Source organism: Streptomyces sp. PA03-1a (assembly GCF_033792805.1).
In the GTDB taxonomy this organism is placed as follows: Bacteria; Actinomycetota; Actinomycetes; order Streptomycetales; family Streptomycetaceae; genus Actinacidiphila.
In genome coordinates this window covers 1-53070 of the sequence record NZ_JARAVO010000030.1, presented here as the reverse complement: position 1 = coordinate 53070, position 53070 = coordinate 1, and the positions used below count along the sequence as shown (strand labels likewise).

General features: G+C 71.9%; 43 protein-coding genes and 3 pseudogenes. 22 read left to right on the top strand and 24 right to left on the bottom strand.

Annotated elements, in window-relative coordinates; all coding sequences use genetic code 11:
* Together PV341_RS09490 and PV341_RS09485 are read right to left on the bottom strand one after the other, a co-directional pair.
* Positions 1-531 (bottom strand): annotated as a pseudogene (locus PV341_RS09490) (PP2C family protein-serine/threonine phosphatase); the annotation flags it as partial.
* A 414-nt stretch (positions 532-945) separates the two neighbouring features.
* On the bottom strand, positions 946-1911 hold the full coding sequence (locus PV341_RS09485; protein WP_500326075.1) for an SMP-30/gluconolactonase/LRE family protein: 966 nt from the start codon (positions 1909-1911) through the stop codon (positions 946-948).
* A gap of 134 nt (positions 1912-2045) precedes the next feature.
* Between PV341_RS09485 and PV341_RS09480 the strand changes: the two genes are divergently transcribed.
* Positions 2046-3056, top strand: coding sequence for a winged helix-turn-helix domain-containing protein (locus PV341_RS09480; RefSeq protein ID WP_500357346.1), 1011 nt, complete (start codon positions 2046-2048; stop codon positions 3054-3056).
* Between the two features lie 100 nt (positions 3057-3156).
* On the opposite strand, the gene PV341_RS09475 is transcribed toward PV341_RS09480, so the two are convergent.
* A complete protein-coding gene (locus PV341_RS09475) occupies positions 3157-6696 on the bottom strand; it encodes a S8 family serine peptidase (RefSeq protein ID WP_500357345.1) in 3540 nt (1179 codons plus the stop codon).
* 652 nt (positions 6697-7348) lie between these two features.
* Here PV341_RS09475 and PV341_RS09470 point away from each other — a divergent pair.
* Together PV341_RS09470 and PV341_RS09465 are read left to right on the top strand one after the other, a co-directional pair.
* Complete coding sequence (locus PV341_RS09470; RefSeq protein ID WP_500326069.1) at positions 7349-8143, top strand: nucleotidyltransferase domain-containing protein; 795 nt, start codon at positions 7349-7351, stop codon at positions 8141-8143.
* A 293-nt stretch (positions 8144-8436) separates the two neighbouring features.
* Complete coding sequence (locus tag PV341_RS09465) at positions 8437-11094, top strand: Pls/PosA family non-ribosomal peptide synthetase (protein ID WP_500357344.1); 2658 nt, start codon at positions 8437-8439, stop codon at positions 11092-11094.
* 67 nt (positions 11095-11161) lie between these two features.
* On the opposite strand, the gene PV341_RS09460 is transcribed toward PV341_RS09465, so the two are convergent.
* Positions 11162-12415, bottom strand: a complete 1254-nt coding sequence (locus tag PV341_RS09460) for a DUF418 domain-containing protein (RefSeq protein WP_500357343.1) — start codon at positions 12413-12415, stop codon at positions 11162-11164.
* 400 nt (positions 12416-12815) lie between these two features.
* Between PV341_RS09460 and PV341_RS09455 the strand changes: the two genes are divergently transcribed.
* Positions 12816-14462: an alkaline phosphatase D family protein gene (locus PV341_RS09455; protein ID WP_500357342.1), complete on the top strand. Its 1647-nt coding sequence runs from the start codon at positions 12816-12818 to the stop codon at positions 14460-14462.
* A gap of 439 nt (positions 14463-14901) precedes the next feature.
* On the opposite strand, the gene PV341_RS09450 is transcribed toward PV341_RS09455, so the two are convergent.
* Positions 14902-15069 carry a hypothetical protein gene (locus PV341_RS09450; protein WP_500326061.1) on the bottom strand — a complete coding sequence of 56 codons (168 nt, stop codon included), beginning with the start codon at positions 15067-15069 and terminating at the stop codon, positions 14902-14904.
* A 128-nt stretch (positions 15070-15197) separates the two neighbouring features.
* A complete protein-coding gene (locus PV341_RS09445) occupies positions 15198-15986 on the bottom strand; it encodes a class I SAM-dependent methyltransferase (RefSeq protein ID WP_500326059.1) in 789 nt (262 codons plus the stop codon).
* Between the two features lie 338 nt (positions 15987-16324).
* On the opposite strand from PV341_RS09445, the gene PV341_RS09440 reads away from it, so the two are divergent.
* Complete coding sequence (locus PV341_RS09440; RefSeq protein ID WP_500357341.1) at positions 16325-17197, top strand: alpha/beta fold hydrolase; 873 nt, start codon at positions 16325-16327, stop codon at positions 17195-17197.
* Between the two features lie 70 nt (positions 17198-17267).
* On the opposite strand, the gene PV341_RS09435 is transcribed toward PV341_RS09440, so the two are convergent.
* Positions 17268-17855, bottom strand: a complete 588-nt coding sequence (locus tag PV341_RS09435; RefSeq protein ID WP_500357339.1) for a TetR/AcrR family transcriptional regulator — start codon at positions 17853-17855, stop codon at positions 17268-17270.
* Between the two features lie 366 nt (positions 17856-18221).
* On the opposite strand from PV341_RS09435, the gene PV341_RS09430 reads away from it, so the two are divergent.
* On the top strand, positions 18222-18767 hold the full coding sequence (locus tag PV341_RS09430; RefSeq protein WP_500326053.1) for a hypothetical protein: 546 nt from the start codon (positions 18222-18224) through the stop codon (positions 18765-18767).
* 40 nt (positions 18768-18807) lie between these two features.
* Here the strand turns inward: PV341_RS09430 and PV341_RS09425 are convergent, their stop codons facing one another.
* Positions 18808-20040 carry an alkene reductase gene (locus PV341_RS09425; protein ID WP_500326052.1) on the bottom strand — a complete coding sequence of 411 codons (1233 nt, stop codon included), beginning with the start codon at positions 20038-20040 and terminating at the stop codon, positions 18808-18810.
* Positions 20041-20184: 144 nt separating this feature from the next.
* On the bottom strand, positions 20185-21177 hold the full coding sequence (locus PV341_RS09420; RefSeq protein WP_500357350.1) for an oxidoreductase: 993 nt from the start codon (positions 21175-21177) through the stop codon (positions 20185-20187).
* Positions 21178-21399: 222 nt separating this feature from the next.
* Between PV341_RS09420 and PV341_RS09415 the strand changes: the two genes are divergently transcribed.
* Both PV341_RS09415 and PV341_RS09410 read left to right on the top strand, forming a co-directional pair.
* On the top strand, positions 21400-21987 hold the full coding sequence (locus tag PV341_RS09415) for a helix-turn-helix transcriptional regulator (RefSeq protein ID WP_500357337.1): 588 nt from the start codon (positions 21400-21402) through the stop codon (positions 21985-21987).
* Positions 21988-22820: 833 nt separating this feature from the next.
* Complete coding sequence (locus PV341_RS09410) at positions 22821-23465, top strand: dihydrofolate reductase family protein (protein ID WP_500326047.1); 645 nt, start codon at positions 22821-22823, stop codon at positions 23463-23465.
* A 228-nt stretch (positions 23466-23693) separates the two neighbouring features.
* Here the strand turns inward: PV341_RS09410 and PV341_RS09405 are convergent, their stop codons facing one another.
* Together PV341_RS09405 and PV341_RS09400 are read right to left on the bottom strand one after the other, a co-directional pair.
* Positions 23694-24680, bottom strand: coding sequence for a hypothetical protein (locus tag PV341_RS09405; RefSeq protein WP_500357335.1), 987 nt, complete (start codon positions 24678-24680; stop codon positions 23694-23696).
* 213 nt (positions 24681-24893) lie between these two features.
* Complete coding sequence (locus tag PV341_RS09400) at positions 24894-25310, bottom strand: MerR family transcriptional regulator (protein WP_500326043.1); 417 nt, start codon at positions 25308-25310, stop codon at positions 24894-24896.
* A 166-nt stretch (positions 25311-25476) separates the two neighbouring features.
* On the opposite strand from PV341_RS09400, the gene PV341_RS09395 reads away from it, so the two are divergent.
* A complete protein-coding gene (locus tag PV341_RS09395) occupies positions 25477-26403 on the top strand; it encodes an oxidoreductase (RefSeq protein ID WP_500357333.1) in 927 nt (308 codons plus the stop codon).
* Between the two features lie 104 nt (positions 26404-26507).
* On the opposite strand, the gene PV341_RS09390 is transcribed toward PV341_RS09395, so the two are convergent.
* Both PV341_RS09390 and PV341_RS09385 read right to left on the bottom strand, forming a co-directional pair.
* On the bottom strand, positions 26508-27275 hold the full coding sequence (locus tag PV341_RS09390) for an SDR family NAD(P)-dependent oxidoreductase (protein WP_500326039.1): 768 nt from the start codon (positions 27273-27275) through the stop codon (positions 26508-26510).
* 158 nt (positions 27276-27433) lie between these two features.
* Positions 27434-28051: an ester cyclase gene (locus PV341_RS09385; RefSeq protein WP_500326037.1), complete on the bottom strand. Its 618-nt coding sequence runs from the start codon at positions 28049-28051 to the stop codon at positions 27434-27436.
* Between the two features lie 303 nt (positions 28052-28354).
* Here PV341_RS09385 and PV341_RS09380 point away from each other — a divergent pair, with 303 nt between their 5' ends.
* A complete protein-coding gene (locus PV341_RS09380; protein ID WP_500326035.1) occupies positions 28355-29050 on the top strand; it encodes a TetR/AcrR family transcriptional regulator in 696 nt (231 codons plus the stop codon).
* A 17-nt stretch (positions 29051-29067) separates the two neighbouring features.
* Here PV341_RS09380 and PV341_RS09375 read toward each other — a convergent pair whose 3' ends face one another.
* Positions 29068-29544 (bottom strand): MarR family winged helix-turn-helix transcriptional regulator, encoded by a 477-nt coding sequence (locus PV341_RS09375; RefSeq protein WP_500326033.1) that lies wholly within the window; start codon positions 29542-29544, stop codon positions 29068-29070.
* A gap of 125 nt (positions 29545-29669) precedes the next feature.
* On the opposite strand from PV341_RS09375, the gene PV341_RS09370 reads away from it, so the two are divergent.
* Positions 29670-30053: a VOC family protein gene (locus PV341_RS09370; protein WP_500326031.1), complete on the top strand. Its 384-nt coding sequence runs from the start codon at positions 29670-29672 to the stop codon at positions 30051-30053.
* Between the two features lie 45 nt (positions 30054-30098).
* Here PV341_RS09370 and PV341_RS09365 read toward each other — a convergent pair whose 3' ends face one another.
* Positions 30099-30950 (bottom strand): RNA polymerase sigma factor SigF, encoded by an 852-nt coding sequence (locus PV341_RS09365; RefSeq protein ID WP_500326029.1) that lies wholly within the window; start codon positions 30948-30950, stop codon positions 30099-30101.
* 178 nt (positions 30951-31128) lie between these two features.
* Between PV341_RS09365 and PV341_RS09360 the strand changes: the two genes are divergently transcribed.
* Together PV341_RS09360 and PV341_RS09355 are read left to right on the top strand one after the other, a co-directional pair.
* The gene (locus tag PV341_RS09360; protein WP_499509936.1) at positions 31129-31302 is read left to right on the top strand and encodes a CsbD family protein; all 174 of its coding nucleotides are present in this window, start codon (positions 31129-31131) and stop codon (positions 31300-31302) included.
* A gap of 231 nt (positions 31303-31533) precedes the next feature.
* A complete protein-coding gene (locus PV341_RS09355) occupies positions 31534-32841 on the top strand; it encodes a UDP-glucose dehydrogenase family protein (RefSeq protein WP_500357331.1) in 1308 nt (435 codons plus the stop codon).
* Between the two features lie 73 nt (positions 32842-32914).
* Here the strand turns inward: PV341_RS09355 and PV341_RS09350 are convergent, their stop codons facing one another.
* Positions 32915-33427, bottom strand: coding sequence for a DUF6884 domain-containing protein (locus PV341_RS09350; RefSeq protein WP_500326025.1), 513 nt, complete (start codon positions 33425-33427; stop codon positions 32915-32917).
* Between the two features lie 198 nt (positions 33428-33625).
* Between PV341_RS09350 and PV341_RS09345 the strand changes: the two genes are divergently transcribed.
* The 3 genes from PV341_RS09345 to PV341_RS09335 all read left to right on the top strand — a co-directional run bounded on the left by PV341_RS09345 (position 33626) and on the right by PV341_RS09335 (position 36276).
* Positions 33626-34240: a TetR/AcrR family transcriptional regulator gene (locus PV341_RS09345; protein WP_500326023.1), complete on the top strand. Its 615-nt coding sequence runs from the start codon at positions 33626-33628 to the stop codon at positions 34238-34240.
* A 198-nt stretch (positions 34241-34438) separates the two neighbouring features.
* Positions 34439-35455 (top strand): GlxA family transcriptional regulator, encoded by a 1017-nt coding sequence (locus PV341_RS09340; RefSeq protein WP_500326021.1) that lies wholly within the window; start codon positions 34439-34441, stop codon positions 35453-35455.
* Positions 35456-35715: 260 nt separating this feature from the next.
* Entirely contained in the window at positions 35716-36276 is a 561-nt protein-coding gene (locus PV341_RS09335; protein ID WP_500326019.1) for an ATP-binding protein, read from the top strand.
* A 285-nt stretch (positions 36277-36561) separates the two neighbouring features.
* Here PV341_RS09335 and PV341_RS09330 read toward each other — a convergent pair.
* Positions 36562-39300 (bottom strand): annotated as a pseudogene (locus PV341_RS09330) (multifunctional oxoglutarate decarboxylase/oxoglutarate dehydrogenase thiamine pyrophosphate-binding subunit/dihydrolipoyllysine-residue succinyltransferase subunit); the annotation flags it as partial.
* A gap of 553 nt (positions 39301-39853) precedes the next feature.
* On the opposite strand from PV341_RS09330, the gene PV341_RS09325 reads away from it, so the two are divergent.
* The gene (locus PV341_RS09325) at positions 39854-40924 is read left to right on the top strand and encodes a TDT family transporter (RefSeq protein ID WP_500357330.1); all 1071 of its coding nucleotides are present in this window, start codon (positions 39854-39856) and stop codon (positions 40922-40924) included.
* A gap of 18 nt (positions 40925-40942) precedes the next feature.
* Here PV341_RS09325 and PV341_RS09320 read toward each other — a convergent pair whose 3' ends face one another.
* Positions 40943-41221: a hypothetical protein gene (locus tag PV341_RS09320; protein WP_500326013.1), complete on the bottom strand. Its 279-nt coding sequence runs from the start codon at positions 41219-41221 to the stop codon at positions 40943-40945.
* Positions 41222-41962: 741 nt separating this feature from the next.
* On the opposite strand from PV341_RS09320, the gene PV341_RS09315 reads away from it, so the two are divergent.
* From PV341_RS09315 to PV341_RS09305, 3 genes are all read left to right on the top strand, one after another.
* Positions 41963-43153: a MalY/PatB family protein gene (locus tag PV341_RS09315; RefSeq protein WP_500326011.1), complete on the top strand. Its 1191-nt coding sequence runs from the start codon at positions 41963-41965 to the stop codon at positions 43151-43153.
* Between the two features lie 194 nt (positions 43154-43347).
* On the top strand, positions 43348-44433 hold the full coding sequence (locus PV341_RS09310; protein WP_500357328.1) for a metal-dependent hydrolase family protein: 1086 nt from the start codon (positions 43348-43350) through the stop codon (positions 44431-44433).
* A 342-nt stretch (positions 44434-44775) separates the two neighbouring features.
* Positions 44776-45804 carry an alpha/beta fold hydrolase gene (locus PV341_RS09305; protein ID WP_500326007.1) on the top strand — a complete coding sequence of 343 codons (1029 nt, stop codon included), beginning with the start codon at positions 44776-44778 and terminating at the stop codon, positions 45802-45804.
* 186 nt (positions 45805-45990) lie between these two features.
* Here the strand turns inward: PV341_RS09305 and PV341_RS09300 are convergent, their stop codons facing one another.
* The 3 genes and pseudogenes from PV341_RS09300 to PV341_RS09290 all read right to left on the bottom strand — a co-directional run bounded on the left by PV341_RS09300 (position 45991) and on the right by PV341_RS09290 (position 48685).
* Positions 45991-47337, bottom strand: a complete 1347-nt coding sequence (locus tag PV341_RS09300) for a CynX/NimT family MFS transporter (protein ID WP_500357348.1) — start codon at positions 47335-47337, stop codon at positions 45991-45993.
* A 63-nt stretch (positions 47338-47400) separates the two neighbouring features.
* A pseudogene (locus tag PV341_RS09295) lies at positions 47401-47940 on the bottom strand (MIP/aquaporin family protein); the annotation flags it as partial.
* Between the two features lie 244 nt (positions 47941-48184).
* Complete coding sequence (locus PV341_RS09290; RefSeq protein WP_500326005.1) at positions 48185-48685, bottom strand: carboxymuconolactone decarboxylase family protein; 501 nt, start codon at positions 48683-48685, stop codon at positions 48185-48187.
* A 47-nt stretch (positions 48686-48732) separates the two neighbouring features.
* Between PV341_RS09290 and pdxR the strand changes: the two genes are divergently transcribed.
* A complete protein-coding gene (gene pdxR, locus PV341_RS09285; protein WP_500357326.1) occupies positions 48733-50187 on the top strand; it encodes a MocR-like pyridoxine biosynthesis transcription factor PdxR in 1455 nt (484 codons plus the stop codon).
* Here the strand turns inward: pdxR and PV341_RS09280 are convergent.
* Both PV341_RS09280 and PV341_RS09275 read right to left on the bottom strand, forming a co-directional pair.
* Complete coding sequence (locus PV341_RS09280; protein ID WP_500326216.1) at positions 50180-50752, bottom strand: LOG family protein; 573 nt, start codon at positions 50750-50752, stop codon at positions 50180-50182. The genes pdxR and PV341_RS09280 overlap by 8 nt on opposite strands.
* Positions 50753-50898: 146 nt before the next feature.
* On the bottom strand, positions 50899-51771 hold the full coding sequence (locus PV341_RS09275; protein ID WP_500326001.1) for an NAD-dependent epimerase/dehydratase family protein: 873 nt from the start codon (positions 51769-51771) through the stop codon (positions 50899-50901).
* A 203-nt stretch (positions 51772-51974) separates the two neighbouring features.
* Here PV341_RS09275 and PV341_RS09270 point away from each other — a divergent pair, with 203 nt between their 5' ends.
* Positions 51975-52484 carry a GNAT family N-acetyltransferase gene (locus PV341_RS09270; protein WP_500325999.1) on the top strand — a complete coding sequence of 170 codons (510 nt, stop codon included), beginning with the start codon at positions 51975-51977 and terminating at the stop codon, positions 52482-52484.
* Positions 52485-52541: 57 nt separating this feature from the next.
* Here the strand turns inward: PV341_RS09270 and PV341_RS09265 are convergent, their stop codons facing one another.
* On the bottom strand, positions 52542-53009 hold the full coding sequence (locus tag PV341_RS09265; protein WP_500325997.1) for a GNAT family N-acetyltransferase: 468 nt from the start codon (positions 53007-53009) through the stop codon (positions 52542-52544).
* Between the last annotated feature and the right edge of the window lie 61 nt (positions 53010-53070).

Here is a 53070-nt window from a genome sequence, read left to right as displayed (position 1 = left end):
GTCGTTCTCGTAGTGCACGGCTTCCCGGAAGGCGCCCAGCGCCACCGCGACCGCCCGCATGGCATTCAGGCCCTTGCCGCGGACGTCTCCCACGATCAGACGGACGCCGTAGCGTGTCAGCACCGCCTCGTACAGATCACCGCCGACCTGCGCGCCCGTCCCCGCCGCGAGGCTCAAGCTGGCCGTCCGTACCGGACCCAGCCGCGCCGGAACAGGCCGCAGGATGACGTCCTGTGCCGCCACGGCGATACGGCGAACCTGATCGAGCTCGCTGCGCCGACGCGCACGCACCGCCTTGCTCAGCATCACACTGGCCACCGACACCACCAGCAGACCCACGAGGTTGCCGAAGACCAGATGGGTTCCCCACGCATGGTTGTAGGTGGCCGTGGTCACGTTGACGACCAAGGCAGCAGCCGCCGCCGACAGGGTGCCCTTCGGGCCCATCGTCAGTGCTGCCAGCGCCGGCACGGCGGTGAGGAGGGGGCCGGTCATCAGGAAATGCGCAGGTGACAGTTCGATCCCCAGCACGCCCAGCGCTATCACGAAGGGCACAGCCTGCGTGAGTGCCAGGAGGAGCCTGCTGTGGCCGCCCGCTCCCGGCCCGGGAGACGAGCAGGACGGTGACCGCATGCATTCAGCCTGCCCCAGTGCAGCGCCGATCGCACCGCCGAGCGTCCGGCACGGCCTGACTCATGCCGAGCGCAGCGCTCGCTCCGTACAGGGACGCTGCCGCTCATCAGGCTGTGCCGCAGCGAGTGATCAACTGCATGAGTTCAGGGGCTGACAGGCTTGTCACGAGACGCCGCAGGCCCGTGGCCTGCTGGTGAACTCCTTCTTCTCCGCGTCCGGCAGATCTGATCGACGGCCCATCCCATGGTGGACGGGCCGCCTCCGCCGCTGAGGGAAGACCGCACCCGGCCCGTACCGTGACGCGAGGCGCGGCTACGGGGCAGCCTCCGCGCACACCGGGTCGTCGACCGCGCTCACGGTGTACGGGGGCTGTCCCGGCGGGTCGTCGTTCTGGCTGTTGACGACGTAGAGCCGGCAGCCGTGGCGGGCCAGGGTGGTGGGCAGGTCGAAAGGCTCGCCGGTGATGCGGTGCGTCACCGTGCCGGCGTGCAGACCCTGGTCAAGTTCGGCGATGTAGACGCCGTTCGGGGCGCCGTAATTGAGCACGGCGTAGAGCGTCCGCCCTCGTAGCAGCATCCCATCGGCCCCGAAGGACACGCCGCCCAGATCGAGCTGGACGACCTCACCGGTGGCGACGTCCACCCGCCACACCGCCTCGGTCCCGTTGGACGCCACCAGCAGTGTGCTGCCCGACCGGTCCGCGACGATGCCGTTGAGCAGCCAGTACCGCGCGGGGAACTGCGGGAAGGCGGAGCGGATGTCCAGCCACGGTTCCAGGGGCCCGAGCCTGCCATGGCGGAGGGCGGCCCGGTACACCACGGGGTTGGCCCAGTCCGTGACGTAGACGGCGTCGTCGGTGATCACCAGGTCGTTCAGGTCCGGCGCGCCGAGCGGACCGCCCTGCGCGGTGCGCGTGGCGAGCAGTCGGCCCCGATGGTCGTGGACGGTCAGTTCGCCTCCCCCGACGGAGTACACCCGCCCCCGGCCGTCGGTGTGCACCCCCAGCGTGCTAGGGCGGTTCGCCAGGCCGTCAGCGCGGAATGACCGCAGGTGCGCGGCGCGTACGTCGCCCCGGTACAGCGCGCCGGTGCCGTCGGAGGACACGTACATCGTGCCGTCGCGGTCGATCGCGATCCCCTCCGGCAGCACCCCGCGAGCCTCGGAGACGACGTAGGTGCGCGGCAGTTCGTGCGCGGTGGCAGGGGCGGCGGGCAGGGCCGCGAGGCCGGCCAGCAAGGCCGCGGCGCCGAGCCGCGGAAGTCGGGTGGAGCCGGGCATCGTGGCTACCTCCGGGTGCGTGGTGGACGCCCCCGCGACGCGGGGACGTCCGAGAGCCTGCCCGGGGCAGTACGGCGGCCGCATCGCCTTTCACGTCTAGGCGAAAGGCTCCGACTGGCCGATAATCGGTCGGCGTGATCCGCTTACACTTCGACGCCGCCGACCTGTGCCGGATCACGCTCGCCCCGGCGCCCAACGCCCTGTGGGAGGCGGTCCTCAGCGTGCGCGGCGTGCGCACCGCGACCGCCGGAGCGGGCCGGGCGCACCCTGCCGCCGGGCGGTGGCGCCGCCAGGTGAACGGCAGCTTCGCCGACCGCGCCGGGGTCCTGCTCGACCTGGTGCCCCGAGACGGCCACGTGCCCGACTTCTTGCTCCAGCCCGCCGCGGGGGACCTCGCCACGGCCGTCGACCTGGCCGGGCGCACCCCCGCCGCCCGCATCGCCGAGGACCTGCGGCTCCCACGGGCCCCTGGCGGCCGGGGCGGCGCGCAGGAGCCGCCCAGCCGCTGGTCGCTCGAACTCGCGGCCGGATCGGCCGCCGCACGGCGCGTCCTCACGGCCGACCTGCGGAGCTACTTCGCCTCCTCGATCGCCCCGCTGTGGCCGCGGGTCCGCACCGACGGCGCGGGGGACCGCGCCCTGCGGGCCGAGATGCTGCTACGCGGCGGCGTCGACGCCCTGCTGACCACGCTCGGCCCCACCTGGCGCTGGCAACCGCCGGTGCTCCACCTGCCGTCCCGGAACACGTATGACATCCCGCTCTGCGGCCGGGGCCTGTTGCTCATGCCGTCCTGGTTCGCGACCGGCCCCATGATCAGGTACCAGCCCGGCGAACCGACCGTGCTGGCCTACCCGATGCACCTGCAGGAGCCCCCCACCGACCCGGGCGCCCCGCCCGGGGCCGCCCTCGGACAGCTGCTGGGGCGGACCCGGGCAGCCGTTCTCCAGGCCCTGCGCGATCCGGCGACGACCACCGCGCTCGCCGAGCGGCTCGGGGTCTCGCTCGCGACTGCCAGCCAGCACGCCGGCGTCCTGCGCGACGCAGGGCTGGTGCGCACGACCCGGATCGGCATCGCCGTCCTCCACAGCCTCACCCCGCTCGGCACGGCCCTGCTGTCGGGCGAGCCACCCGCGGCGGTCCGCTAGGTCGTGTCGTCCGCGAGCGTGTGCGCGGTCCGTCCGCGGTGGTCGAACCACCGCGGACGGACCGGCCGCACCCGTGGCGGGTGCGGTGAACGGCCGCGCCTCAGCGCAGGCCGAAGGCCCGGATCACCGTCTGGCGCACCGAGTTGCCCGCCGAGTCCTTCGCGCTCGCCCGCAGCGACACGAAGGGCGCCCTGTTCGGGGCGTCCAGGCGGAGCCGCCCGTCGCTGCCGCAGGCGGCCTTGTGCCAGGTCCGGCCGTCGTCGTAGGACAGCTCCACGCCGACCGCGCCGAGCTTGCCGGCGAGGCTGGCGCCCGGCAGGTGGGCGGCGGTGACGGACAGGGTGTCGTGCCGCCCGGCGCGGCCTGCCGCGTCGGTGCCGATCCGGTAGTCGAGCTGCACCAGCGGCAGCACCACGGTGGCGGCATCGGTCGGCTGCGCCGACGTGAAGTCCCACTCGGTGCGCGTACGGGAGGAGTACGGGGTGTAGGTCACGTCCCGCTCACCGGTGACGACCAGCTTGTACGGCAGCTTGCCGCGGCTGGGGGCGTCTCCCCAGACGTTCGTGAAGTTCCCCTGGCCCAGCTGGGTGTTGCCCTGGTACAGCGTCTGCTGCTGGGTCACGGCCGGGTCCTGGTTCCACCCGACGTGGTTGCCGCTGCCCCAGGCCGGGATGTCGATGTACAGGAGGCTGCCGTTGCGGGTGGGCGGCAGGTTGTTGAAGAAGGCGTCGTTCAGGAAGGGGCGCTGGATCGGCTTGAACCACTCCTCGGACTGCCTGCTGCCGGCCCGGTAGGCGGTCTTCGCTCCCTCCTCGAACCCGATGGACTCGGCGAACGCCTCCTGGTGCCAGCGGACACCGTCGGTGGACACCCAGTCGGTCCGCTGGCCGTTCGCGGGCTCCGGCATGATGGGCCCGGAGGACCAGTCGACGCCGTCCAGCCACTCGAAGCGGAACTCGGCGCCGGGAACCTCCGGCTTCGGGCTCGCGAAGGTGACGTCGATCCGGGCGAGGTTCTTCGTGTCGCCCTTGACCGTCATCTTCGACGGGATCTCGTTCTGCCAGGCGTGCGCGAGGTCGTAGACGTACGGGCTCGCGGTCTCGGAGTCGACGGTGATCCTGGCCCCGCCGTCCTTGGCCTGCCGGATGAGCTTCTCGCCCTCCTCGGTGCCGAGCAGGCCGACGTCGAGTGCGACGGGCCGCTGACCGAGCGGTGCGTAGGAGCGCACCGGGCGGCCGTAGCCGTTCTCCACGACCAGCATGAGCTCGGCGCCCGCGGCGATCGCGTTGGCCGCCTGGTCGAGGTCGCTGACGTCGTCGCTGTGGCGGACCACCACGGCCTTGCCGCGCGCGTCGAGGTGGGCGTAGTCCTCGCTCGACCCCTGGCCGGCGAAGACCAGCGGCAGCTTGTAGGTGCCCCTGGCCAGCGGCGTGATGCCCTCCTGGCGCAGGATGCCGGTGAACTCGGTGGTGCGGGTGGAGACCGCCAGCGCCGGCTTCTCGGCGCGCCAACGGGCGGTCAGCTGGAAGTCCCCGTGGGTGACCTTGTGGGTGGTCGGCTGCGCCCAGATGCTGTCGTAGTAGACGCTCTCGGCCGACAGACCCGACCTCACGCCGTTCATGACGCGGTTGTAGCCCAGCTTCTGGAACGTCACGTCGCTGCGCTGCGGGGTGGTCATGTCGATGCGCTTGACCTTGGAGGCGTCGAACGTGACGGTGGTGTCCCGGTCCACCAGCACGTCGGGGTCGCCGAGCAGCGCCAGGCCCCTGGAATGGGGACCGTGGACGCCCTGGACCTCCTGGTAGGACAGGGCCGAGTACACGTCGTCGGGCACGAAGATCTCCACGGTGCCCGAGGGGCCGACACCCACCGGGACGGGGTCCTTGCTCCCTGCCTTGATCAGCATGACGTCGCCGGAGGTGGGATTGCCCTCGGAGTCCTTGAACGTCAGCGTCAGCTTGTGCATCGTCGCGAAGCCGAGGGAGACGGCGGTGTGCGCCACGGCCCTGCCGGCCGTGTCCGTCGCGAGCACCTGGCCCGAGTAGTGCTCCTTGGCGGTGCCCGCCGAGCCGTCGATCGTCACCGTGACCTGGGTGGAGCCGTGCGCGGGGACGACCACCTGGGAGGCCGACAGGCGGAACATCCCGGACGGGGCGTGCGCCGCGTCGACGGACAGCGAGAGCGCGACCGGCGCGTCGGTGACGTTGGTGTACGTCACCGGGCGCTGGAGGGCGCCGCCCTTGTACTGGGCCGCGAAGGCGGTCGCCGAGGCGAAGACCCCGGCCCGCGCCGCCGCGGCGACGTCCAGCCGGCCGCTGCCGGCCTCGAAGGCGTCGTACGTCGGGGTCTGCCGGGAACTGCTGGCCAGCAGGTCCTTCAACTGGCTCCCGGTGAGGTCCGGATGGGCCGCGGCCAGCAGGGCGGCGGCGCCCGCGACGTGCGGTGTGGCCATCGACGTGCCGCTCATGGACTGGTAGGAGCCCTGGTCGTTCCCGTCGAACTGGGAGTTGGCCGCCAGGATGTCGACGCCGGGGGCGGTGATCTCCGGCTTCAGCGCGCCGTCGATACGGGGGCCCCTGCTGGAGAACGACGCGAGCGAGTCGGTGGAGTCGACCGCGCCCACGGTCAGCGCCGAGGTGGCCGCCCCCGGTGCGACGATGGTGTTCGGATCCTCACCGAAGTTGCCTGCGGCGACCACGAACAGCGCGCCGGTCTGGGCGCTGAGCCGGTCGATGGCCTGGCTCATCGGGTCGGTTCCGTCGGACACCTGGCTGGTGCCGAGGCTCATGTTGATGATCTTGGCGCGCCGGTCGACGGCCGCCCACTCCATGCCGGCCAGGGCGTAGGAGATCTGTCCGCTGCCGTGGTTGTCCAGCACCTTGCCGATGCTCAGGCGGGCGCCCGAGGCGACGCCCTTCTCCTTGCCGCCGGAGGCCGCACCGGTTCCGGCGATGATGGACGCGACGTGGGTGCCGTGTCCGGCGTGGTCGTCGGTGTTCTCGTCCGGTACGAAGCTCTGGCGGGTCGCGATGCGGTCCGCCAGGTCCGGGTGGCCGGCGTCGACGCCGGTGTCGAGGACGGCGACGTCCACGCCCTGCCCGGTGTCACCGCCCTGCCAGACCTGCGGGGCGCCGATCTGCGTGGTGCTGTCGGCGAGGTCGGCGTGGATGGGGGCGTCGAGCCAGATGTGCGAGATGCCGCCGCCGAAGGACGGCTGGGCGTTCTGGGCCCGGGCGCCGTCGTTCGCCGCCGCCCCGGCCACGGACTTCCAGAAGTCGTCCGCGCGGGAGCGGTCCGCGGTCAGCGCGGCGCCCTGGATGCTGTCCAGGTTCCGCACCCGGGCCGCGCCCTCGGGGACGGCGGACGAGCGGCGTGCGGCGCCGGGCTGCGTGTAGGAGACGATCAGCGGCAGCCGGGCGCGGTGCGCGTCGTCGTATCCGTCCGCGATCAGGTCCGTGACGTTGAACAGCTGCCGGTCCAGGGTGCCCTGGGCCAGGAAGGGCAGGGCGGACTCGGGGTAGACGTAGAGGTCGTCGCCCGACGTCGTGATGCGGGTCCGCGCCGGCAGCCCGTCGGCACCGCGGACGGTGACGGTGCCCCCGGACTGTCCGCCGCCCCGGGCGGCCTGACCGGTGGTCACGACGTCGCCGGTGATCAGTGTGACGGTGTGGTCGCCCGCGGGTACATGGTCCGCGGCGGATGCGGATGCGGATGCGGATGCGGGTGATGGAGTGGGAGCGTCGGAAGGGGCGGCTGCCTGAGCCGTGATCGGGCTCGTGAGGGCGAGTACCGAAGCGCCGGCGATGACCGGCACGCTCCAGCGTCTGTGGTGTCGCTTCAAGGGTTTCCCTGGTTGGGGTCCGGGCAGGGGACGATCGCCCCCAGCCGTCCAGGGGCGTCACACCGCAGCGGGTTGGCGTCACCTGGGCGACGTGATCATATGCATGTCTGAATTCACTGTGAAGAGTGGTGCCTCCACCTTGTGAAACTCGGGGCAACGATGCGTTCCGCGCGGTGGGTGCTCAGCGCATCCGTCTGCACCGTATTCGGGGGAAGTGGCCTCCGGGCAACGGCTGATGCAGGTGACAGCCGGGGTGGACGCGCGCCGTATCCCTCGCCTGCCGCGGGGGAGGGCGATGGCGGAAACAGTGGTGACAGTGTGCCCGATCGTGCTCGTGCCGGCGTGGGGGAGTGGAGATCCGCCACCGGGGTGTCCGTGCCGTTATTCCCTTGGAGATCCGGTCCAACAGCCTGCTACGTTGCAAGACTTTGCCCCGATCGGAAGGATTGCCATGGACGTCCCCTCCCTGCACGGCCGGTTCCTCGACGACGTGCTTCCGCGGATCCAACGGGACGACCGCGTCAGTGGTGTTGCCATCGCGGGGTCGATCGCCGGTGGACACCCCGACATCTACTCCGATGTCGACCTGATCGTGGTCATCGACGACGAGGCGTTCGACTCGGTCATGGCGGAGCGTCTCACGCTGATCGGTTGCTGGGCCGCCCTCGTGGCCGGATTCACCGGGGAGCACGTCGGCGAACCCCGCCTGATCATCACGCTCGTCGGGCCGCCCCTCCTCCACGTCGACTTCAAGTTCGTGCGGGGCTCCGACTTCGCCGACCGCACCGAGGACCCGGACATCCTGTGGGACCGCGACGGCCGCCTTGCCACCTCACTCGCGGAGCATCCGCCGGCCACCCCGTCGTTCGACCTCCAATGGATCGAGGACCGGTTCTGGACCTGGGTGCACTACGGCGCGACGAAACTCGGCCGCGGTGAACTGTTCGAGGTCATCGGCCTCCTCGGCTACCTGCGCGAGGCCGTACTGGGCCCCCTGGCGGCCCTCCGGGTGGGTGCAGCCCCCCGCGGTGTGCGCCACCTCGAATCCATCGCGCCGGACGAGGCGCGTGACCTCCGGGCGACCCTGTGCGGTGACGACCGGCACGACGCCGGCCGGGCCCTCCTCGCCGGCGTCACGCTCTACGCACGGTGGCTCGGGGAGGCCGGAGTGGCGATCGAACGTCACCCTCACGCCGAGAAGCTCGCCGTGCAGTACCTCCGCGACGTCATCGACCAGGCGAACTGACCGGGCCGTCTCCGCGACGACGGGTGTGGCGCTCGCGGCGCTCCGCCGACCGGTGCGTGCACATCCAGTCCCTCTTTTCATGTCAAGCCCCGAACTGGAGTGACGTGACGGAATCCGAACGGTAGGGCCGAATGGAATGCGAGGCGTTCCGGAAGGCAAAAGGGGTGACTTCCGTCATCGCCTCTGCCATCGACCCGATATCGCGGCACCGACTGTGGGTGAACGACCATGCACTGGAATGACGAGCCACGATCCGCGAGCTCCTCCGGTCCCGACGGGCAGGAGGAACGACCGTGACCTGCAACAGCTTTGAGCAGTCCACTGCGGCTTCGGCCGGCTCGCAGGGCGTGGCCGGCGCTTCGGGATCCAGGGCGGAGAATCGCGTCGAGACACTTCTTGCCGAAGTTCTCGCGGGTGTCCTGCGAACCGAGCAGGTACCGGCAGACGGTCATTTCTTCACCGACCTGGGTGCGGATTCTCTGCTGATGGCTCATTTCTGCGCCCGCGTACGCAAGCGCGACGACCTACCCACCGTCTCGATGAAGGACGTCTACCGGAATCCCACCATCCGCGGCCTCGCCGCCGCCCTGGAGCCGCGGGTGGAAAGGCCCGAAGAGCCTCCGGCCGGACCAGGCGCCGAGGTACCCGGTGCGGCGGCAGCACCCGCCGCGACGGGCACCGCGCGGTACGTGCTCTGCGGGGCGCTCCAGCTGCTCGTGTTCCTCGGCATGTCCTTCGTATCCGCCCTCGCGGTCACCCGCGGGTACGAGTGGATCCGGGACGGCTCGGGATTCGCCGGTGTGTACCTGCGGTCCGCGCTGTCCGCCGGCGCGGGGTTCGCCGGTCTCTGCGCCCTGCCCGTCGCCGCCAAGTGGATCCTGATGGGGCGCTTCCGGCCACGGCGCTTCCCGGTGTGGAGCCTCACCTACCTGCGGTTCTGGTGCGTGAAGGCCCTGATCCGCACCAGCCCCATGCGCCTGTTCGCCGGCACCCCGCTGTACGTGCTCTACCTGAGGGCGCTGGGAGCGCGTGTCGGACGCGACAGCGTGGTCCTCTCGCACCATGTGCCGGTGTGCACGGACCTGCTCACCGTCGGGCGGGGGACCGTCATCCGCAAGGACGCGCTCTTCTCCTGCTACCGCGCCCGTGCCGGAATGATCGAGACCGGTCCGGTGACGCTCGGCCGGAACGTGACGGTCGGCGAGCAGGCCGTCCTGGACATCGACACCTCGATGGGCGACGGTGCCCGGCTCGCCCACGCCTCCGCGCTCCACAGCGGCCAGGCCGTTCCCGCCGGCGCTTCCTGGCACGGTTCCCCCGCCCAGCCGAGCGGCACCGATTTCCGGGTCGTCCAGCCGCTCGCGTGCGGCACTTGGCGCAAGGCCCTCTACACAGCCGCACAATTGGTGCTGTTGCTCGGGGTGTACCTGCCGGTGGCGGTGGGCGGTCTCGCCCCGCTGTTCGCCGCCCTGCCGCAGCTGGACGTGGTGTCGGCCCCTGAGCACGCCTTCTCCAGTCCCGCGTTCCACATCGACGCACTGACCGCCTCGCTCGTGGCCTTCTTCGGCGGTCTCCTGGCTTCCCTGGTGGCGGTGAACGCCCTGCCTCGCCTGCTCCGCCGGACGATCGAACCGGGAAGGACCTACCCCCTGTACGGCTTCCACCACGGTGTCCAGCGGGCCCTCGCGCGGATGACCAACATCAGGTTCTTCGTGCTGCTCTTCGGTGACAGCTCCGCCATCGTCCACTACCTGCGCTGCCTCGGGTACGGCCTGCGCCGGGTCGAGCAGACGGGTTCGAACTTCGGCTCGCTGGTCAAGCACGACACGCCCTACCTGTGCGAGGTGGGCAACGGCACGATGGTCGCGGACGGCCTGTCCGTCATCAACGCCGACTTCTCCAGCACGTCCTTCCGCCTCTCCCCGGCGGCGATCGGCGCGGGCAGCTTCCTCGGCAACAACATCGTCTACCCCGCGCACGGGCGCGCCGGTGACAACTGCCTGCTCGCCACGAAGGTCATGGTCCCCATCGACGGCCCCACGCGGGAAGGCGTCGGCCTGCTCGGCTCGCCGAGCTTCGAGATCCCGCGGACCGTGCAACGTGACCAGCGGCTCGACCACCTCGCCACCGGTGAGGAGCGGCGGCGCCGCCTGGCAGGCAAGAACAGGCACAATGCCCTCACCGCGCTCCTGTACGTGCTGATGCAGTGGTTCCACTTCCACGTCGCCGCCCTGGTGGCGATGACCGCCGTCGACCTGTACCACGTCCACGGCGTGGCGCCGGTCGCCCTGGCCGGCCTGATCACCCTGATGTTCACCGTCGCCTACTACGCGCTGGTCGAGCGGGTCGTCACCCGCGTACGGCCGCTGAAGCCCCTGTACTGCTCGATCTACGAGCCGTCCTTCTGGCGCCACGAGCGCTTCTGGAAGCTGACCACCCACCGGTACATGCAGCTCTTCAACGGCACCCCGTTCAAGAACCTCGTCTGGCGGCTCCTCGGCGTCAGGATCGGCCGGAGGGTCTTCGACGACGGCTGCTCCCTGATCGAACGGGGCCTGGTCACCATCGGCGACCACTGCACCCTCAACACCGGCACGGTCATCCAGTGCCACTCCCAGGAGGACGGCGCCTTCAAGTCCGACCACGCCAGGCTGGGCGCCGGTGTGACCCTCGGGGTCGGGGCATTCGTCCACTACGGCACCACCGTGGGCGACGGGGCCGTGCTGGCCGCCGACTCCTTCCTCATGAAGGGCGAGGAAGTCCCCTCCCGTGAGGAGTGGGGCGGTAACCCCGCCCGGAAGGCCGCCGCCGTCCACCAGCTGCCGGGTGCCCGGCGCACCCCGCCGCCAGGCGGTCCTGAGGCGGGGCCGGGCAACCGGGACACGCTCGCCGCCGTCGCTGCTCAGCATGGCGAGGTCGCCCGCCCGCGGCAGACGCTCGGCACCCCCTGACCCCGGCGGCGGTGTGCGAGGACGGCGCCGGACCGCCCCCGCACACCCGTCGTGGCCCCGCTGACGCTCAGGTGATCAGCCGGGCCGGGGTGGTGGCCGCGTGCACGAGGACCTCCAGAGGCCCTCGCCGGAAGATCCGGGTCCAGGCCAGGGCCAGGACCATCGCGGCCGCGGCGAAGGAGAGCAGGACCGGTAGGGCGGCGGAGTCCGGCAGGTCGTCGACGCCCAGGGCCTTGATGGCGACGATGTGGCCGACGTACGCGGTCAGCGAGATCGAACCCACGGCGATCACGGGCGTGGCCGCCCACCGCACGCGTGCCGACCGTTCGACCACCGCCAGGCAGGTGGCCAGCACCAGGAGCGCGACCCCGGTGTTGCCGAGGATCGAGAACGTCGTCTGGCTGTGCGGCGCGGCCACCAGCAACCAGGACGGCGTGTCGACGACCTGGTCCCCGTACGCCTGGGACAGCGCGTCCGACCACCAGGCCGAGGCCGTGGGAGCGCCGTCCGTGGCCGCACTGATCGCGGCCCGCGCGCCCGGAGCCAGGTGCAGGGCCAGCCAGGAGCCGCCGTAGCCGAGCACGGCCAGTGCCGCCCCGCACACGGCGATCTTCGCGTGCACGCCGGGCCGCCGCAGGTCGAGCCGGGCCACGGCCATTCCGGCGATGAGGAAGGACACCCACGTCAGCACCGGGTAGTCGCCGGTGACCAGCAGCTCCAGGAATCCGTCCGAGCCGGTCAGCCGGGCCAGCGGATCGTGTGCGATCACCGTGTCGCTCCAGCCGCCGTTGTCGATGGCGACCCGCAGTACGTACAGGACCTGTGGCAGTACGAGCGCGGTGACCGCCGCGATCAGCGCCAGCGTGCGGGCCCGCAACCGGTACAGGGGCAGGACGAGGAGGAAGGCGAGCCCGTAGTAGGACAGGATCACGTCGATGGACGTGCCCAGGTCCGTCAGCAGGTACCCGAGGACGATCAGCAGGCCGGCCCGGATCAGCACGCGGCCGATGGCCTGCCGTCCCGCGCGGCCGGTACGCGGCTCCGGCCGGCCCGTGAGCAGGACCAGGGCGAACCCGGCCAGGAGGGCGAACAGCGCCGAGGACCGGCCCCGGGCCAGCTCCATCGCCCAGCCGAGCGGGCCGCCCACCGAGGGGTCCGGACCCACGTGCGCGGCGAACATCCCCAGGATGGCCAGACCTCGCGCGAGGTCGACGCCGATCAACCGCCCAGCCCCCGCGGGGCGGAACGGGGAGGGGGCCGCCGGGACCTTCTTGTCGAGCGACGGCGAGTCCTCGGCCGCGACGAGTGCTGGGTGGGTCATGCGCCCCAGACTTGTGAGGTCACCGGTCGCACGCCATCCGGCGGGTGTCGGGATTTCCCCCGCCAAGTGGCTGGCCCGCGCCCCCGCCTTCCGCCGTTGTGACGTTCCCGGTGGACGAAGGCTCCCGGTGAACGCGGCCACCCCTGAGGGCTCCGACGCCGCCCCGATCCCGGGGGTCCGGGGGGGTGCGCCGCGTCGGGCAACCCTCCGGGAATGGCCGTTCCGTGCGGGAACCGTGAAGGGCGGGCTCCGGGGTGACGGGGAGGACCAACGGTCACCCTCCGGCCATGTACGCGCCAACCATCCGGCAACTGCACGCCGTCCTGCACAACTGCAATGCCCTGGCACCACCAACCGGGCCTCACGGCCGAACTCCGCACGCCAGGGATTGCGCACCCACATGCAGCCTTCCGCATCACCTTCTCCGTCCGGACACTCCGCCGAACTGCGTGACGCCGTACGCCGCTTGGACAGACGCCGCTTCCTGACCGTCACCGGGGCGGCGGCGACGCTGGCCTTCGCCGCGAACATCCCGCTCGGCGGCACCGCCGCGGCAGCCGAGGCGAGCGCCGTGCAGATCACCGAGAATCCCTTCACGCTGGGCGTGGCCTCGGGCGACCCGATGCCCGATTCGGTGCTGCTGTGGACCCGGCTCGCCCCCCGCCCCTACGAGACCGGCAGCGGCCTGCCCCAGAAGCGCTTCAAGGTCCGCTGGGAACTCGCCCACGACGAGCGCTTCACCCGCGTCACCAAGCGCGGCACCGTCGACGCGCACCCGGAGTACAACCACGCCGTGCACGTCGAGGTGGGCGGCCTGGACGCCGACCGCGTCCTCTACTACCGGTTCCGCGTGGGCCAGTGGGTCAGCCCGGTGGGCCGTACCCGCACCGCCCCGTCGAAGGGCGCCCGGCTCACCGAGCTGCGCCTCGCTGCGGTGTCCTGCCAGGCGTACCACGACGGCTACTTCACCGCCTACCGCCACCTGGCCGACGAGGACCTCGACGCGGTCTTCCACCTCGGCGACTACCTCTACGAGTACGCGGTCACCGCGACCGGGGGCGCCCGCGCCTACACCGACCGCGTCCTGCCCGGGATCTTCAACCGCGAGACCCTCACGCTGGACGACTACCGGCTCCGGTACGCCCTCTACAAGTCCGACCCCGACCTGATGGCGGCCCACGCGGCCCACGCCTTCGTCGTCACCTGGGACGACCACGAGACCGAGAACAACTACGCGGACGGCACCCCCGAGAACGACGTGCCCCCGGAGGAGTTCCTGCTGCGGCGGGCCTCCGCCTACCGCGCGTACTGGGAGAACCAGCCGCTGCGGCGCCGCCAGCTCCCGCACGGCCCCGACGCCCAGCTCTACCGGCGCCTGCAGTTCGGGCGGCTCGCCCAGTTCGACATCCTCGACACCCGCCAGTACCGCTCCGACCAGGCGTACGGCGACGGCTGGCAGGTCCCGGGACCGGAGTCGCAGGACCCGGCCCGCACGATGACCGGCACCACCCAGGAGCGCTGGCTCGTCGACGGCTGGCGCACCTCGAAGGCGACCTGGAACGTCGTCCCCCAGCAGGTCACCTTCGCCCAGCGCAAGGACCGCACGACACCGGACTTCAAGGTCTCCATGGACTCCTGGGACGGCTACCCCGCCTCCCGGCAGCGTCTCCTCGACGGCTGGGAGTCCGCCGGCCGGGACAACCTCGTCGTCCTCACCGGTGACGTCCACGTCCACTACGGCTTCGACATCAAGAAGGACTTCGACGACCCGGCCTCGAAGACCCTCGGCACCGAGATCGTCACCAGCTCGATCACCAGCGGCAAGGACGGCTCCGACAAGCCGTCCAACTGGGCCACCTACCTGCAGGCCAACCCGCACCTGAAGTTCTACAACGGCCGCCGCGGCTACGCCGTGGTCACCCTCGGCAAGGACGCGGCGCGCGCCGACTTCAAGACCGTGTCCGCGGTGACCACACCCGGCGCCCCCATCACCACGGCCGCCTCCTTCGTCACCGAGGCCGGCAACCCGGGCCTCACGCCTGCCTGACCCGCTGAAAGGGCCGCAGTACGCAGCGGGACCCCGGGGGCGTTCCCCGGGGCCCCGTGCCGTTCGGTCCGGCCACCAGCGTGCGGAGAAGTGACGGCGTGGCGCTGACGTGCGAAGATCCGGCGTCAGGATTCGACCGACCGGGCCGACCGAGCGTTCGCCGGTGGTCGACGGTCCCCCCGCGCGGACCCCAGGACCGGACGCCCGCCCCACCGCCGTGGGGCGGGCGTCGGTCGTTCTGCCGGGCTCGTGGCCTCTGCCTCGCGCGGAGCCCGGAGCGCGGGTTCCCCGTGCCGGGGTGCAGGCGGCCCGGGTGCCGGCACGGACTTCCGGCCCCGGGTCGGCCTGCATACGGTGAGACCGGACAGCCGGCCGCCCTGTGACGTCGGGCCGTGAATCCTCGGGACCTGGCCACCCGCTACGACAAGACCGCCACCATCTACCTTGCCGCGCCGAGCCGCTTGCGGTTCGCGGCCTGGTCGGCCGGCCGCGGGATCAGGGACGCATCCCACACCATCGGTGGTGACTGCGGGTCGCCCGAGACGAATACGCCTTGTCGGCCAGGATCATGTCCGGTGTGGTACTTGAACGGGATCACGTCGATCACCTGCCAGTGATCACGTCACCGCGCTCCCGCCTCGATGCCCGGTCCGGCGGCAGCGGCTCGATCTGCCCCAACTGGGCATCAGTCAACGACAGACATCCACCAACGATCAGACAATCCGAGGGAAACGCCTAGTCCGCTTGCAGGACGAAGAACAGGAAGCAGAGGAAGCGCGGTTGGGCCGCGATGGCCTCGGGGAACAGCTCACGGGCGGCGGGGTCGGGATCCGGCTCGCTGATGGCCGTGATCCGGAAGCCTGCCGCGGTGAACGCATCGGTCATCGCATGCAGCGGCCTGTGCCAAAGCCTCATCAGGGCGGTCCGGCCGCCCAAGGTCCACTCGTCGGTCCAGGCGGTGGTGTCGAAATAGCCGTGCTCGGCTGCGCGGCCGGCCTCGCGGTGCATGGTGGCGATGGCGAAGGGATGGTCGACGGACGCGATCAGCCGGCCGCCGGGCTTGAGTACGCGGCGCAGTTCGGCCAGCGCCGGCCCCCAGTCCTCCAGGTAGTGCAGCACCAGGGACGCGACGACATCGTCGAACGTGTCGTCGGCGTAGGGAAGGGGGCGGCCCAGGTCGGCCACCTGCAGGTCCGCCGCCTCGCCGAGCCGGCGCCGGGCCAGCTCCAGCATCCCGGAACTCGCATCGAAGCCGCTCACGAGGGCGCCACGGTCACGCAGCGCCGCGGACAGGGCCCCGGCGCCGCAGCCGGCGTCGAGGATCCGCCGGCCGGCCACCTCCCCGGCGAGGGCCAGCATCGCGGGACGCTCGTAGTAGGCATTGATCAGGTTGGTCTCGTTCTCACTCGTGTACGCCTCGGCGAAGCTGGTGTAGTCGTTGACCTTCGGCGGATCCACCGTCACGGCCGACGGCGAGGTGCGCCCGTGGTGGCTCGCGTGCCCTTGCTGCTCGTCAGAAGTCATGGTGCGAGGGACGTCGGTCCGCAACAGTTCGGTTCCTGGCCCTGTGATGTGCCGCGCCGGCGGCGTGATGCCGTGAACCAGTTGGTCGCGGCCATCGCGGAGGCCGTCTCCCGTTCCCCTGTGACGGTGAGGGCATCGAGGGTGGCGAACTGCTCCGTGTTCAGGGTCGGTTCGGCAGTCGCGGCGTTCTCGGCCTCCCGAGCGGCCCGCGCACGCTCCGTGATGTGACCCACCACTCTCGTCTCCTGATTGCCCGCGGAGGAAGTCGCACACTAGGTTGTGTGGATAGAACGTTCTATCTATTCACGTCCCTCGCCCGCACCACTGAAGGAGTAGCGATGTCCCACCGTCGTCCCGTTCGCCCCGTCCGTCTCGCCGTCGTCAGCGCGGTCGGCCTCGCCCTGGCCGCCGGACTGGCCACGACCGCCTCGGCCACCTCGGACCATCACGCCGAGCCGGCAGGCAAGCCGAGGCCCAAGCCGACCGTCGTCCTCGTCCACGGTGCCTGGGCGGACTCCGCCGGCTGGAGCGGCGTCGTCAAGCGCCTGCAGGCCGACGGCTACCCGGTCACCGCCCCCGCCACGCCGCTGCGCGGTCTGGGCAGCGACGCCGCCTACCTGGCGGACTACCTCAAGACGATCAACGGCCCGGTCGTCCTGGTGGGCCACTCCTACGGCGGCGCGGTCATCACCAATGCCGCCACCGGCAACCCCAACGTCAAGGCACTCGTCTACGTCGCCGCCTTCGCCCCCGACAAGGGTGAGAGCATCACGAACCTGGTGGGCAAGTTCCCCGGAAGCCACCTCAGCGACGACCCCGACGCCCCCCTGCCCACGGCGCTGAACGCGGTCCCCTTCACCCAGGCCGACGGCGGCACCGGCGTCGACCTCTACATCAAGCCCGACAAGTTCCGCGACGTCTTCCTCAGCAACCGCGTCAGCAAGAGCAAGGCCGCCGCGCTCGCCGCGACGCAGCGCCCCGTCACCGCGCAGGCCGTCAGCGAGCCCTCGGCCGTGACTCCGGCCTGGAGGACCATCCCCTCCTGGTACCTCGTCGCCCGCGGCGACCGGACGATACCCCCCGCCGCCGAGCGCTTCATGGCGTCGCGCGCGCACGCCCGCACCATCGAGGTCGACGGCCCGCACGCGGTCCACCTGACCGATCCCAAGGCCGTGACGCGTCTCGTCGAGAAGGCCGCGACCGCGCGCTGACCCACCCCCGCCCGCGGCCTCCTCCCGGCACTTACGGGAGGGGGCCGGGGGCCGTGCGCAGGAGCCGGACTCAGGCCGCGGCCATGAGCACGGCGACCCCGTGCTCCAGGACGGCGCCCGCGGCCCGGGCGTCGCCTAGGTAGCCGGCCACCATCGCACCGTCCCGCATGGCCATCATGGCGTCGGCCGAACGTGCGGGATCGGCTGCACCGAGCCGCTGGAAGGCGTCCTGCAGTACCTGGAGGAACCAGGCGCGGTGTCGCAGCACCGCCTGGTGGGCGGGGCTTTCGGGGTCCGGGTACTCAGCCGTGGCATTGATGAACGGACAGCCCCGGAACCCGGCGCCGCACACTTCCTCACCTATGCCGTGCGCCACGGCGGAGAGGAAGTCGGAAGGCGAACCGATGCCTGCCTGCGCCGCGGTGATCCGGTCCCGGATCTCCTGATCCGTCGCCTCGAGGTAGGCGCGCACCAGGTCGTCCTTGCCGGCGAAATGCCGGTAGAAGGTGCCCCGGGCGACGTCGGCCTCCGCCATGACGCGGTCCACCCCCACGGCCCGGATGCCCTCGCCGTAGAAGAGCCGGCTCGCCGTGCCCAGCAACCGTTCACGGGCCTCGGAGCGGCGGACCGGCGCGGATGCGTGCGTAACGTTCGACATGGCTACAGCATAGAACGGTCTTTCTACTTCCGGGGGTGGATCTCGTTGCTGTGGCGCCACTCGCGTGGGAGCATGCGCTGTTCATCGCCGGTACCGCGGGACTGCCGCTCCGTGCCGGTGCGTCGTCGGAACCAGGTGGGGAACGTGGGCAGAGGGGTGGCGCGGGCAGCCGCGGCGGTGTGCGTGCTGACCGTGGCTGTTGTCGGATGCGGATGCGGGCGCGGGGGCGGGGACGGGGGCCTGGACGGTGCGGGGGCCTCGCACTCCGGGAGGCAGGCCGCGGCACCCGCGAAAGTCCTGGGTCACCGGGAACTGGAGCGGACCGCTCTCGGGTCGGGGGACGTCGACGGATTCAGCGTCGGCCCCGTGGTGGGCGACGTGGGGGCCGGTCAGCCGGTGGTGGGCCCGGTTGCCCCCGTCCCCGCGCGGTGCAAGCCGCTCAACGACATGACCGCGTTCGTCGGCAGGTACCAGCCCGTGTGGCAGGTCGCGAAGATCGTCAGTCGCACGTCCGATGAGGGCGACACGTCCTCCACGACGGTGGCGCTCAACTCCTACCGGCAGCAGGAATCGGTCAAGGTGATGACGGAACTGCGCGGTGCGGTGGACACCTGCACGAAGTTCGCGCCACCCGGGTCCTCGGTCACCGGCTGGACGTACTCGCAGATCCGCAAGCTGCCGGATCCTTCGCTGGGGGACGACGCGCTCGCGTACCGCATGACGCTCGACATGCCCGCGGACGACATGGGCCCCGCGCACTCCGTCGTCTTCACCTACGTGGTGGTCCGGAGCGGAACGACCGTCACGACGTTCGCCTCGAACCTCTTCGGCGTGAACGGCAAACCCACCGAGGTCCCCCGGCACGTCATCGACGCCCAGCTCAAGAAGCTGAGCCAGGCGTCGTCGGGCTGAGGGACCCGGTGGCGGCACCCGGGTGCGGTATCCGTCCGGGTCAGTTTCGGGCGGCGCTGAGCTGCTGTTGGGCCCAGGCCAGGTGCCATGTGTCCAGCGGCGTCCCGGAGTTCAGCTCCAGGCCGGGCACCGGCTCGAGACGTCCCCCGCGCAGTTCGGCGAGGAGGCGCTCGGCTTCGAGGGAGGGGTAGTCGAGGTAGCCGCGGTCGTCACCACCGAAGAAGGTGCCCCGCAGCGCCTCGCGCAGCTCCGCGTTGCGGGCCAGGCGCTCGGGCAGGTCGGGGTTGGCGATGAAGTCGCGCCCGAAGCCGACGGCGTCGACGGTGCCGTTCTCCACGGCGCGCAGGGCCTCCTCGCGTGCGTAGCCGCCGGTCGCGATCAGACGGCCCGGGTAGCGCTCGCGGGCCCAGGCACTGTCGATGGAGTCGGCCGGCCGGCGCTCGGCCGTGGAGTCGTCGTTGCCGACGATGCCCGGCTCCACCAGGTGCAGGTACGCCAGGTCGCGAGCGGCGAGCGCGTCCACGACGTAGCCGAACAGGGCCTCCGGGTCGGAGTCGGCCATGTCCTGGAAGACGCTGCTCGGGGATATACGGACGCCGATGCGGTCCGCCCCCACCGTCTCGATCAGGGCGTCGACCACCTCCAGCAGCAGGCGTGCGCGGTTCTCGACGCTCCCGCCGTAGCGGTCCGTGCGCCGGTTGGCGCTGTCCTGGAGGAACTGGTCGATCAGGTAGCCGTTGGCCGCGTGGACCTCCACGCCGTCGAAGCCGGCCGCCAGCGCGTTCGTGCCGGCCTGGGCGAACTGGGCGACGACGGCCTGGATCTCGTCGATCTCCAGCGGTCGCGGCGTCACGAAGGGCACGCGGCCCTCGTCGGTGAAGACCAGGCCGTCGATCGCGATGGGGGAGGGGCCGACCGGGGTCTTGCCGTCGGGCTGGAAGACGGGGTGCGAGGCGCGGCCGGTGTGCCACAGCTGCGTGACGATGGTGCTCCCCGCGGCGTGCACCGCGTCGGTGACGCGCTTCCACCCCTGGACCTGGGCGTCGCTCCACAGGCCCGGGATGCCGGGGCCGCCGACACCTTCGGCGGAGACGACGGTGCCCTCCGTGATGATCAGTCCGGCCGAGGCGCGCTGGGTGTAGTAGAGCGGCGCGGAGGGGCCGGGGCTGCCGTCCGGCAGGGAGCGGCTTCGCGTCATCGGCGGCATGACGAAGCGGTTGGACAGGGACAGGGCGCCGAGCCGGACGGGGGCGAACAGGGGGCTGTCGTGCATGGTTTCCTCTCCGGGAAATGGGGATGGGGCTGAAGAGCGGTGAAGGTGCAGGCCAGGCGGCTGTGGGCCTGGAGGTGTGACGCCGGGTACGTGGCGGTCGCCGACGCGGGCGTCGGATCTGCGTCCCGGCCGCCGAGCCGTGACTTACGCCGCCTGGTACCGGCGGGTGCTGACCTTCCCGCCCAGCGACGTGGCCGCGCGGAGTGCCCAGTACGGGTCGCGGCGCAACTCCTGGCCGAGGAGGACGGCGTCGGCCTGGCCGGAACGGACGACGGCCTGCGCCTGGGCCGGCCCGGTGAGGGGGCCACCGGCGGCGACGGGCATGCCGGTCTGGTTGCGGAGGAGGTCGCCGCCGGTGGGGACGTCCATCAGGTCCACGCCCCGGGCCTGCAACTCCTTGGCGAGGCGCAGGGTGTCGTCGGTGATCTCCTCCGGCCAGTCGGGGTCGGACGTGCGGAAGAAGACCGGCAGGTCCTGCGGCCACACGGCGCGGACGGCGTCGACGACCTCCAGCGCGAAGCGGGTGCGGCCCGCGAAGTCTCCGCCGTAGCCGTCGGTGCGGCGGTTGGTGTGCGGGGAGAGGAACTGGTTGATGAGGTAGCCGTGGACGCCGTGGATCTCGGCGACCTGGAAGCCGGCGTCCAGGGCGCGCCGGGCGGCGTCGGCGAAGTCCGCCACGATCCGGCCGATCTGCTCGGTGCTGAGCTGTTCCGGCGTGGTGGAGCCGGTGCCGAACGGGACGGCGGTGGGACCCCCGGGCGCCCAGCCGTACTGCCTGCCAGGGGAGCCGGGGAACCTGCGGTCGACCCAGGTCCCCTCGGTGGCGTCCCGGTGCCCGGCGGCGAGCTGGATGCCGGGCACGGTGCCCTGGGACTTGAGGAATGTGGCGATCCGGTGGAAGGCCTCGACCTGGGTGTCGTTCCAGATGCCGAGGTCGTACGGGCCGGTCCGGCCCTCGGGGCTGACCGCGGTGGGTTCGGTGAGGATGAGCCCGGTGCCGCCGGTGGCGCGCGCCGCCAGGTGGGCGAAGTGCCCGTCGTTCGGCACGCCCGCCTGCTCGCCGTCCGGTGGGGCGGTGGACTGGCACGTGGCGGCCATCCAGATCCGGTTCGGAACGGTCAGTGACCGCAGGGTCATGGGCTCGAACAAGGTGGTGCTCACGAAACTGCCTCCTGCTGGATGGGGGAGTGGGTACCGGGCGAACACCGGACGTCATCGCGCCCGGTGAGGCGTCCAGCGGTGCGGCTTGCTGGCTTGCGCCGGTCGTGTCGGTCCTCTCAACCGTCACATTCCACGGTACGGTATGGATGGTTATGTCCGGAATGTCGGGATCGAGATGGTCCGAATCGGGAGACAGCGATGCCGACCGTGCTGCCGATCAGTGCCTACGTCGTGCTCGGCCTGCTGAGCAGGCAGGACGGCGCGACCCCCTACCAACTCGACCAGAGGATCCGCCTGAGCATCGGGTACTTCTGGGTCTTCCCCCGCTCGCAGCTGTACGCGGAGGCCGGACGGCTGGTGCGGCGCGGACTGGTCGTCGAGCACCAGGAAGAGGGCGGCCGCCATCGCCGCACCCTGTCACTCACCGACGAGGGGCGACGCGAGCTGTGCCGGTGGCTCGCCGCCCCGACGCGGGCGATCACCGAGATCCACGACGAGGGGCTGCTGCGGCTGTACTTCCAGCCGCAGGCCTGTGACGCCGGCGGTCCCGGCGACGCGGACACGGTGGACGCGATCAGCCGGCTCGCCGCGGAGCAGATCCAGGCCCACGAGGGCCAACTCGCGGAGTACCGGCAGCTCGTCACCTCCGGACTGCTGCGCGCGGGCTCGCCCCAGCGGGCGACGGTGGAGGTGGGGTTGCGGTTCGAGCGCATGATGATCGGCTTCTGGCACGAGATCGCCGCCTCGCCGGCGGACCTCATAGGCGACGGCGCCGAGGAGGCGTGAACGACGGCGGCCGTCGCGTGTCGCATCCGTCCGCGCCGACCGGCGCGAGGGGACCCGGCGGACGTGCCCACCGCGGCGCGACAGGGCGGGACGCCGGAACCGGCATCCCCGTCACACTGTCGGCGCTCGCGGCGCTGGTCCTCTGGATCCAGGCGCCTTTCTCCTACGTCCGCTGGCGCAGGCCGCTGCGGCTGCGGATCGGGGCCGACGGCATCGGCATGCGCGAAGTGTCCGGCGAGGAGGGGTACTTCCGGTGGCCGCAGATGGCCACCGTCACGATCGGGCGGCGGCCGTACGGCCCCGACCTCCGGCAGTGCCTCACCGTGTGGCCGCTGCCGGGCACGCACGCGGGCGACCACCCCAGCCACCTCTCCGACGGCCACCGGGCCTACGTCCTGGACCGGCTGGACCGCCTGACGGAGGCGCGGAGGCGGTCGTCCCGGTGCTGTGCGCGTACGCGGGGGAGCGGTATGCCGAGACGGCGTGACGCGGGCGGAAGAGGCGAGCTCGGGGCGACCGGCCACGCACCTGACCGGCAGCAGGTCGTGCATCCCGTTCCAACGCGGTCCGAGGGGTCCCGGCCGCTCCGGCGAACGCGGTCGACCGCCGCTGCTCCTGGGGAGCGGTGTGCCTGTACGAGCACTCCGGCTTCCCGAGCCCCCGGTCGGGCGCAGCCCGACCGGGGCCTCGTCGTGCCCGTGCCGGTGCCTGGCCGGACTACGCCTGGCTGCCGCCCGCAGGCGTACGAAGCCGGATGCCGTCGCAGCGATGAGTTCCCAGGCGCCCACCGGTCTACCTCCCGACCGAGACGACCAACGCATCGGAAGTCAGACATGGGCCTGATCCACATCGAAATGTTCGCGACCCTCGACCTCGTCGGGCAGGCGCCCGGCGGCCCCGACGAGGACCCGGAGGGGTTCCCGTTCGGCGGCTGGCAGGCGCCCCTGCTGGACGAGGTCTCCGGGGCGCAGGTCGGTGCCGCGTACGAGGGCACGGACGCCCTGCTTCTCGGCCGGCGGACGTACGACATCTTCGCCGCCTACTGGCCGCACCAGAAGGGCGGCGAGGACGGCGAGATCGCCACGCTCTTCAACAGCGTCCCGAAGTACGTGGCCTCCCGCGGCAGGCCCGACCTCTCGTGGGCGGGGTCCACTCAGCTCGGCCCGGACCTGGCCGGCGCGGTGCGCGAGATCCGCGACCGGCACGAGCACGTGAAGGTCGTCGGGAGCCTGAACCTGGTCCAGACCCTCCTGCGTGAGAAGCTCTTCGACCGTCTCGACCTCTGGATGCACCCGATCGTGCTCGGCGTCGGGAAGAAGGTGTTCGACGGCGGCGCGGTCCCCACGAACGTCACGCTCCTCGAACCGCCCGCCGCCAGCCCGACGGGCACCGTGTACCTGCGCTACGGGCTCGCCGACGGCACGCCCGGCACGGGGGACATGAGCGCACCCGATCGCGGCGTCGGGCGCGGTGATTGACGCCGGCGGTGCATGCGCCGGGTCGGCATTCCGTCACGGCGTCCGCGGTTCGAACCGCCGACGCAGCGACGAAGTGCCTCCCCGGCAAGCGGTGCGGATCCCCGTCCGGCTCCTTCGCCGCCGCGCAGGACGGAATCGTCTTCGACCTCTTGATGCCGCAACAGCACCGCCGTCACATCCGACTCGTCGCGTCATGGCGTCCCACGGCCGAGGGCGGGTCGTGGGGCATCAGTGGTCGTCCCAGTCCTCCACGAAGAACCGGGCTTCGCTGACCACGGTGTCCTCGGCTCTGGCGGCCCGCACGTACATATGGGCCCCGTCCGGTCCCAGGTCGCCGCCGCAGCCGATGAGCAGGTCGATCCGCTGCTTCTCGATGTACCGGGTCAGGTCCGTGTCGACTGCGGACAGCGTCCTGCCGATCAACTCCATTCCGGCGAAGGTGACCTGGGGACCGGTCCGTCCGTGCACGGTCACGGCCGCCAAGGTGGGGAACCCCTCTAGGTGCCAGTAGTGGGCGGTCACCCCGGCGTCGTGAAACCGGTCCTCATCCAGGTACCAATGCCCGGCCTTCCTGTGGACCGGCCACGGATAGTGGCCCTGCCGTTCGGCCGGTACCTCGCCGCCCAAGGCGGCCACGACCTGCTGCGGGAGCATCCCGAACCGGAGCGGACCGACGCTCTCCAGCGGAGTGAAGCCCCAGTGCGGTCTGTCCTGCCCGGCCCTCACCGGCCATGCCCCCGGGTTCGTCTCCCGTGCGCGGACGTCACACCATTGGATGACCGGATCGGTCCCGTACGGGTCCTCGGCCAGCTCCGGGCCGACGAGCAGGGCGTCGGTGATCACCGCGTCCCTCCGCACCGCGTACCCCTGCGGATCCTGCCCCCACTCCAGTGCGGTACCCAGGGACACGCCCCACGCGGCGACCTCGGGATCACCGCTCCAGTTCACCCGGACCTCCACCCCCTCGCCATGGGCGAGAGCGTGGATGCCCGCGCGCACCTCGGACGGGGCTCGGGCGATCAGTTCCACGTCCCGCAGCCGTACCTGCGGACCCTCGTACGCCTGGATCGCGACGGCGGCCAGCCGCGTCCCCGGCCCGTAGATCGCGGTCACTCCGAGGCCCCCGTACCGCTGCCAGGACAAGGTGCATTCCCTGCTTTGTGACACGTGGACGTCCGCCCCGTCCAGCGCTGCCTTGACCTGGTCGGGACTCATCCCGAACCGCAGCGGACCCACACCCACCAGCGGATCAAGCTCCCACTGCGCACGCTCTTCAGGCTTCTTGTTCCGCCAGAACATCCCAACCCCCACGAGGATCCGAACAGCCCGGCGCTCGGCCGGTGATCATGTCCGGCACCCTAGGTGTGCGCACTGACACGGAGGCCCTGGAGACATCGTCGGCGGCGGTTCGCGGCATGTCGCCGCCGGTCACCCCGCGACCGCGCCCGGAACCTCGTCGGAGGCCGCGGGCGTCGCGGCTCCGGCGTCCTCCCAGGCGCGCAGGTACGCCTTGATCGCGTGCCGGTTGCGCTGCAGCACCTCGATGCGTCGCTCAATGCTGCTGAGCTGACGTCGCAGTCCGTCCAGGTCCTTCGCCGCCGGGCAGGACCGGACCTCCGTCCCCTCCTTCGCGGCATCGAGGCAGGGCAGGACCTCGCGGATCATCTCCGTCGTCAGGCCGGCTTCGAGGAGTTCGCGGATCTGCAGGACGCGGTCGACGGCGGGCTCGCCGTAGCTGCGGTACCCGTTGGCGCTCCGGAAGGGGTGGAGGATGCCGACCTCCTCGTAGTAGCGGAGCAGCCGCGGCGCGACACCCGTCTTCTCGGCCAGGTCCCCGATCTTCACATCGCCCTCCTTGGCTGGGCATCCGGTGCGCCTCGCCGCCGCACTGCGGGCGACCGGCGTCGCCGCTTGACCTTCACACTAATGGAAAGGTTTAGCTTCTTGCACGGCCCCGGAGCTGCCGGCGCGGGGTGACCGGGACCGTGCCGAGAAGAATGCGAGATCGAAGATGCCGACAGGATCCAGCAAGGGATGGACCGCTGACCGCATCGCCCCACAGGAGGGCCGTACCTTCGTCGTGACGGGCGCGACCAGCGGTCTCGGTCTGGTGACGGCGCGCGAGCTCGCCGCGCACGGCGGCCGGGTACTGCTCGCCGTCCGTGACACCGCACGGGGGGAAGCGGTGGCGTCCTCGCTGCGCGGGGCGTATCCCGGCGCCGAGGTCGCGGTGCGCCGGGTCGATCTGCTGGACGTGGACTCGATCCGCCGGGCGGCGGAGGAGATCGGCGAGGAGGAGTCCGTCGACGTACTGGTCAACAACGCGGGCATCTCCATGGTCGAGCACTCCGTGACCGCGCAGGGCGCCGAGCGCCACCTCGCCGCGAACCACCTCGGCCACTTCGCCCTCACGGCGCTGCTGGAACCGGTGCTGCGCCGGTCGCCGGCACCGCGGGTGGTCACCGTGACGTCGTACATGCACGAGAAGGGCGAACTCGACCTGGACGACGCCGCGTGGTCGCGGAAGTACACGCCCCTCGCCGCCTACTCGGCATCGAAGCTGGCCAACGCGGTCTTCGGCGTGGAGCTCGCCCGGCGCGAGCGGTCGTCTTCGTCGCCGATCACCAGCGTTCTCGCGCACCCCGGCTACAGCAACACGCCGATGCAGAGCAAGGGCACCGGGCCCGTGGGGATCGCCATGCGCGTGTCCGGCAGGCTCTTCGCGCAGAGTCCGGAGAGGGGAGCCCTGCCCCAGCTCTACGCGGCGACCGAGCCCGATCTCGCCGCGGGCTCCTACATCGGACCTGACGGCAAGGGCGGACGATCCGGGCATCCCATCCCCGTGCAACTGTCGGCGGTGGCCCAGGACCCGGAGCTCGGACGCCGGCTGTGGGAGCGCTCGCAGCAGCTGACCGGGGTCCGCTGGCACACCGCCTGAGTCCGTACGGGCCGTCCGCGGACCGCCCACTGGGGGCCGCGGGCCGGGCGTGTGCGTGTTCCGCCCCACCCCGGAGCTTCAGGGGTGGGGCCGGGCGTGCCGCGTCACCAGGCGCTGGCGCCGCCGTCGACGGCGTAGTTCGCCCCGGTGATGTAGGAGGCTCGGTCGGAGGCGAGGAAGGCGGCGAGGTCGACGATCTCTTCAGGTCGGGCGAAGCGCTTGAGGAGGGTCTTGCCGGTGATCGCGTCGCGGGCGGTCTGGTTGTCGCCGAGGTCGCGGTCGCTGGCAGGGGTCAGGACGGGGCCGGGGCTGATGGCCACCGCGCGGATCCCGTGCGGGGCGCCTTCGAGCGCGAGTTGCCGGGTCATGCCGATGACGCCGGCGTTGGCAGCGGTGTGCCCGACCATCGGGGGGTTCTCCCCGGCGATCATGCCGGCCATGGAGGCGACGTTGATGATGACGCCGCCCCCGCGGCGCACCAGGTGGGGCCAGGCGAATTCCGAGACGAAGAAGGGGATGTCGAGTTCGCCGGTGATGGTGGCGTGCCAGTCCTCGACGGAGAAGTCGGGCAGCGGGCCGAAACGCAACGAGGCGGCGTTGTTGTAGACGACGTCGAGCCCGCCGTAGGCGGCCGCGGCACCTTCGACGAGGCGCCGCACTTGCTCGGGGTCGGTGAGGTCGACCGGAGCGATGCCGGTCATCTCGCCGCCCGCGCGGCGGACGAGTTCGGTCGTCTCCTCGTTGGCGTCGGGGTTGATGTCGGCTCCGACGACCTTGGCGCCTTCTCCGGCGAACACCTGGGCCGCGACGCGGCCCATGCCTCCGCCGGTGCCGGTGATCAGCACGATCTTGCCGTCAAGAAGAGGTGTCATGGGAGTGCTCCTGGTCTGTGCGGGTGTGCGGGTGTGCGGGTGTGCGGGTGTGCGGGTGTGTGCGTGCGTGTGTGCGATGCCGTGGCCCCCCGGGCGCTCGCTGCGGGCGGGCGCCCGGGGTGCGTGCCACGGCCTGGTGAGGCGGGCCGTGCGATGCGCTACTTCGTGGTGGGGGGAACGGTGCCGGGAGGCGTCCCACCGCGGAGCTCGTCCAGGAACACCCCGAAGTTGCCCTCCGACCAGTGCTCGACGGACTGGCCGTGGATGACGCGGTCGATGGAGATGCCGCTGAGCTGGACGTCGCGGCCGGAGGCGGGGATGCCGAAGACCGTGCCGGTGTGACGCCCCGCGAAGCTCCAGCGGGTGACGACCTTGTCGCCCTCCACGATCTGGTCCAGGACGGTCATCTTGAAGCCGGTGAGCCCGGCCTTGATGTCGAGGTCGCCCGTGATCCAGTCGTCCCGGTTCTCGGGGCCGTTGAAGCCGTGGAGCACCAGGTCCTTGGAGATGTAGCGGTCGAATCCGGCGGCCAGGTCGCCGTTGTAGCTGGCGTAGTACGCCGAGGTGACCTGCAGCGGCGAGAGGTAGTGGTGGTGGGCCGCGTGGCCGGACGAGGCGGCGTTCGGTGCCGGGCTCTGGGCCGCGGCCGGGACGGCCACGGCGGTCAGGGCGGCGGCGACGGCGAGGCCGGTCATGGCGGCCGGCACCTTCTTGCGTCCCATGGACGTGGGAGTGACGGGGGTGGATGCGGCCTCACGGGTCTTGTGGAAGATCACGGGGCACTCCTCAGCTGATCATCGGTGCCCGAGAGCACCGAAGTGATTGACACGTCAAGCATCCTCCCGGGCTTGACAAGCGTCAAGCGGTTTCCGGTGGGGGCCATCCCGCGGCCACCCGGCCGATGACCGGCATGGAAGACTTGGATCACCGGCGATCGCCTCGCCATCCCGCCGGGGATTTCGGACGCGCGCGCCGCCCACCAGGCGCGATGCGCCAGTACCGGGGGCATGACCGGCGCGGTGACCGAGGGGGAGTGCGATCGACGTCAGCCGGCCGACGCCGAACGGAGCGATGCCAGAGTGACCGACGGAACACCGGATCAGGCGCCGGCGGCGACGGCGCGCGGGAAGTACGCCCCCGTCCGGCTGCGCGAGAGCGAGATCCTCCGGCGGGGCCTGGACACCTTCGCCGAGCTCGGCTACGCCGCCACCACCATGCGGGAGTTGGCCCGGCGGCTCGGCGTCAGCCACAACTTCGTCCACGAACGGTACGGGTCGAAGGGCGACTTCTGGCGCGCGGTGGTGGACTTCGCGCTGCGGGACGCCCAGCCCGCGCTCGACCGGCTCCTGGCCGAGTGCCACGACGACGGCGAACGCCTACGGGCCGTCGTCGTCCACCTGTACCGCCTCGCCGCGAACGACTCCGCCATGAACCGGTTGCTCACCGACGAGTCGACCCGGGACTCCGGTCGCCTGGACTATCTCCACCAGCGGTTCATCAAGCCGTTCTGGGACAGCATCGAGCCGACGGTCGACGGCCTCATGACGGCGGGCCGCATGCCGCGCGTCCCCCCGCACGTCCTGTACTTCGCCGTCACGGGCCCCGCGCTGGCTCTGGCGCAAGACCCGATCGCCGACCGGCTCAACCCCGACGAACTCCCGACGGCGGAGCGCGACAGGAACACCATGGCCGACGCGCTCTCCGCGCTTGTCCTGCACGGCCTGCTTCCGCCCTCGGACCACGGGCCCGTCACCGGCCGGTCCGGGCGGGCCTGACAGCCGGGGCGGTCGCGTCAGGAGGCGATCCTCGCCAGGGCCGCGGCGAGCGCCTTGAGGTCCAGGCCGTCGAGGTGGTCGAGGAAGCGACGCCGTACGGAGGCCAGATTGGTCGGCCACGCCTCCCGCAGCCGGGCGAGGCCGGCGTCGGTGAGGACCGCGTTCCAGCCGCGGGCGTCCTGGGTGTCCTTGACGCGCTGGACGAGCCCGTCGCTCTGCAGCCGGTACACGGCCCGCGTCATCCCGCTGAGCGACCGCTCGCAGGCGACGGCGAGATCGGTCATCCGCATCTGCCGCTCCGGTGCCTCGGACAGGTGCATCAGGGCCATGTACTCGGTCAGTGGAAGCCGCTGCTCGCGGACCAGATCGGCGTCCATGGCGCGGGGCAGGGCGTAGATGACGCGGTGCAGCGACCGGATGACCGCCTCTTCATCCGGGCTGAGGGGCGTGATTCCCTCCGGGGCCGCTTCCTGCTGCGGCATGACGTCAGACATGCCTCAAGATTACTTGCTTCGAGAAGTAAGCGAACGCTTTTTCGCCGTGACGCGGCTCGCATCCGCGGCGGCCGCCGAGCAGAAGGCGATCGCGCGGTGCGCCGTGGCTGCCTACACTCCCGGGCATGTCATGCCGCATCAGTGAGCTGGTCATCCATGCCGCCGACGCCGAGAGGCTCGCCGCGTTCTGGAGCGAGGTCCTCGGCTACGTCGAACTCGGCCGGGAGGACGACGGAAGCATCGAGATCGGGCCGCCCGGCGTCGGCTTCGGCGGCCCGCAGCCCACCCTCATCCTCAGCCCGAGCAGCAATCCACGGACCGGGAGGCTCCCGCTGCACATCGACGTCAACCCGGTCGACCGCGACCAGGATGCCGAGCTGGAGCGCTTGCTCGCGCTGGGCGCGAGGCCCGCCGACGTCGGCCAGACCGGCACCGAGAACTGGCACGTGCTGGCCGACCCGGAAGGCAACGAATTCTGCCTTCTGCGCCGCCGGCTCCAGCCCCTCTGACACCACGGGGTCCGGGGCGGCCGGGGGAAGCCGGGTTCCGTCGGCTCAACGAGTCAGCGCCTGGGCGCGCAGGCGGGTGAGGATCCGCGACAGGAGCCGGGAGACCTGCATCTGCGAGACGCCCAGGTGGGCGCCGATCTCGGCCTGGGTCATGTCGTGCCCGAAGCGGAGGGAGAGGATCAGCCGATCCCGCTCGGACAGCTGCCGGATGAGGGGCTTGACCGCCTCGATGTCGTCGACCTTGCCGTAGGCGGCGTCGTCGTAGCCCAGGCGCTCCGCCCAGGCAGCGCTGCCGTCGTCGTCCTCGGTCGCCGGCGCGTCGAGCGAGGCGGCCGAGTAGGCGTTGGCGGCGGTCAGGGCCTCCAGCACCTGCTCCTCGGTGATCTCCAGGCGGGACGCCAGCTCGGCCGTCGTCGGGGCCCGGTCCAGTTCGGCTTCCAGGGCGTCGGTGGCCTTGGCCACCTCGATGCGGAGTTCCTGCAGGCGCCGGGGCACGTGGACCGACCAGCTGGTGTCGCGGAAGAACCGCTTCATCTCGCCCACGATGGTCGGCACCGCGAAGGTCACGAACTCCACGCCGTAGGCGGGATCGAACCGGTCGACCGCCTTGATGAGGCCGATCGTGCCCACCTGCACGATGTCCTCCATCTGATCGGCGCGCTGGGAGAACCGGCGGGCCGCGAAGTGCACCAGCGAGGTGTTCATCTCGATGAGCGTGTTGCGCACGTACTGGTACTCGGCTGTGCCCTCCTCCAAGGCCTGCAGCCGGGCGAACATCACCTTGGAGACCTGCCGGATCTCGGGCGGCGTCATATTGCCCGGCACCTCGGGAAGCGCGTCCGCAGCGCCGTGCTCCTGCGTCGCCGCGACACTGCCACCGGCCACTGCGATCTGCATCTCGGCAACCCTCCTCGTCGGTATGTTCCAGCCTGCACCCTCGGTGCGTCACCCGCCTACCCCCGCCCAAGCCCGGCAGTCCACGGGTTCCCGCGCACGAGTGAGTGGTGTTTGCGACGCCGCCCAGCGGTCAGGCGAACCACAGAACATGACCTCGATACCTGGGAAGGTGAGCAGCATGGCCGCCAATGAGAAGGCCAAGGCGAAGACCGAGCAGGCCGTCGGCAAGGCCAAGGAGGCCGCTGGAGAGGCCGTGGGCAACGAGCGGCTGACCGCCGAGGGCCGCATGGAGCAGGCCAAGGGCGACGCGCGCCAGGCCAAGGAGAAGATCAAGGACATCGGCCGGCACTGACGACCGGCACCGAGCTCATGTCCGTGGGGCGGCCCGAGCGGGTCGCCCCACGCTCATGCCCGGTCTCACGGCCCGTCAGGCAGGCGTCCGAAAGGGGCTATGCTGCCCCGCACCAGCCAGAGAGCCGGACGGGATCCAGGGCGCCGGCCCCGGCCCCGGCCATGGTCCCAGCGGGAGCGAGTGCCCCACCCGGGTGCGGGGCTCGCCTCGAGAACGAACGGAACACCGCGCATGCCTCAGCCGTCCCAACGTCGTATCGCCATCTTCGGCGCCGGCTACATCGGCCTGGTGACCGGGGCCTGCTTCGCCGAACTGGGTCACGACGTCGTGCTCCGTGACGTCCAGCCGGAGAGGATCCGTCTCCTCGAGGCGGGTGACGTGCCGATCTACGAGCCCGGCCTCGGAGACCTGATCGCCCGCAACAAGGAACGGCTGACGTTCACCCTGGACGCAGAGGCAGCCGTCAGGGACGCCGAGGTCGCCTACGTCTGCGTGGACACCCCGCCCACGGCGTCGGGGGACGCGGACCTGTCCCGGGTGTGGTTGGTGATCGACGCGCTGAAGACCGCGTCGCACCTGGCGGCGGTCGTGGTCAAGAGCACGGTGCCGGTGGGCACCGCGGTGCGGGTGCGCGCCGCCCTGGACGCTGCCGGCCTGACGCACGTCGGCTACGCCTCGAACCCGGAGTTCACCGCCGAGGGCAAGGCGGTCGGCGACTTCCTGCACCCGGACCGGATCGTCATCGGCGTGGACGACCCCGCCACCGCCGACCTGGTCAGGAGCCTGCACCACGGCATCGACGGCCCCGTGGAGGTGATGGACACCGCGTCCGCCGAGATGGTCAAGCTCGCCGCGAACGCCCTGCTCGCCACGAAGATCACGTTCACGAACGAGATCGCGACGATGTGCGAGGCGACCGGAGCCGACATCGAGCACGTGACCCGCGCGATCGGCCTGGACCACCGGCTGGGCCCGTACTTCATGCAGGCGGGCCTCGGCTACGGCGGCAGTTGCTTCCCCAAGGACTCCCGGGCGCTGCGGGCGATGGCCAGCAACGCCGGCTACGCCTTCCAGCTGCTGACCGCCGTCATCGAGGTCAACGACCTGCAGCCGCGGCGGGCGATCCAGCGGCTGAAGGCGGAGCTGGGCGGCCTGGGCGGCACGACGGTCGCCCTGCTCGGCATGGCCTTCAAGGCCGGTACGGACGACATGCGCGAGGCGCCCAGTACGGTCATCGCGTCCCGGCTGCTGACCGAGGGCGCCACGGTCCGGACCTGGGACCCCCTCGCGCAGCCCGGCGCCGTCGAACCGTGGTCGTCGACGACCCGCCACGCCACCCCTCTGGAGGCGATGACCGGGGCCGACGCGGCGCTGATCGTCACCGAGTGGCCCCAACTGGCCGAAGTGCCCTGGGAGCAGGCCAGGGACGTCATGCGCCGGCCGCTGGTGTTCGACGGCAGGAACGTGCTGGACCCGGCCGGCATGGCAGGGCTGGGCTTCACGTACATGAGCGTGGGCCGTCGCACGGTCTCCGGTTGACGGCTGACGGCTGACGGCCCGCGGGGGCCGGAGCGCCGGGGGCCCGGGCCGGCCCGCCGGCGTGGTCGCCCGATCAGCTGTTGAGGCGGCGCAGTGCCACGGTCCGCCGGGCATCGCGTGTCTTCGCCGTGGCGGGGGGTCGCGTGGCTTCTGCGCGTGCCATCGCCGCGAGGCGTGCGAATTGCTCACCCATGCCCCTGGTTCCGCTCAGCGGGGTGAGGCCGTGCGGCCACACGGCCCTGGCGAGCGCGACGTGACGGGCGCCGCCGAGGATGACGACGGGGTCGACGGCGGCGATCCGGAGGTCTTCCGCCTGGGCGCGGAGAACTGCGTCGGTGACCGCGTCGGCGTGCCCGTGCGGGGTGTCGTACGGGTCGATCTCGTCGTCGAGGTCCAGCAGGCCGTACCGGGCGGAGAGGATCACGAGCCGGTCCGGTTGGAGCGCCTCGGCGGCCTTCCGGCACGCGCGGTGGTAGCTGCCGATGTACATGTCGGCCGCCCTGGCCCGGTGGTCCAACTTGCGGGAGCCGCAAGGGATGACGACCAGCTCCGGTCGGAAGCCGTCGGTGTACTGCCTCGGAGTCATGCAGGTTCCTTCCGGGTCCGTCTGCGCTCGGACGCGACGGACGCGAGCTCTCGCGCGGTCCGTCCTCGTCCCGTGCCATGAGGTGCAACACGGCGGGGGGAGAGGGCCGTGGCGGAAGGACATGCCATCGGGGCCTCACATCCGGACGTACCGCGGAGCGGGGCGGGTCCAGTAGGTGACCGGTCGTATAGTTCTCGTATGGGAAGCACCAGTGGTGCCAGGGAGAAGATTCTGAGCGCCGCTCACACGCTGTTCGACCAACGTGGCTACGCGGCGCTGGGGCTGGCGGAGATCTGCAGAGCGGCCGGAGTGCCCAGGGGCAGTTTCCACTACTTCTTCGCCTCCAAGGAGGCACTCGCGCTCAGCGTCATCGACGAGCACTGGAACGCGCAACGACGCGTCTGGCTCCGCCTCCTCGATCCCGACGCGGAACCCCTGTCGCGGTTGCGGACGCTCTTCGAGGCCACCAGCGCCCAGCAAGGTGCGGGACAGCGGGACTGCGGCATCGTCGCGGGCTGCATGTTCGCCAACTTCGCGGTCGAGTCGGGCGAACTGACGGAAGTCGTCCGCGAACGCCTGCGGGAGATCTTCGAAGCGCAGGTCGGCATGGTGGAGTCGGTCGTCGTCGAGGCTCTGCGGCGGGGCGAGGTGACCGTCCCGGACACGCGGGCGGCCGCCCGTTCCGTGGTGGCACAGCTCGAGGGCCGGGTCCTGTTCGCCAAGCTCTACAACAGCACGGCGCAGCTCGGCCCGCTGTGGGTCAACTGCCTTGCGCTGCTGGGTGCCCGCAGCCCTCAGGCGCCCGCCGCATGAGACGGCGTGGTGCCGGTGTGCGGCCTGGGAGGTTGTGCCTCTCAGGAGGGAGCAAACAGGTCGTGGCGTCGGCGCGGGTCGCGCGCGCACGATGGCGGGTGGAAAGCCGGGGAACGGCGGTTCCGCCGTCGTCGTCCTGGGGTCCTCGGGGAACCGCGGCGACCGCGGTCCGCGCGGCGCATGACCGGGAGGTGTCCCATGTTTCACAAGCAGCCTGGAGCGGGTCCGCTCACGGTGCTGGTGTTCGTCTTCCCGGGGGTGCGGCTGCTCGACGTGACGGGCCCCATCGAAGTCTTCGCCTCGGCGAACGAATGGGGCGGACCGTACCGGGTGCAGGTTGTGTCCGAGGACGGGGCGGAGGTGGTCACCGCCGCCGGGACGCGTCTCAGTGCCGACCTGTCCGTCGCCGACGTGCACGAGACGTGCGACGTCCTGGTGGTCCCGGGCGGCCCGGAATGGGAAACCGTGATCAAGGACGACGCCCTGCTGGACGCCGTACGGGGACTGAGCGGGAAGGCCCGCTGCACGGCATCGGTGTGCACCGGGGCCTTCCTGCTGGCCGCGGCCGGGCTGCTGGACGGCCGGCGGGCGGCGACGCACTGGAGGCAGACCCGGGAACTGGGGCTGCGCTACCCGTCCGTGAAGGTCGAGCCGGACGCCATCTTCGTCCGCGACGGGAAGATGATGACCTCGGCCGGCGTCAGCGCCGGCATCGACCTGTCCTTGGCTCTCGTCGAGGAGCACTACGGGGCGGAGGTCGCCCGGGCGGTCGCCAAGGACATGGTCGTCTTCATGCAGCGACCGGGCGGCCAGTCCCAGTTCAGCGCGCGCTCCCGGCTGCCGCACCCGCGCCAGGAGATGCTCCGCGAGGTCCTGGACTCGGTAGCGGAGAACCCCGGGGGCAACCACTCCCTGACGGCCATGGCCCGCAGGGCCGGCGTCAGCGTCCGGCACGTCACGCGGCTGTTCTACGACGAGGTGGGCACCAGTCCGGGACGGTACGTGGAGCAGGTCAGGCTGGAGGCCGCCCAGGCGATGCTGGAGACCGGTGACGACCCCATGGCCGTCGTGGCGCGGCGCACGGGATTCGGCTCGCCCGAGTCCCTGCGCCGGGCGTTCGTACGACACCTGGGGGTGACGCCGGCGGCGTTCCGGGCCAGTTTCCGGACGACCGGCCTGGGCGCCGGGGACCTGAGCCCGACGGCGGGCGCGTAGCACACGGCGATGTGCGTCATGGCCGGCCGTGAGCGAGGCCACGGGCAACAGGCTTCCGGGAGTTGAACGCTTGGGAAACAGCGGCCCTCGGCCGTTGTGAAGCCGCCTTCTCGGGTAGGAGTCGCAGGTGGACGTCGGCGGCCCGAAGCGAGCAGAAGGCGATCACCATGACCTCCATCGGTCCGACTCCCGAACCCGGTCGCCGCGGGCGACGTGCGTCGGCCTGCCCCGAAGCAGAGGCGCCGCGGGCACGGAGCGCGGTGGAGGACACCGAGGCGGCGCATCCGGAGCCGACACCCCTGAACGACGATGAACACGCCTGCACGCTGCCGCACTTCCACAGCGCCCTGTCCCTCATGCGGCGAAGGGTGCGGAAGATCCTGGCCGAGTGGGAGATGGCCCCGCCGGTCGCCGAGGACGTGCTGCTGGTCATATCGGAGCTGGCCACCAACGCCATCGTGCACACCGACGGCCCTGCGGGTCTGCGTCTGTCGTGGACCGAGGTCGACGGGCGCAGCGCGGTGCGCGTCGAGGTCACCGACTCGGGTCCGTCGGAAGGGCTCCGCGCGGCGGCGGGCGCCACCGACCCGGACGAGCACGGCCGGGGCCTCGGCATCGTCAGGGCCCTGTCGGCCCGGCACGGCGTCCGTTCCGACTACCCCGGATTCACGCACTGGGCGGACCTGTTCGCCGCTTGGAGACCTTCGCGCCGCGGCTCCGTCCGGTCAGCCGACCCGCGAGGCGCAGGCGAGGAACGGTCCGGCCGCCTTGCTCCACGACTCGCCCCGGGCGAGAGCGGCAGCGCCCTCCGTACGGAGTGAATCGACCACGGGCGTGAGGAAGTCCGCCCACCAATGCTGTACGGCCTCGGGCTTCAGGCCGATCGTGGCGACCGCCGCGCGCACCCTGTCCTCGAGGACCGCGGCGCCCTCGTCCAGGTCGGTTCCCGACCACTCGTCCACGTGCTGGGCCATCAGAGCCCAGGAGATCCGGATCATGCGCCGGATCGTACGGCCCGCGGCCGGCACGCCGTCGCAGCGGTCCCCCTACGACGGACACCCCCGGGAGGACGGTCCCAGGGGTGTCGTGCGCCGTCGCGGGAGTGGTCAGCGGAAGGCCGACTCCACGAGCTCCTTCTGCTGCGCGGCATGCCGCCGGGCGGAACCCACCGCGGGGGCCGAGGCGGACGGCCGGCTGACGCATCCGAGGGGGCGGCCCGCCAGCCGTTCCACGTGCGGCCTGACGAAGGACCAGGCCCCTTGGTTCTCCGGCTCCTCCTGCACCCACCGCACCTCGGCGTCACGGGGCAAGCGGGCGAGCTCCGCGCCGAGTTCCTCGTCCGGGAAGGGGTAGGGACGCTCCAGCCGGATGATCGCGGTGTCCCGCAGGCCGGCGTTCCGCCGGTACGCGTCCAGGTCGTAGAAGACCTTCCCCGAGCACAGCAGCACGCGCCGGGCCTGTGCGCCGTCGACGTCCCGGTCCGGTACGACCGGTCGGAAGGAGCCCGTGGTGAAGTCCGCCAGCCCCGAGGTGGCCTCCTTCAGCCGCAGCATCGACTTGGGGGTGAACACCACCAGGGGCCTCCTGCGCTCACCGAGCGCCTGCTGCCTGAGCAGGTGGAAGTAGTTCGCGGGCAGCGTCGGGACGGCGACGGTCATGTTCCCCTGCGCGCACAGCTGGAGGAACCGCTCGATCCTGCCGGAGGAGTGGTCAGGACCCTGACCCTCCAGTCCGTGGGGCAGCAGCAGCGTCACCCCGGAGCGTTCGCCCCACTTCTGTTCCGACGACGCGATGTACTCGTCGACGACGCTCTGCGCGCCGTTGGCGAAGTCGCCGAACTGGGCTTCCCACAGCACCAGCGCGTCGGGCCGCTCCAGCGAGTAGCCGTATTCGAAGGCCAGGGCCGCCATCTCGGACAGCATCGAGTCGTAGGGGGAGAAGCCCGCGCTGCCCGCGCCGAGGCCGTTCAGCGGGGTGTGCTCCGCCCCGGTGCGCCGGTCGGTGAGCACCGCGTGACGCTGGCCGAACGTGCCGCGGCGGGAGTCCTGTCCGGACAGCCGCACCGGCACCCCCTCCATGAGCAGGGAGCCGATCGCCAGGGTCTCGGCGGTGGCCCAGTCGATCGTGCCGGCGTCCAGCATCGTGGCGCGCCGGTGGAGCTGCGGCAGGACGCGCGGGTGCACGGTGAAGTCGGCGGGCTGCCCGGTCTGGGAGGCGATCACGTGCCGGGCGGCCGCCTCCGTGATCGCGGTCGGCACCGGCACCGCGGTGTCGTCCCGGTGGTCCGCGGGGGTGGCCGGCTTCGGGGAACCGGCCGCCGTCAGGGCCCGCGTCTCGGCGAAGGCCTGCTCCAGGCGCTCCCGGTAGTCCCGCAGGGCGCCTTCGGCCTGCCGCTCGTCGATGGCCCCCCGGTCGACCAGGGCCTGGGCGTACAGCTTGCGCACCGAAGGCGTGGCGTCGATGCGGTCGTACATGGCCGGCTGGGTGATGGACGGGTCGTCGACCTCGCTGTGCCCGTGGCGCCGGTAGCAGATCAGGTCGATCACGACGTCCTTGTGGAACGCCTGGCGGTAGTCGAAGGCCAGGCGTGCGATCCGTACGACGGCCTCGGGGTCGTCCGCGTTGACGTGGAAGATCGGGGCCTCGACCGTGCGCGCGACGGCGGTGGCGTAGGTGCTGGAGCGGCCGCTGGCGGGCGAGGTCGTGAAACCGAGCTGGTTGTTGATGACGACGTGCACCGTCCCGCCGGTGCGGTAGCCGGGCAGCTGCGACATGTTCAGCGTCTCGGAGACCACGCCCTGCCCGGCGAACGCGGCATCGCCGTGGACGACGACCGGCAGGACGGGGAACGCCCCGCCGTCGCCGTCGGCCAGGTCCTGCTTGGCGCGCACGACCCCCTCGGCCACCGGCCCGACGATCTCCAGGTGGGAGGGGTTCGCCACGACGGAGACGGCGATCGCGCCCCCGTCCAGGGCGTGGTAGGTCCCTTCCGCGCCGAGGTGGTACTTCACGTCGCCGGTCCCCTGGACCGACAGGATGTCCACCGCGTCCTCGAACTCGTGGAAGATGTTCCCGTACGACTTGCCGATGATGTTGGCCAGGACGTTGAGCCGGCCCCGGTGGGCCATCCCGATGACCGCCTCCCGCATCCCGTGCCGGATGCTGCGGAGCAGCAGGGCGTCGAGCAGCACGATTGCCGACTCGCCGCCTTCGAGCGAGTACCGCTTCTGGCCGACGTACTTGGTCTGCAGGAAGGTCTCGAAGGCCTCCGCGGCACCGAGCCGGTAGAGGACCTGCAACTGGTCGGCACGGTCCGGCCGGGGCGAAGGCGCCTCGATCCGCTCCTGCACCCAGCGGCGCTCCTCGAAGGCCTGGATGTGCATGTACTCGGCGCCCACCGTCCCGCAGTAGGACCTGCGCAGGACGTCCAGCACACCGCGCAACGTCATGGTGTCGCGCCCGGCGAAGCCGTCGACGACGAACTCCGCCTCCAGGTCCTCGTCGCGCAGCCCGAAGGCCGCGATGTCGAGCTCCGGGTGCGTGGCCACCCGACCCGCCGCCAGGGGGTTGGTGTCGGCCACCAGGTGTCCGCGTACGCGGTAGGCGTGGATGAGCGCGGCGACGCGCACGGCCTTGGCAGCCGCTTCTCGCGCGTCCTCGTGCGGGGACGGCGTGCCGGCACGCTCCTGACGTCCGGCGGTGGCGGCGGGGGAGACGAAGAAGTCCCTCCACTGCTCGTCGACCGATCCGGGATCGCGCAGGTAGCGCTCGTACAGTTCGTCCACGAGCCATTCGTTGAGGCCGAATTCCGGTCCTTGGAGTGCCGGTTCTTCGGCGCTGGATGTCGACGCCACTGGGTGGATCGCCTTCTTTCCTCATTCGGGACAGCCGATGGCGGGCGCAGTCGCAAGGGCCCCGTCATCCGCGCAGGGCTCCCGGTGGGGGAGCGGCCCCGTCCCGTGCCGGCGGGGTGCGCGCATCGCTGACCGTGTGGCACCACCGACCTTAGGACGGTGCCGGGCCGACGCCGAGGGCCGAAGGTGCCGGGGAGGCGTCACATCAGGACGTTCCCCCGCGCCGTGCAGCGCCGGTGCGTACGGCGCCCGCTGGGTTCCGCCGGCCGGACGTCCTGATGTGAGGGTGTCATGGCACGCGCAGTGATGCGGAGGGAGCCGAACGTCACCGTAACGTCGTAGGGCCAACGAGCCGACGGCTGCGGCCGCGGCCCGTGAGCTGTTGGGCCTGGGGGCGGTGTGCCGATTGCCGACGGCGATTCCCGATGCGAGGAAAGAAGCGTTCTCCGCCGTGACATCCGACCCCAGCGATACCCGGTCCCTCCCGCCCCGGAGCGACGCGGGGCCCCGGCACGCCACCCATGCACGCCCTCGGCTGCCGGCCTTGACCGGGACGCGACGTCCGCACCTGGGCCCCAGCTGGTTCGCGGCGGTCATGGGCACCGGCATCGTCGCCAACGCGGCGGTCACCCTGCCGCGGAGCTCCGCCTGGCTGCGCGACGCGGCCACGGTGGTCTGGGCGGGTGCCGCACTGCTCCTGGTCGTCCTTGCGGCCGGCTACCTCAGGCAGCGGACGCTGCGGGTGCACGCCGGCGATCCGATGCTGGCGCCGTTCCTCGGGGCCCCTCCGATGGCACTGCTCACGGTGGGGGCGGGCGCGCAGCTGCTCGGCCGGCAGGTGCTCGGAGCGCATACGGCCCTGAACGTGGACTGGGCGCTGTGGTCACTGGGCACCGTACTCGGCCTGGCGGCGGCCTGCGCGGTGCCGTACGTGATGGTCACCCGGCACCGCTTCGCTCCGGACGCGGCGTTCGGCGGCTGGCTGCTGCCGGTGGTGCCGCCGCTGGTCTCCGCGGCGACGGGCGCCCTGCTGGTCCCGCACACACCGGCAGGGCAGCCGCGGCTGGCCCTGCTGCTCGGCTGCTACGCGATGCTCGGGCTCGGCCTGGTGGCGGTCCTGCTGGTACTGGCGATGGTCTTCAGCCGGCTGGTCCACCACGACGCACCCACGGGAGCGGTGGTGCCCACGGTGTGGATCGGCCTGGGCGCCGTCGACCAGGCGGTCACGGCGATGGGCTCGCTGGCCACGGCGGCGCCCAGCGCGCTGCCCGCTCCGTACGCCCGGGCCGCGGCGGCGTTCGCGCTGCTGGGCGGAATCGGGCTGTGGGGCTTCGCGATGCTGTGGCTGGTGCTCGCCGCGGCGCTGACCGTACGGCAGCTGCGCGCGGGACTCCCCTTCGCGCCCAGCTGGTGGTCCTTCATCTTCCCGCTCGGCGCCTGCGTCACCGGCACGGGTGCCCTCGCCACCCGCACCGGATCACAGCCCTTCGTGTGGACCGCCGTCGTGCTCTACGTCCTGCTCGTCGCGGCCTGGGCGGTGGTGGCCTGGCGCTCGCTGCACCACGCCGCCGGCCACGTCGCCCCGCGGGGCGCCCGCAGGGAAGCCCGGACGTGAACACCCCCGTGCGTCGCCTCAGCCCGTGGTGGGACGCGGGGCGCGGGGGTGGATCCTCGCACGCTGCACCTGCGCGTGATGGGGTTCCTGCACGCCGGCCTCGGTGACGTGGAGGATGGTGCCGCGCACCGCGGTGGCCGTGGGCGAGGCGAGCCCGTGCGCCGCCGTGAGCACCGTCGCCCGGGTGCCGTCCGGGTAGATCACGTCGACGCGGTTCGCGGCGTTGACCGCGGCCAGCACCACGTCGGACCGGTCGGACCGGTCGGACCGGTCGCCGAGGAAGCTGAAATCGTCCATCGTCCATGCCGGCCGCGCCCCCGGCCACCTGGTGGAGGGTGCCGGGAGCGGCGCGAGGGCCTGGTCGGTGAGCCAGGGGAGCGCCTTCCCGCCTGCCGCGGGTACGGCCCGGATGGTGCCCTTGCGGCTGTCCGCGACGTAGAGGGTGCGCCCGCCGGGTTCGACGGCCAGTCCGTTGGGCAGGCCGTCGGCCGGCAGTGCGGATGCGGCGGGCGGTGCGGCTGTCCGGGGCGAGCTTCCGGACGCCGGCGCGCGCGGGGTCGCTCGACCAGAGGGTGTAGTGGACCGTCCCGTCGGCGCCGCGGGTGTTGCCGGTGAAGGTGTCGCCCAGGACGCCGGTCACCAGCACCGTCCGGTGCCTGCCGGAGGCGCCGAGGCGCACCAGTTCCGGGGGGCTTGCCGGCGAAGCTTCCCCGCATCGAGAGGGTCAGCGACCCGTCCGGTCGACGGTGATGTTCTCCGGCGCGTCACCGGTGGAGAAGTCGAACGCCGCCACGGTCCCCGGCGAGCGCCGTTGGGGGGGTGAGGAGGCCGATCATCGCATTTTTTCCGCACCGAGCCGGGGAGCGGCGTTCCGGGGTGCCGTACGGCCAGGCATGGTGCGACCCCGCGTGCTTGACGCGTCAAGCACTCTGTTAGGGTGAGGACGGCAGTCCGGAAGGCGCGCTCACGCTCTCCGGCGATGGTCCGTCCCGGCGGACCCGGCGCGTGACCGTGTCGCACGTCCACCGGAGGAAGGTCATGGCACCCGCAGGATTCGAGACGGCCGACGACACGGCACGGCGGGCGGGCAATCCGCTGCGGCGGCTCACGATCGACGAACTGCGGCGCCGCAAGGGCATCAAGTGGCGTCACCATCCGGCGGACGTCCTGCCGCTGTGGATCGCCGACATGGACGCGACCCCGGCCCCCGCGGTCGTGGACGCGGTGTCCCTGGCCTTCGAACGCGGGGACACCGGCTACCCGCCCTTCGACGCGACGATGGCGGAGGCCTGGGACCAATTCGCCGCCAAGCGCTGGGGATGGCGCATGGCGACGGAGCGGACGATGGTCGTCCCCTCCGCCCTGACGGGCATCGCCGAGACGCTCAAGGTGACGACGGAGCCCGGGGACGTGGTCGTCGTCAACTCCCCGGGGTACGGGCTCCACCGGCACATCGCGGAGGGACTGGGCCGCCGCGTCGTGGAGGCCCCGCTGGGACCCGACCACCGCATCGACCTCGAGGCGCTGCGGGCCGCGTTCGGCCGGACGGCCGACGGCGGCCGCCCCACGGTCTTCCTGCTGTGCAGCCCCCACAACCCGACCGGGACGGTCCATACGGCGCAGGAACTGGCCGCGGTGGCGGGACTGGCGCGGCAGTCCGGGGTGCGGGTCGTCTCCAACGAGATCCACGCGCCGCTCGTCCCGGCCGGCGCGCACCATGTGCCGTACCTCTCGGTCCCCGGCACCGAGGACGCCGTCGCCGTCTACTCCGCCTCCAAGGGGTGGCACCTGTCGGGCTTCCGCGCCGGAATGCTCGCCTGGGCGCAGGAGGCGGACGACGTCCTGCGACGCATCCCCCTGAGCGTCGCCCATGAGCTGAGCGGCATCGGCGTCATCGCCCAGACCGCCGCCCTGCGGCTCGGCGGCGGCTGGCTGGACGCGCTGCTCGCCGGCCTCGACGACAACCGCCGCCTCCTCGGCGAACTGCTCGAGCGGCACCTTCCCGGCGTCCGGTACCGCCGGCCCGAGGGGACGTACCTGGCGTGGCTGGACTGCCGCGCCCTCGGCCTCGGCGACGATCCCGCGGCCGCCTTCCTGGAACGCGGCCGGGTCGCCCTCTCCCCGGGCCTGGAGTTCGGCACGGGCGGCGCGGGGCACGTACGCCTCAACTTCGCCACGTCGCCGGAGATCCTCACCGAAGCCGTCCGCCGGATGGGCACGCTGGCCTGATCCCGGCCGGCCCCGGGCCGCCGCCCGATCCTCGCCGTCTCCGTGACGACGCATGCCGTCCCGCGGGCCGGCACTGCTCTTCAAGGGGAACCACCTTGCTCAACACCACTGCCATACACGCCGGTTCGATGTTCGACGGGTTCACCCGCTCAGGACCTGCCACGGTCCATGTCAGAGGTGACCGCATCCTCCGCGTGGACCGCACCGGCGCGCTGCCGACCGACGGCACCCCGGTCGTCGACCTCGGCCCGCGGACATGCCTGCTGCCCGGACTCATCGACACCCACACCCACCTCGCGTTCGACGCGAGCCCCGACCCGGTGACCTCCCTGACCGCGACCGGCGACCCGGACCTGCTGGCGCAGATGCGGGCCGCGGCCCAGGCGGCGCTCCGGGCCGGCATCACCACCGTCCGCGACCTCGGTGACCGCGACTACCTCTCGCTGACCCTCGTCGAGGAGTTCGCCCGGGCCCCGGAGCACGGGCCGGAGATCCTTGCCGCAGGCCCCCCGCTCACCACGCCCGGCGGGCACTGCCACTTCTTCGGCGGCGAGACCGAGGGCCCCGAGGCACTGCGCGCCGCGGTGCGCGAGCGCCACGCCCGCGGCTGCGCCGTCATCAAGATCATGGCCAGTGGCGGCAACATGACGCCCGGTTCCGTGCCCCCGCACGTCTCCCAGTACGGCCCGGAGGACCTGCGCGCGGTCGTGCACGAGGCACACCGTCTCGGCCTGCCGGTGGCCGCCCACGCACACGGCGTCCAGGCCATCAGGGACGCCCTCGACGCGGGCGTCGACAGCCTGGAGCACGTCACCTTCCTCGGCGCCGACGGCGCCACGTACGACCCCGACCTCGCCGCGGCCATCGTGGACAGCGGCACGTTCGCCAGCCTCACCCTGGGCATGGTCCCCGGCGCGGCGTTCAACCCGCCCCCGGCCCTGGCCGCGCACGTCCGGACCATCCTGAACACCTTCGGCAACCTGCACGCCGCGGGCGCCGCCGTGGTCATCGGCTCGGACGCGGGCATCGGGCCCGACAAGCCCCACGACGTCCTCCCGCACGGCGTCGGCGCCCTCGTCCGCCTGGGCGTGGCCCCCGCCGACGCCCTGATCTCCGTGACCAGCCTGGCCGCCCGGCTGTGCCGTGTGGAGGGCCGCAAGGGACGGATCACCGCCGGTGCCGACGCCGACCTGCTGGCCGTCGACGGCGATCCCGTCAAGGACCCCGCAGCGCTCCTCGACGTGCGGGCCGTCTTCCGCGCCGGCATCCGGGTGCGCTGACCTCCGCCGGAGGGCGGCGCCCCGCGTGACGTCGGCGACCGGGCTGTCAGTGGTGGGCGGCCGTCCCCCCCAATGGCGTATCCCCGCGTGCTGTGCTCATGATGGTCGCGTAGGGCCCGACCTTCAGCTCTGCCCCCGCCGGCGTGTACAGCCTGGAGGGCAGGCCATCTGCCCTTTGCCCACACGCCTCACCGCTGCGGGAGAACCCACGGCCCCTGGGTCGTGCGCGGCGTCGCCGGTGCGACAGCGTCCACTGCTTTCGTCTCGCCCTGGTCACGCGCACCGGTGGCCTGCGGCAACACCTCGACTTCCCTCGTACGAATCACTTCAGGTGGGTGAATCGTGGATACACCAACCAGGAAAACCGGCAGGTTCATCGCGCTCATCGCAGTGCTCGCTGCCGTCCTGCTGGTCTGCCCGAGCGCGAGCGCCGGAGCGTGGGGCGACAGCCGCGGGCAGGACACGGCGGTGGGAGAGTCTCCCTCCCCGTCGTCCTTCCCGCAGGCGAAACCTCCCCCCGGTTTCACGTCCAAGTACGCGGAAGTGAACGGCTTCCGCATGCACTACCTGCGAGGCGGCAAGGGTCCACCGGTCGTGCTGATCCACGGCTTCCCCCAGTCGTGGGCCGAGTGGCGGGACCAGATGGGCCCGCTGTCCAAGAACCACACCGTGATCGCGGTCGACCTTCGCGGCGCCGGCAACTCCGAGGTCACCAGGGGCGGTTACACGAAGGCACAGATGGCCAAGGACGTGCATGAGCTGCTGAAGCAGTTGAAGCTGAACAACGGTGTCCAGGTGGTCGGGCACGACGTCGGTCTGTGGGTCAGCTACGCCTACGCGGCCCAGTGGCCGAAGGAGGTGCGCCGCCTGGCCGTGATGGAGGCTCCCATCCCGGACGACAGCCTGTACCGCTTCCCGGCGCTGGAGGCCAACCCGAAGACCCCCTCGATGTGGCACTTCGGCCTGTTCCAGCTGCCGCTCGCCGAGCAGCTCATCTCCGGTCACGAGCGCGTCTTCGTCCAGGGCTTCATCGAGGAGCTCCTGGCCGACCAATCGGCGTTCTCGAAGGACGACTACGACTTCTACGCCCATTACCTGAAGGAGCCGGGCCGCACGGTGGCCTGGATGAAGATGTACCGCGAGCTCCGCGGGGACGTGGACCAGAACAAGAAGTTCCTGGCGGAAGGCAAGCTGCGGATGCCGGTCCTGGCGATCGGCGGCCAGGCGTCGTTCGGCGGCAAGATCGCCGACCAGTGGCGTGACTACGCCGTGAACGTCGAGGGCCGGGTCATCAAGGGGTCGGGTCACTGGGTGACCGAGGAGAAGCCCCAGGAAGTGACGAACCTGCTGCAGTCCTTCCTGCAGAAGTAGGTTCCGCCGCGAACGGCGGTCCTCGCGGCAACCGTGGCTCGCTGGCCCCCTCGTGGATCTCGGACTCGCCGACGCGCAGGCGGCGGTCGACGACGGTCCGGCCCCTGCCGGGTCCCGGGCCGAGCGAGACCTCGACGGGCAGACGGCGCATGGTCAGCCCCCGCGGTTCGTCGCTCTGGGGCGCGGCTACTCGTCGCGGGCCCTGAGCCGGGCGCCTTGGGGACCGCGCACCGGTTGCGCAGGGGCGGGGGCCTTCGCGCCGTGCCGGAGTTCGTCCTCCACCGTCCGGTCCCGGCCGGCCAGCACGCCCGCGGCGATCTGCGGCACGAGCAGCAGGAGCATCGCGGCGACGGGCAGGTCCCACCCGCCGGTGTGCTGGTAGAGGGCTCCGATGAGTATCGGCGCGGGGACGGAGAGCAGGTAACCGGTGCACTGCACGAAGGCGGAGAGCCGTACGACGCCGGGGCCGGTGCGCGCGCGCATCCCGATCATGGTGAGGGCCAGTGAGAAGGCGCAGTTGGAGACCCCGATGAGCACGGTCCACACCCACGGCGCGGCACCGGGCGCCGCCCACAGCCCCGTGTAGCCGACGACCCCGAACAGGCCCAGGACGACGACGAGAGGTCCCTGACCGGGCAGCCGTCCGCCGATCGCGGGCAGGACGAAGGACATGGGTACGCCCACCGCCATCGACACCCCGAGCATCAGGCCGGCGGCGGAGGCCGGCACACCCGCGTCGCGGAGGATCTGCGGCAGCCAGCCCATGGCGACGAAGGCGGCGGCCGACTGGAGGCCGAAGTAGACGGTGAGCGCCCAGGCCGTCGGACTGCCCGTGATGCGGCCCGTCGGCGTGGCCGGAGTCCCGGCGAACGCACCGGCGGCGGCCGAGGCGTGCCGGGACCGGTCCCGTACCAGGGGCAGCCAGGGCAGCACGGCGACGGCGCCGACCGCGCCCCAGGCGGCCAGACCGAGCCTCCAGTCGCCGCCCAGGGCGCCGGTCACCGGGACGCTGAGCGCGGCGGCCAGGGCCGTACCGCAGGAGAGGGCCATCGCGTACAGGCCGGTCATGGTGCCGACGCGGCGCGGGAACCAGCGTTTGACGACGACGGGCATCAGGACGTTGCCGACGGCTATGCCGCTCAGGGCGAGCGCGCCGGCGGCGAGGAACGGCACGGTGTGCCCGGTGAAGGGGCGCAGGAAAAGGCCGGTGGCGACCAGTGCCATGCCCGTGCAGATCACGGCCGCCGGACCGTACCGGCGCGACAACCGGGGCGCCGCGGCGCCGAACACGGCGAACGACAGGGCCGGCAGGGAGATGAGCAGGCCCGCCACCGTGCCGCTCATGCCGAGGGAGGTACGGACCTCCTCCAGCAGGGGGCCGAGGCTGGTGATCGCGGGCCTGAGGCTGAACGCCGATACGAACAAAGCGCCGCCGACGAGCAGTTGGACACGCCGCGGGCCGGGCGTGGCGGGCGCGGCGGGTGCGGCGGTGGCCGCCGCGGTGACGCGGGTGCGGCGCGCCCGGACCCGCAACCGGTAGAGCCCGGCCCCGAGTGCCGCCCCGATGATGGGCCCGACCAGGTAGATCGCGAGGTCGGTGGTCTGCCCGGAGAAGACCGCAGGACCGAACTGGCGGGCCGGGTTGACCGAGCCCCCGCTGAGCGGGCCGAGGGTGGCGATCACCACCCCCACGGACAGCCCGATGACGGGCGCCAGACCGCGGATGAACCGGGGGCGGGCGACGAAGAACGCGACGACGAGGGTCAGTGCCAGCATTCCCCCGACCTCTCCGAGGAGGACCGGCACGGGCTGCCAGGTCGGGGCGGGCCGGATCGCGGCGTGCGAGACCGACGGGAGCGCCACCGCCGGACCCCAGGCGAGGCGAGCCAGGCCCGTACCGGCGGCGGAACCGGCGAGCTGGGCCAGCACGTACGGCAGGACGTGCCGTCCGGGGAAGGCGCCCATCAGCCACAGGCCCACGGTGACGGCGGGGTTGGTGTGGCCGCCGCTGCGCCGTCCGGGAGGGCTGAGGATCAGGCCGGTGAGGATGGCCCCGCTGACGGCGCCGATCACGACGAGGGCGATGCGCAGGTCGGCGATGTAGAGGGACGATTGCGGGTCACGCAGCCATCGCACGACCGTCACCGCGAGGAACAGCAGGAAGGTCGTGAGGACGAACTCGTCGGCGGCACGGGCCAGGGCCGGTCGGCGTGGCGGAGGGGAAGCGGTACCCACGTGGATCTCCTGGTCGGGGTGGTCGCCGGCGGGGCACCCCTGACGTCTGCTGCCGGGGGAGGAGCCACGAGCGGGGGAAGCGGCCGGGGGACGCGTCGGCCGCCGGGCCGGCCCGGCCGGGCAGGGACCCGGCCGGACGGGCGTGTCAGGCGTTCGGCGTGTAGTGGCCGGGGACCATGCGGGTCGAGACGCCGATGCGGTTGAAGGCGTTGATCGCCACGATCGCGGCGATGAGGTGGGCGAGTTCGGTCGCGTCGAACTGCGCGGCGGTCCTGGCGTACACCTCGTCCGGGACGAATCCGTCCGTCACGACGGTGATCGCCTCGGTGAGCTCGATGGCCGCGATCTCCCGTGCCGTGTAGAAGTGCCTCGCCTCCGTCCAGGCGCCGAGCTGGATCACGCGCTCCGCGGACTCGCCGGCGGCCATGGCGTCCTTGCTGTGCATGTCCAGGCAGAAGGCGCAGTGGTTGATCTGCGACGCGCGGACCTTCACCAGGTGCAGCAGGGCGGCGTCGACACCGCGGCCCGCGGCCGAGTCCAGTCGGACCAGCGCCTTGAAGGCCTCAGGGGCGAGCTTCGCCCAGTCCATGCGTGCCGTGTGCTCCGGAAGTCGGGTGGTGTGCTCATGTGCTTCGTTCATCGTCATGCCGGCAACGCTACGGATCGGGTGGTACTGGAGTATGGTCCAATTACATGAGGGATTCCCGGACCAATTCCGCCGCCGAACCGCCTGCGTCCGCGATCGGCGCCGACCTGCATCTGGAACTGCGCGGGACCAAGCTGCGCACCGGGCTCACCGACGCGCTGCGGGAAGCCGTACGCACGGGGCGCCTCGCGCCCGGTACCCGGCTGCCGCCGTCCCGCTCGCTCGCCGCGGACCTGGGCGTCTCCCGCAACACCGTCGTCGAGGCGTACGCGGAGCTGGTCGCCGAGGGCTGGCTCACCGCCCAGCAGGGCTCCGGCACCCGGGTGGCACCCAGGGCCGAGCCGCACAGCCCTCCGACCGGCGCTCCCCGCGCCAGGCCCGTCCGGACCCGCCCCAGGTACGCCATGCAGCCGGGTTCGCCGGACCTCGCGAGGTTCCCCCGCACCCAGTGGCTCGCCGCCGCACGCCGCGCCCTGACCGCCGCGCCGAACGACGCCCTGGGCTACGGCGACCCCCGCGGCCGTCCGGAGCTGCGCGCCGCGCTCGCGGACTACCTGGCACGGGCCCGCGGGGTGTACGCCGAGCCGGAGCGGATCGTCGTCTGCTCCGGCTTCCACCACGGACTGGCACTGATGGCCCAGGTCCTCAGGGTCCGCAAGGCGCGAGCGGTCGCCGTCGAGGCGTACGGCCTGGACCTCTACCGCGACCTGCTGACCAACGCCGGCCTGCGGACCCCGCCCCTGTACGTCGACGAGCACGGCGCACGCACCGACGACCTGGCCCGCCTGCGGGGAGTGGGAGCGGTACTGATGACCCCGGCGCACCAGTACCCGACGGGAGTCGCCCTGTGCCCGGAGCGGCGCACCGCGGCCGTCGCCTGGGCGCGGGACACGGGCGGCCTGATCCTGGAGGACGACTACGACGGGGAGTTCCGGTACGACCGCCAGCCCGTGGGCGCCCTGCAGGGCCTCGACCCCCAGCGCGTGGTGTACTTCGGCTCGGCGAGCAAGTCACTCGCCCCGGGGGTACGGCTCGGCTGGATGGTGCTCCCGGACGAGCTGGTCCCCGAGGTCGTGGAGGCCAAGGGGTACGGCGACTACATGTCCAGCACCCTGGAGCAGCTCACGCTGGCCGAGTTCATCACCTCGGGCGCCTACGACCGGCATGTGCGGTCGATGCGACAGCGCTACCGGCGCCGCCGTGACCAACTGGTCGCAGCCCTGGCGGAGCGGGCGCCCGGCGTCCGGGCGGCCGGCATGGAGGCGGGGCTTCAGGTCGTCCTCGAACTCCCCGCGGGGACGGAGAACTCGGTCGTCCAGGCGGGCGCCCGGGAGGGTCTCGTGGTGAGCGGGCTCCGGGAATTCGGCCACGAAGCGCAGGACTCCGGCTGGCAGCTGCCCGAGCGCGACGCCTTGGTGGTCAACTACGCGGCCCCCTCGGACAGCGCGTGGAAGGGCGCACTCGACACCCTGTGCGGCGTGCTGCCCCAGGTCCTCAGTTGAGGGGGCGCCCCACGAGGGGGACCTGCCGGGCGGCCCCAAGGGAGGCCTCCAGCTCCGCGAACGCGGCGGCACCGGTGTCGGCGACGAGGAGCAGTTCCGCCAGGGGCACCGGCAGGAACCCCTCCTCGTCCATCCGCCGGAGCTGGAGGACCAACCCGTCGTAGAAGCCCGCCGTGTTCAGCAGCACGACGGGCTTGGCGTGCAGACCGTGCTTCCTCAGTTCCAGGACCTCGGTCGCCTCGTCCAGGGTTCCCAAGCCGCCGGCCATCACCACGACCGCGTCGGACGTGGCGAGCAGCTGGGCCTTCCGCGAGGCGAGGTCCTCGGCGAAGACCATCGCGTCGGCGTCCTGCCTGGCCCACTCCCGTAGGAAGCCGACCGATACCCCGGCGAGCCGCCCGCCCGACTCCCGTACGGCGTCGGCGACGACCTTCATCAGCCCGGTGTCCGACCCGCCCCACACCAGGGTGTGGCCCCCTGCGCCGACGAGCTCCCCGAATGCGCGGGCCGGCCGCGTGTAGCGCTCATCGAGGTCGGCGGCGGAGAGGAAGACACAGATCTTCATGGGCGCGGGCGCTGCAGCGGTCATGGCCCGAACGTACGTGGGCCTGCACCCTCACACGCGGACCATTCCCCGCGCGGAACACGGGACCAATTCCGTCGCCCGCGACCCGTGGCGGGCCGCGACCTGTGGCGGCCCGCCGGCCCGCGTCAGGCCATCTGCGCCGCGAAGCCGGAGCGCCACGAGGGATACCCGGGTCGCCACCCGCGCGACCGGGCCAGCCCGTTGGACGCACCCCGCGCCCAGTCCAGGCGACCGGGTACGGGCCCGGGGGCCGGAACGCCCAAGGCGCGGGCCAGCGCCGGCAGCCACTCGCGGGCCTGCGCGGGTTCGTCGTCGACGATGTTGACGGGACCCGAGGGCCAGGCGAGCGCGGCGACGGCGGCCCGGGCGGCGTCGGCGACGTGGAGGAACGACATCACCGAAAGGTCCGCCTCGGTGCTCCCGAGGAACCGGGCGGACGGATCCCCGGCCAGCGCCGCGGCGACGGGCCCTCCGGGTGCGTACCAGGTGCCCGGGCCGTACAGGATGCCGTACCGCAGCTGCACCGCCGTCTCCACTTCGGCGGCCTTCTCCTCCAGCGCCCGGACGCCCTCCACCATCCCCCCGCGCGGCGGTGCCGCCCCGACGTCCAGCGGTGTGCTCTCGTCGGCCGGCCCCTCCCCGGGCGCGTACGCCCAGGAGATGGACTGGGCGACGATCCTGGTCACGCCGGCGGACACCGCCGCGTCCACCAGGTTGCCCGTCCCCTCGCGCCGCAGCCGGTTGGTCGCCTCCCCGTCCGCGTCCGACAGGTCGGTGAGCTGATGGATCACCGCGTCCGGCGCGGCGCTCGCCAGGACCCGGTGCAGCGCCTCCCGGTCGAACACGTCCGCCTGGACGGCTGTCGCCCCCTGCTGCCGAATGCGCTCGACACCCGCCGAGCCACGCGAGATTCCCGTGACGTGGTGGCCCTCGGCCAGCAGCAGCGGAACGAGCTGACGGCCGACAGCGCCGGTGGCACCGGCAACGAAGACATGCATGGTCCACTCTCCTGTGATCAGACGGAACCGTCCCATCGGGGCGGACGGTCCCTGGTCGTACCTGCAACGCTAGGCGGTGAGTGGTACCGGAGCCGGATCCATTTCGCGGATGTGTCGGCGGACCAATTCGGCGGTGCCTCATTGGGGCCTCCACGCGGTGCGAGAGCGGCGTCCCCGGCCGGGCATTCTGAAAGGATCGGAGCATGACCGGCAACCCCCACCCCGCCACCGCATTCCACCGGCCATTCGCGGCACCGGTCCGGCTCGACCTCGCCGATCCCGGCACCCTGCGTCAGCTGTGGGACCTTCAGCGGATCTCCTACGCCGTGGAAGCCCGTCTCATCGGGTTCGACGGCATCCCGCCCCTGCACGAGTCCCTTGACCAACTGCGCACGTGCGACGAGTCCTTCCTCGGGGTCCGCGACGGGTCGAGGCTCGTCGGAGCGGTCGCCTGGACCCGCTTGCCGAACGGTGCTCTGGACATCTGCCGCCTCGTGGTCCATCCCGACGCGCATCGCCTCGGCGTCGCAACGGCACTACTCGGCGCACTGGATTCGGTCGAGCCCGCGGAGCTGACCGTCGTCTCCACGGCGACCGCCAACCTGCCTGCGCTCGCGCTCTACCGTCGGCGCGGATTCACACCTGTCGGTGAGCGCCATGTCGCGCCCGGCGTCACGGTCACCCTGCTGGAACGCAAGCAGTCATCGGCATGACCGGGTTGGCGCGTAGGGCTCTTCGGGACGGAGAGCCGCCTTCTGGCACCAGCCTGTTCAGACCGGGACTTCGAAGACGAGCTCGAGGCCGTCCACCTCGTCCCACTGCTCTCCGACCTCCACGAAGCCGAAGCCGGAAATCGTGGCCAGGGATGCGGTGTTCTCGGGACTGATCGTCACCCGCGCGGTCTTGACTCCGGATTCGGCGGCGGCGCGACGCAGCAACTCGGTCAACATCGTCCTGGCGTACCCCTGGCGACGGTGGCCGGGGGCCACCGAATAGCCGATCTCCACCATGCCCGCCCCATCGGGCGGTCCGTGGAACCCGGCGTACCCCACGACGACGCCTTCGGGCTCGGCCACCACGGCTCGGGTGAGCCACCCCGCGCTGCCCGCGTCCGAGGCCAGCTGGTTGACCCGGTACCGCCAAACCCACTTCGCCTGGTCGGTGAGGAAGTAGTCCGTGAACTCGACCCCTGCTTCGGCACTGGCCCGGGCGAGGTCGTCGTCCAGCAAGGCGGTCATGGCCGTGCTCGTGAGATCGACGAATCTCACTGACCTCAGGCCGCTCGGGGCCGGGGACGGG

What these genes read in the sequence shown, in the direction of transcription:
- PV341_RS09485 (WP_500326075.1), bottom strand. Translation starts at nt 1,911, where the DNA reads ATGCCCGGCTCCACCCGACTTCCGCGGCTCGGCGCCGCGGCCTTGCTG.
- PV341_RS09470 (WP_500326069.1), top strand. Translation starts at nt 7,349, where the DNA reads ATGGACGTCCCCTCCCTGCACGGCCGGTTCCTCGACGACGTGCTTCCG.
- PV341_RS09460 (WP_500357343.1), bottom strand. Translation starts at nt 12,415, where the DNA reads ATGACCCACCCAGCACTCGTCGCGGCCGAGGACTCGCCGTCGCTCGAC.
- PV341_RS09455 (WP_500357342.1), top strand. Translation starts at nt 12,816, where the DNA reads ATGCAGCCTTCCGCATCACCTTCTCCGTCCGGACACTCCGCCGAACTG.
- PV341_RS09445 (WP_500326059.1), bottom strand. Translation starts at nt 15,986, where the DNA reads ATGACTTCTGACGAGCAGCAAGGGCACGCGAGCCACCACGGGCGCACC.
- PV341_RS09440 (WP_500357341.1), top strand. Translation starts at nt 16,325, where the DNA reads ATGTCCCACCGTCGTCCCGTTCGCCCCGTCCGTCTCGCCGTCGTCAGC.
- PV341_RS09435 (WP_500357339.1), bottom strand. Translation starts at nt 17,855, where the DNA reads ATGTCGAACGTTACGCACGCATCCGCGCCGGTCCGCCGCTCCGAGGCC.
- PV341_RS09425 (WP_500326052.1), bottom strand. Translation starts at nt 20,040, where the DNA reads ATGCACGACAGCCCCCTGTTCGCCCCCGTCCGGCTCGGCGCCCTGTCC.
- PV341_RS09420 (WP_500357350.1), bottom strand. Translation starts at nt 21,177, where the DNA reads ATGACCCTGCGGTCACTGACCGTTCCGAACCGGATCTGGATGGCCGCC.
- PV341_RS09415 (WP_500357337.1), top strand. Translation starts at nt 21,400, where the DNA reads ATGCCGACCGTGCTGCCGATCAGTGCCTACGTCGTGCTCGGCCTGCTG.
- PV341_RS09410 (WP_500326047.1), top strand. Translation starts at nt 22,821, where the DNA reads ATGGGCCTGATCCACATCGAAATGTTCGCGACCCTCGACCTCGTCGGG.
- PV341_RS09405 (WP_500357335.1), bottom strand. Translation starts at nt 24,680, where the DNA reads ATGAGTCCCGACCAGGTCAAGGCAGCGCTGGACGGGGCGGACGTCCAC.
- PV341_RS09395 (WP_500357333.1), top strand. Translation starts at nt 25,477, where the DNA reads ATGCCGACAGGATCCAGCAAGGGATGGACCGCTGACCGCATCGCCCCA.
- PV341_RS09390 (WP_500326039.1), bottom strand. Translation starts at nt 27,275, where the DNA reads ATGACACCTCTTCTTGACGGCAAGATCGTGCTGATCACCGGCACCGGC.
- PV341_RS09375 (WP_500326033.1), bottom strand. Translation starts at nt 29,544, where the DNA reads ATGTCTGACGTCATGCCGCAGCAGGAAGCGGCCCCGGAGGGAATCACG.
- PV341_RS09370 (WP_500326031.1), top strand. Translation starts at nt 29,670, where the DNA reads ATGTCATGCCGCATCAGTGAGCTGGTCATCCATGCCGCCGACGCCGAG.
- PV341_RS09365 (WP_500326029.1), bottom strand. Translation starts at nt 30,950, where the DNA reads ATGCAGATCGCAGTGGCCGGTGGCAGTGTCGCGGCGACGCAGGAGCAC.
- PV341_RS09360 (WP_499509936.1), top strand. Translation starts at nt 31,129, where the DNA reads ATGGCCGCCAATGAGAAGGCCAAGGCGAAGACCGAGCAGGCCGTCGGC.
- PV341_RS09355 (WP_500357331.1), top strand. Translation starts at nt 31,534, where the DNA reads ATGCCTCAGCCGTCCCAACGTCGTATCGCCATCTTCGGCGCCGGCTAC.
- PV341_RS09350 (WP_500326025.1), bottom strand. Translation starts at nt 33,427, where the DNA reads ATGACTCCGAGGCAGTACACCGACGGCTTCCGACCGGAGCTGGTCGTC.
- PV341_RS09345 (WP_500326023.1), top strand. Translation starts at nt 33,626, where the DNA reads ATGGGAAGCACCAGTGGTGCCAGGGAGAAGATTCTGAGCGCCGCTCAC.
- PV341_RS09340 (WP_500326021.1), top strand. Translation starts at nt 34,439, where the DNA reads ATGTTTCACAAGCAGCCTGGAGCGGGTCCGCTCACGGTGCTGGTGTTC.
- PV341_RS09320 (WP_500326013.1), bottom strand. Translation starts at nt 41,221, where the DNA reads ATGGACGATTTCAGCTTCCTCGGCGACCGGTCCGACCGGTCCGACCGG.
- PV341_RS09315 (WP_500326011.1), top strand. Translation starts at nt 41,963, where the DNA reads ATGGCACCCGCAGGATTCGAGACGGCCGACGACACGGCACGGCGGGCG.
- PV341_RS09290 (WP_500326005.1), bottom strand. Translation starts at nt 48,685, where the DNA reads ATGACGATGAACGAAGCACATGAGCACACCACCCGACTTCCGGAGCAC.
- pdxR (WP_500357326.1), top strand. Translation starts at nt 48,733, where the DNA reads ATGAGGGATTCCCGGACCAATTCCGCCGCCGAACCGCCTGCGTCCGCG.
- PV341_RS09280 (WP_500326216.1), bottom strand. Translation starts at nt 50,752, where the DNA reads ATGAAGATCTGTGTCTTCCTCTCCGCCGCCGACCTCGATGAGCGCTAC.
- PV341_RS09275 (WP_500326001.1), bottom strand. Translation starts at nt 51,771, where the DNA reads ATGCATGTCTTCGTTGCCGGTGCCACCGGCGCTGTCGGCCGTCAGCTC.
- PV341_RS09270 (WP_500325999.1), top strand. Translation starts at nt 51,975, where the DNA reads ATGACCGGCAACCCCCACCCCGCCACCGCATTCCACCGGCCATTCGCG.
- PV341_RS09265 (WP_500325997.1), bottom strand. Translation starts at nt 53,009, where the DNA reads ATGACCGCCTTGCTGGACGACGACCTCGCCCGGGCCAGTGCCGAAGCA.